The organism is Sulfuricella sp., from assembly GCA_041651995.1.
Lineage (GTDB): Bacteria > Pseudomonadota > Gammaproteobacteria > Burkholderiales > Sulfuricellaceae > Sulfurimicrobium.
The window spans coordinates 1-54,459 of sequence record JBAZID010000003.1 but is presented as its reverse complement, the minus strand read 5'-3'; the positions used below and the strand labels follow the sequence as shown (position 1 = coordinate 54,459).

66 protein-coding genes and 1 pseudogene (1 of these 67 only partly in view) are annotated in these 54,459 nt (G+C 57.7%); 53 read left to right on the top strand and 14 right to left on the bottom strand.

Annotated elements, in window-relative coordinates:
- The 3 genes in view from WC392_06655 to WC392_06645 are tightly spaced (at most 17 nt apart) and all read left to right on the top strand, a layout consistent with a single transcriptional unit that may run on beyond the window.
- Positions 1-41 carry the 3' portion of a PhoH family protein gene (locus WC392_06655; protein MFA5242046.1) on the top strand. The gene continues 916 nt to the left of window position 1, outside the view, so only the last 41 of its 957 coding nucleotides appear in the window; its start codon lies off the left edge, out of view; it ends in the stop codon at positions 39-41.
- The gene (gene ybeY, locus WC392_06650; GenBank protein ID MFA5242045.1) at positions 13-468 is read left to right on the top strand and encodes an rRNA maturation RNase YbeY; all 456 of its coding nucleotides are present in this window, start codon (positions 13-15) and stop codon (positions 466-468) included. The genes WC392_06655 and ybeY overlap by 29 nt, the downstream gene beginning before the upstream one ends.
- A gap of 17 nt (positions 469-485) precedes the next feature.
- Complete coding sequence (locus tag WC392_06645; protein ID MFA5242044.1) at positions 486-1,313, top strand: transporter associated domain-containing protein; 828 nt, start codon at positions 486-488, stop codon at positions 1,311-1,313.
- Here the strand turns inward: WC392_06645 and trmB are convergent, their stop codons facing one another.
- Genes trmB through thiS form a run of 3 tightly spaced genes read right to left on the bottom strand, consistent with a single transcriptional unit; the run spans position 1,314 to position 3,006 of the window.
- Positions 1,314-1,991, bottom strand: coding sequence for a tRNA (guanosine(46)-N7)-methyltransferase TrmB (gene trmB / locus WC392_06640; protein ID MFA5242043.1), 678 nt, complete (start codon positions 1,989-1,991; stop codon positions 1,314-1,316). It abuts the gene before it with no gap.
- 10 nt (positions 1,992-2,001) lie between these two features.
- On the bottom strand, positions 2,002-2,784 hold the full coding sequence (locus WC392_06635; GenBank protein ID MFA5242042.1) for a thiazole synthase: 783 nt from the start codon (positions 2,782-2,784) through the stop codon (positions 2,002-2,004).
- 18 nt (positions 2,785-2,802) lie between these two features.
- On the bottom strand, positions 2,803-3,006 hold the full coding sequence (thiS, locus tag WC392_06630) for a sulfur carrier protein ThiS (GenBank protein MFA5242041.1): 204 nt from the start codon (positions 3,004-3,006) through the stop codon (positions 2,803-2,805).
- Positions 3,007-3,276: 270 nt separating this feature from the next.
- On the opposite strand from thiS, the gene WC392_06625 reads away from it, so the two are divergent.
- The 33 genes and pseudogenes from WC392_06625 to tatC all read left to right on the top strand — a co-directional run bounded on the left by WC392_06625 (position 3,277) and on the right by tatC (position 26,027).
- Positions 3,277-4,089: an ABC transporter ATP-binding protein gene (locus tag WC392_06625; protein MFA5242040.1), complete on the top strand. Its 813-nt coding sequence runs from the start codon at positions 3,277-3,279 to the stop codon at positions 4,087-4,089.
- Positions 4,082-4,879 carry a lipid asymmetry maintenance ABC transporter permease subunit MlaE gene (gene mlaE, locus WC392_06620; GenBank protein MFA5242039.1) on the top strand — a complete coding sequence of 266 codons (798 nt, stop codon included), beginning with the start codon at positions 4,082-4,084 and terminating at the stop codon, positions 4,877-4,879. Before WC392_06625 ends, mlaE begins: the two co-directional genes overlap by 8 nt.
- Positions 4,879-5,349 (top strand): outer membrane lipid asymmetry maintenance protein MlaD, encoded by a 471-nt coding sequence (gene mlaD, locus WC392_06615; protein ID MFA5242038.1) that lies wholly within the window; start codon positions 4,879-4,881, stop codon positions 5,347-5,349. The genes mlaE and mlaD overlap by 1 nt, the downstream gene beginning before the upstream one ends.
- A complete protein-coding gene (locus WC392_06610; protein ID MFA5242037.1) occupies positions 5,346-6,704 on the top strand; it encodes a TolC family protein in 1,359 nt (452 codons plus the stop codon). Before mlaD ends, WC392_06610 begins: the two co-directional genes overlap by 4 nt.
- 23 nt (positions 6,705-6,727) lie before the next feature.
- Positions 6,728-7,345: an ABC transporter substrate-binding protein gene (locus tag WC392_06605; protein ID MFA5242036.1), complete on the top strand. Its 618-nt coding sequence runs from the start codon at positions 6,728-6,730 to the stop codon at positions 7,343-7,345.
- Positions 7,342-7,626 (top strand): STAS domain-containing protein, encoded by a 285-nt coding sequence (locus tag WC392_06600; protein ID MFA5242035.1) that lies wholly within the window; start codon positions 7,342-7,344, stop codon positions 7,624-7,626. The genes WC392_06605 and WC392_06600 overlap by 4 nt, the downstream gene beginning before the upstream one ends.
- 26 nt (positions 7,627-7,652) lie before the next feature.
- Positions 7,653-8,552: an ABC transporter ATP-binding protein gene (locus tag WC392_06595; GenBank protein ID MFA5242034.1), complete on the top strand. Its 900-nt coding sequence runs from the start codon at positions 7,653-7,655 to the stop codon at positions 8,550-8,552.
- On the top strand, positions 8,549-9,304 hold the full coding sequence (locus WC392_06590) for an ABC transporter permease (protein MFA5242033.1): 756 nt from the start codon (positions 8,549-8,551) through the stop codon (positions 9,302-9,304). The genes WC392_06595 and WC392_06590 overlap by 4 nt, the downstream gene beginning before the upstream one ends.
- Positions 9,305-9,550 (top strand): BolA/IbaG family iron-sulfur metabolism protein, encoded by a 246-nt coding sequence (locus tag WC392_06585; protein ID MFA5242032.1) that lies wholly within the window; start codon positions 9,305-9,307, stop codon positions 9,548-9,550. It begins immediately after the preceding gene.
- Between the two features lie 28 nt (positions 9,551-9,578).
- Positions 9,579-9,902: a Grx4 family monothiol glutaredoxin gene (grxD, locus tag WC392_06580; protein ID MFA5242031.1), complete on the top strand. Its 324-nt coding sequence runs from the start codon at positions 9,579-9,581 to the stop codon at positions 9,900-9,902.
- A 3-nt stretch (positions 9,903-9,905) separates the two neighbouring features.
- On the top strand, positions 9,906-11,159 hold the full coding sequence (gene murA / locus WC392_06575) for a UDP-N-acetylglucosamine 1-carboxyvinyltransferase (protein MFA5242030.1): 1,254 nt from the start codon (positions 9,906-9,908) through the stop codon (positions 11,157-11,159).
- Positions 11,156-11,800, top strand: coding sequence for an ATP phosphoribosyltransferase (hisG, locus tag WC392_06570; GenBank protein MFA5242029.1), 645 nt, complete (start codon positions 11,156-11,158; stop codon positions 11,798-11,800). Before murA ends, hisG begins: the two co-directional genes overlap by 4 nt.
- A 41-nt stretch (positions 11,801-11,841) precedes the next feature.
- Complete coding sequence (gene hisD, locus WC392_06565; protein ID MFA5242028.1) at positions 11,842-13,143, top strand: histidinol dehydrogenase; 1,302 nt, start codon at positions 11,842-11,844, stop codon at positions 13,141-13,143.
- A gap of 4 nt (positions 13,144-13,147) precedes the next feature.
- Positions 13,148-14,218, top strand: a complete 1,071-nt coding sequence (gene hisC, locus WC392_06560) for a histidinol-phosphate transaminase (protein MFA5242027.1) — start codon at positions 13,148-13,150, stop codon at positions 14,216-14,218.
- 66 nt (positions 14,219-14,284) lie between these two features.
- Positions 14,285-17,065, top strand: a complete 2,781-nt coding sequence (locus WC392_06555) for a Helicase associated domain protein (protein ID MFA5242026.1) — start codon at positions 14,285-14,287, stop codon at positions 17,063-17,065.
- Positions 17,066-17,072: 7 nt separating this feature from the next.
- The gene (locus WC392_06550; GenBank protein ID MFA5242025.1) at positions 17,073-17,876 is read left to right on the top strand and encodes a DUF2971 domain-containing protein; all 804 of its coding nucleotides are present in this window, start codon (positions 17,073-17,075) and stop codon (positions 17,874-17,876) included.
- A 51-nt stretch (positions 17,877-17,927) separates the two neighbouring features.
- Positions 17,928-18,239: a hypothetical protein gene (locus WC392_06545; protein ID MFA5242024.1), complete on the top strand. Its 312-nt coding sequence runs from the start codon at positions 17,928-17,930 to the stop codon at positions 18,237-18,239.
- A 142-nt stretch (positions 18,240-18,381) separates the two neighbouring features.
- On the top strand, positions 18,382-18,585 hold the full coding sequence (locus tag WC392_06540; protein ID MFA5242023.1) for a hypothetical protein: 204 nt from the start codon (positions 18,382-18,384) through the stop codon (positions 18,583-18,585).
- A gap of 98 nt (positions 18,586-18,683) precedes the next feature.
- Positions 18,684-19,358, top strand: coding sequence for a hypothetical protein (locus WC392_06535; GenBank protein ID MFA5242022.1), 675 nt, complete (start codon positions 18,684-18,686; stop codon positions 19,356-19,358).
- Positions 19,352-19,627 (top strand): BrnT family toxin, encoded by a 276-nt coding sequence (locus WC392_06530; GenBank protein ID MFA5242021.1) that lies wholly within the window; start codon positions 19,352-19,354, stop codon positions 19,625-19,627. The genes WC392_06535 and WC392_06530 overlap by 7 nt, the downstream gene beginning before the upstream one ends.
- Positions 19,578-19,868: a hypothetical protein gene (locus tag WC392_06525; GenBank protein MFA5242020.1), complete on the top strand. Its 291-nt coding sequence runs from the start codon at positions 19,578-19,580 to the stop codon at positions 19,866-19,868. Before WC392_06530 ends, WC392_06525 begins: the two co-directional genes overlap by 50 nt.
- A 12-nt stretch (positions 19,869-19,880) precedes the next feature.
- Positions 19,881-19,994, top strand: a pseudogene (locus tag WC392_06520) (DUF4160 domain-containing protein).
- Positions 19,949-20,269 carry a DUF2442 domain-containing protein gene (locus WC392_06515; protein MFA5242019.1) on the top strand — a complete coding sequence of 107 codons (321 nt, stop codon included), beginning with the start codon at positions 19,949-19,951 and terminating at the stop codon, positions 20,267-20,269. The pseudogene WC392_06520 and the gene WC392_06515 overlap by 46 nt, the downstream one beginning before the upstream one ends.
- A gap of 80 nt (positions 20,270-20,349) precedes the next feature.
- Complete coding sequence (gene hisB / locus WC392_06510) at positions 20,350-20,937, top strand: imidazoleglycerol-phosphate dehydratase HisB (GenBank protein MFA5242018.1); 588 nt, start codon at positions 20,350-20,352, stop codon at positions 20,935-20,937.
- A 2-nt stretch (positions 20,938-20,939) separates the two neighbouring features.
- The gene (gene hisH / locus WC392_06505) at positions 20,940-21,617 is read left to right on the top strand and encodes an imidazole glycerol phosphate synthase subunit HisH (protein MFA5242017.1); all 678 of its coding nucleotides are present in this window, start codon (positions 20,940-20,942) and stop codon (positions 21,615-21,617) included.
- A gap of 48 nt (positions 21,618-21,665) precedes the next feature.
- Complete coding sequence (hisA, locus tag WC392_06500) at positions 21,666-22,430, top strand: 1-(5-phosphoribosyl)-5-[(5-phosphoribosylamino)methylideneamino]imidazole-4-carboxamide isomerase (GenBank protein ID MFA5242016.1); 765 nt, start codon at positions 21,666-21,668, stop codon at positions 22,428-22,430.
- 44 nt (positions 22,431-22,474) lie between these two features.
- A complete protein-coding gene (hisF, locus tag WC392_06495) occupies positions 22,475-23,248 on the top strand; it encodes an imidazole glycerol phosphate synthase subunit HisF (protein ID MFA5242015.1) in 774 nt (257 codons plus the stop codon).
- A gap of 3 nt (positions 23,249-23,251) precedes the next feature.
- Positions 23,252-23,674, top strand: coding sequence for a phosphoribosyl-AMP cyclohydrolase (gene hisI / locus WC392_06490; GenBank protein ID MFA5242014.1), 423 nt, complete (start codon positions 23,252-23,254; stop codon positions 23,672-23,674).
- Complete coding sequence (locus WC392_06485; protein ID MFA5242013.1) at positions 23,671-23,994, top strand: phosphoribosyl-ATP diphosphatase; 324 nt, start codon at positions 23,671-23,673, stop codon at positions 23,992-23,994. Before hisI ends, WC392_06485 begins: the two co-directional genes overlap by 4 nt.
- An 85-nt stretch (positions 23,995-24,079) precedes the next feature.
- A complete protein-coding gene (locus WC392_06480) occupies positions 24,080-24,418 on the top strand; it encodes a histidine triad nucleotide-binding protein (GenBank protein MFA5242012.1) in 339 nt (112 codons plus the stop codon).
- Between the two features lie 19 nt (positions 24,419-24,437).
- Positions 24,438-24,659, top strand: coding sequence for a Sec-independent protein translocase subunit TatA (gene tatA, locus WC392_06475; GenBank protein MFA5242011.1), 222 nt, complete (start codon positions 24,438-24,440; stop codon positions 24,657-24,659).
- 66 nt (positions 24,660-24,725) lie between these two features.
- Positions 24,726-25,184, top strand: a complete 459-nt coding sequence (tatB, locus tag WC392_06470; protein MFA5242010.1) for a Sec-independent protein translocase protein TatB — start codon at positions 24,726-24,728, stop codon at positions 25,182-25,184.
- Between the two features lie 24 nt (positions 25,185-25,208).
- On the top strand, positions 25,209-26,027 hold the full coding sequence (tatC, locus tag WC392_06465; GenBank protein MFA5242009.1) for a twin-arginine translocase subunit TatC: 819 nt from the start codon (positions 25,209-25,211) through the stop codon (positions 26,025-26,027).
- 103 nt (positions 26,028-26,130) lie between these two features.
- Here tatC and WC392_06460 read toward each other — a convergent pair whose 3' ends face one another.
- On the bottom strand, positions 26,131-27,285 hold the full coding sequence (locus WC392_06460; protein ID MFA5242008.1) for a Do family serine endopeptidase: 1,155 nt from the start codon (positions 27,283-27,285) through the stop codon (positions 26,131-26,133).
- 21 nt (positions 27,286-27,306) lie between these two features.
- Between WC392_06460 and WC392_06455 the strand changes: the two genes are divergently transcribed.
- From WC392_06455 to WC392_06390, 14 genes are all read left to right on the top strand, one after another.
- Positions 27,307-28,056, top strand: coding sequence for a Nif3-like dinuclear metal center hexameric protein (locus WC392_06455; GenBank protein ID MFA5242007.1), 750 nt, complete (start codon positions 27,307-27,309; stop codon positions 28,054-28,056).
- 59 nt (positions 28,057-28,115) lie between these two features.
- Positions 28,116-29,546 (top strand): sigma-54 dependent transcriptional regulator, encoded by a 1,431-nt coding sequence (locus WC392_06450; GenBank protein MFA5242006.1) that lies wholly within the window; start codon positions 28,116-28,118, stop codon positions 29,544-29,546.
- Positions 29,547-30,896: an AAA family ATPase gene (locus WC392_06445; GenBank protein MFA5242005.1), complete on the top strand. Its 1,350-nt coding sequence runs from the start codon at positions 29,547-29,549 to the stop codon at positions 30,894-30,896.
- Positions 30,896-32,758 carry a Type II secretory pathway component PulD gene (locus WC392_06440; protein ID MFA5242004.1) on the top strand — a complete coding sequence of 621 codons (1,863 nt, stop codon included), beginning with the start codon at positions 30,896-30,898 and terminating at the stop codon, positions 32,756-32,758. The genes WC392_06445 and WC392_06440 overlap by 1 nt, the downstream gene beginning before the upstream one ends.
- A gap of 8 nt (positions 32,759-32,766) precedes the next feature.
- Entirely contained in the window at positions 32,767-33,918 is a 1,152-nt protein-coding gene (locus WC392_06435) for a tetratricopeptide repeat protein (GenBank protein ID MFA5242003.1), read from the top strand.
- Positions 33,919-35,622 (top strand): ATPase, T2SS/T4P/T4SS family, encoded by a 1,704-nt coding sequence (locus WC392_06430; protein ID MFA5242002.1) that lies wholly within the window; start codon positions 33,919-33,921, stop codon positions 35,620-35,622.
- Between the two features lie 101 nt (positions 35,623-35,723).
- The gene (locus WC392_06425) at positions 35,724-36,926 is read left to right on the top strand and encodes a type II secretion system F family protein (protein ID MFA5242001.1); all 1,203 of its coding nucleotides are present in this window, start codon (positions 35,724-35,726) and stop codon (positions 36,924-36,926) included.
- A 65-nt stretch (positions 36,927-36,991) separates the two neighbouring features.
- A complete protein-coding gene (locus WC392_06420) occupies positions 36,992-38,521 on the top strand; it encodes a hypothetical protein (protein MFA5242000.1) in 1,530 nt (509 codons plus the stop codon).
- Positions 38,518-39,138 (top strand): hypothetical protein, encoded by a 621-nt coding sequence (locus WC392_06415; GenBank protein MFA5241999.1) that lies wholly within the window; start codon positions 38,518-38,520, stop codon positions 39,136-39,138. Before WC392_06420 ends, WC392_06415 begins: the two co-directional genes overlap by 4 nt.
- Positions 39,135-39,662, top strand: coding sequence for a hypothetical protein (locus tag WC392_06410; GenBank protein MFA5241998.1), 528 nt, complete (start codon positions 39,135-39,137; stop codon positions 39,660-39,662). Before WC392_06415 ends, WC392_06410 begins: the two co-directional genes overlap by 4 nt.
- Before the next feature lie 9 nt (positions 39,663-39,671).
- Positions 39,672-40,997, top strand: coding sequence for a hypothetical protein (locus WC392_06405; protein ID MFA5241997.1), 1,326 nt, complete (start codon positions 39,672-39,674; stop codon positions 40,995-40,997).
- 227 nt (positions 40,998-41,224) lie between these two features.
- Positions 41,225-41,452 carry a type II toxin-antitoxin system prevent-host-death family antitoxin gene (locus WC392_06400; GenBank protein ID MFA5241996.1) on the top strand — a complete coding sequence of 76 codons (228 nt, stop codon included), beginning with the start codon at positions 41,225-41,227 and terminating at the stop codon, positions 41,450-41,452.
- The gene (locus WC392_06395) at positions 41,452-41,838 is read left to right on the top strand and encodes a type II toxin-antitoxin system VapC family toxin (protein ID MFA5241995.1); all 387 of its coding nucleotides are present in this window, start codon (positions 41,452-41,454) and stop codon (positions 41,836-41,838) included. Before WC392_06400 ends, WC392_06395 begins: the two co-directional genes overlap by 1 nt.
- A 6-nt stretch (positions 41,839-41,844) precedes the next feature.
- Positions 41,845-42,567 carry a prepilin-type N-terminal cleavage/methylation domain-containing protein gene (locus WC392_06390; GenBank protein MFA5241994.1) on the top strand — a complete coding sequence of 241 codons (723 nt, stop codon included), beginning with the start codon at positions 41,845-41,847 and terminating at the stop codon, positions 42,565-42,567.
- Between the two features lie 8 nt (positions 42,568-42,575).
- On the opposite strand, the gene pmbA is transcribed toward WC392_06390, so the two are convergent.
- Positions 42,576-43,916, bottom strand: a complete 1,341-nt coding sequence (gene pmbA / locus WC392_06385) for a metalloprotease PmbA (protein ID MFA5241993.1) — start codon at positions 43,914-43,916, stop codon at positions 42,576-42,578.
- Positions 43,917-44,099: 183 nt separating this feature from the next.
- Here pmbA and yjgA point away from each other — a divergent pair, with 183 nt between their 5' ends.
- A complete protein-coding gene (gene yjgA, locus WC392_06380) occupies positions 44,100-44,660 on the top strand; it encodes a ribosome biogenesis factor YjgA (GenBank protein MFA5241992.1) in 561 nt (186 codons plus the stop codon).
- Positions 44,661-44,662: 2 nt separating this feature from the next.
- Positions 44,663-45,892, top strand: coding sequence for a bifunctional glutamate N-acetyltransferase/amino-acid acetyltransferase ArgJ (argJ, locus tag WC392_06375; protein ID MFA5241991.1), 1,230 nt, complete (start codon positions 44,663-44,665; stop codon positions 45,890-45,892).
- A 72-nt stretch (positions 45,893-45,964) separates the two neighbouring features.
- Here the strand turns inward: argJ and WC392_06370 are convergent, their stop codons facing one another.
- The 7 genes from WC392_06370 to WC392_06340 form a co-directional block, all read right to left on the bottom strand.
- Entirely contained in the window at positions 45,965-46,414 is a 450-nt protein-coding gene (locus tag WC392_06370; GenBank protein ID MFA5241990.1) for a YaiI/YqxD family protein, read from the bottom strand.
- 30 nt (positions 46,415-46,444) lie between these two features.
- Positions 46,445-46,843, bottom strand: coding sequence for a VOC family protein (locus WC392_06365; protein MFA5241989.1), 399 nt, complete (start codon positions 46,841-46,843; stop codon positions 46,445-46,447).
- 43 nt (positions 46,844-46,886) lie between these two features.
- Positions 46,887-47,264: a hypothetical protein gene (locus WC392_06360; GenBank protein MFA5241988.1), complete on the bottom strand. Its 378-nt coding sequence runs from the start codon at positions 47,262-47,264 to the stop codon at positions 46,887-46,889.
- Positions 47,265-47,343: 79 nt separating this feature from the next.
- Positions 47,344-47,772: a pyrimidine dimer DNA glycosylase/endonuclease V gene (locus tag WC392_06355; protein MFA5241987.1), complete on the bottom strand. Its 429-nt coding sequence runs from the start codon at positions 47,770-47,772 to the stop codon at positions 47,344-47,346.
- Positions 47,773-47,797: 25 nt separating this feature from the next.
- Positions 47,798-48,118 carry a hypothetical protein gene (locus WC392_06350; GenBank protein MFA5241986.1) on the bottom strand — a complete coding sequence of 107 codons (321 nt, stop codon included), beginning with the start codon at positions 48,116-48,118 and terminating at the stop codon, positions 47,798-47,800.
- Positions 48,090-48,380, bottom strand: a complete 291-nt coding sequence (locus tag WC392_06345) for a BrnT family toxin (GenBank protein MFA5241985.1) — start codon at positions 48,378-48,380, stop codon at positions 48,090-48,092. The genes WC392_06350 and WC392_06345 overlap by 29 nt, the downstream gene beginning before the upstream one ends.
- Before the next feature lie 62 nt (positions 48,381-48,442).
- On the bottom strand, positions 48,443-48,775 hold the full coding sequence (locus tag WC392_06340; GenBank protein ID MFA5241984.1) for a hypothetical protein: 333 nt from the start codon (positions 48,773-48,775) through the stop codon (positions 48,443-48,445).
- 754 nt (positions 48,776-49,529) lie between these two features.
- Here WC392_06340 and WC392_06335 point away from each other — a divergent pair.
- The gene (locus WC392_06335) at positions 49,530-52,037 is read left to right on the top strand and encodes a DUF6600 domain-containing protein (GenBank protein ID MFA5241983.1); all 2,508 of its coding nucleotides are present in this window, start codon (positions 49,530-49,532) and stop codon (positions 52,035-52,037) included.
- A 254-nt stretch (positions 52,038-52,291) separates the two neighbouring features.
- On the opposite strand, the gene WC392_06330 is transcribed toward WC392_06335, so the two are convergent.
- The gene (locus WC392_06330; GenBank protein MFA5241982.1) at positions 52,292-53,323 is read right to left on the bottom strand and encodes an alpha/beta hydrolase; all 1,032 of its coding nucleotides are present in this window, start codon (positions 53,321-53,323) and stop codon (positions 52,292-52,294) included.
- Positions 53,324-53,350: 27 nt separating this feature from the next.
- Complete coding sequence (locus WC392_06325) at positions 53,351-54,121, bottom strand: arylamine N-acetyltransferase (protein ID MFA5241981.1); 771 nt, start codon at positions 54,119-54,121, stop codon at positions 53,351-53,353.
- Positions 54,122-54,459: the final 338 nt, after the last annotated feature.

The following is a 54,459-nucleotide window of genomic DNA, read 5'->3' as shown; positions in this document are numbered from 1 at the left end:
TCGTTAATGCCTATGCCCATTATGAGAAAAACAAAGCCTGAACTGAAATTGTCGGTGCAATATGCCGTCAAATCGGCTGATTCGCCTTCCCGTAGCCAGATTAGAGCTTGGAGTAGCGCCACGCTGGAAGGCGATACGTTGGTGACAATCCGGATTGTCGATGAGGACGAGGGGCGGCAGCTCAACCTCGATTATCGGGGCAAGGACTACGCGACTAACGTTCTAACTTTCGTCTACGATCACATCCCCTTATGCCACGGTGATCTTGTGTTGTGCGCGCCGGTGGTGAGCCGTGAAGCGACAGAGCAGGGGAAATTGGCCGAGGCGCACTATGCCCATCTGATTATTCACGGGATGCTGCATTTGCAGGGGTATGACCACGAGGAAGGCGCAGATGCAGAGGCGATGGAAGCAGTTGAAACGCACATCATGAGGCGCCTCGGCTATACTGATCCCTATGCCAATTGAAGAGGTAAAGCTAGACCATGGATGAATCTGCCAAACCGGGCTGGCTGGAACGCCTGGGAGCGTGGCTTTCGCCCGAACCTGATAACCGCGAGGAATTGGTGGAGATTCTGCACGCGGCTTATGAAAAGAATCTGATTGATGCCGATGCCCTGTCCATGATTGAAGGGGTGCTCCAGGTTTCAGAAATGCATGTGCGTGACATCATGATTCCGCGAGCACAGATGGATGTGATCGATATCGCGGATTCACCGGCAGCATTCATCCCTTTTGTCATTGAAGCCGCCCACTCAAGATTTCCCGTGATTGGCGAGAACAAGGACGATGTGATCGGCATTCTTCTGGCCAAGGATTTGCTGCGCTACTATGCGGGTGAGGCGTTTGATGTGCGTGACATGCTGCGCCCAGCTGTATTCATTCCTGAATCCAAGCGCCTGAATATCCTGCTCAAGGAATTCCGCATGAACCGCAACCACATCGCCATTGTGGTGGATGAGTATGGCGGTGTGTCCGGCCTGGTGACGATTGAGGATGTGCTTGAGCAGATCGTGGGCGAAATCGAAGATGAATTCGATTTTGACGAAACCGAGGACAATATCATCCAGGACCGCAGCGGCCGCTACCGGGTCAAGGCGGTAACAGAGATCAGTAACTTCAACGAAATTCTGGGCACACAGTTCAGCGACGAAGATTATGATACGGTGGGCGGGCTGGTTGTCAGCAAGTTTGGCCATCTGCCAAAACGCGGCGAGCACACCATTTTTGATGGCCTGAAGTTCCAGGTGTTACGCGCTGACAGCCGGCGGCTACATACGTTGCTGGTAGAGAAAATGCCCCAGGAAGCCTGATCAAGCTTTTCTGAAAACAATATCCCAGACGCCATGCCCAAGCCTTAGCCCGCGCTGCTCGAATTTTGTCAGCGGGCGGTATTCCGGGCGTGGAGCATAATCGCTTACGCTGTTTACCAGTCGAGACTCTCCCCGGAAAGTTTCGAGAATATGCGTGGCATATTCTTCCCAGTCCGTGGCGGCATGCAGGTACCCGCCGGGTTTTAAACGATCACAGATCAGCGCGGTAAAAACGGCCTGGATCAGGCGCCGCTTATGGTGGCGTTTTTTGTGCCACGGGTCGGGGAAGAAGATATGAACCCCATCCAGCGTTTCCGCAGCCAGCATGTGCTGCAACACCTCGACAGCGTCATGCTGGATGATGCGGATATTGGTGAGTCCCATTTCCTCGGTGTATTTCAGCAGGCTGCCTACCCCGGGAGTGTGAACTTCGATACACAGGTAATCGTTTTCCGGATGGTCCTGCGCGATTCTGGCAGTGCTGTCACCCATCCCAAAACCAATTTCCAGGATTTTTGGCGCCGCCCTGCCAAATAATTGCGTCAGATCCAGCTTTTTATCGCTGTAAGCAACGCCAAACCGCGGCATCAAGGTTTCATGGGCGCGGGTCTGTCCTTTGGACATGCGACCCTGACGCAGCACGAAGCTGCGTACCGGGCGATGCTGTGCTTCAGTCATTAACGAACCCTTATTTGCCGATCATTCCGGTGGTGGGGGAACTTGGACTGGCTGAGTAAAGTTTTTTTGCCATGCGTCCAGCCAGAAAGGCTTCGCGCCCAGCCTCAACGGCTTTTCTCATGGCGGATGCCATGAGGATTGGATCTTTCGCCCCCGCAATCGCCGTGTTCATCAGCACCCCATCACAGCCCAGCTCCATGGCGATGGCGGCATCCGATGCGGTGCCGACGCCAGCATCAACAATGACCGGCACTTTGGCATTTTCGATAATGATTTGCAGGTTCCACGGGTTGAGAATCCCCATGCCGGAGCCGATCAGCGAAGCCAGCGGCATGACCGCGACACAGCCGATTTCCTCCAGTTGTTTGGCTATGATGGGATCATCGGAGGTATAAACCATGACCTTGAACCCGTCCTTGACCAGGGTTTCTGCGGCTTTAAGCGTTTCCACCACGTTTGGGTACAGCGTTTGCGGATCACCCAGCACTTCAAGTTTTACCAGATCGTGGCCGTCGAGCAGCTCGCGCGCCAGGCGCAGGGTGCGGATGGCGTCGTCGGCGCTGTAGCAGCCGGCGGTGTTGGGAAGATAGGTGTAGCGGGAGGGCGGCACGGCGTCCAGCAGGCTTGGTTCGCCTGCATTCTGGCCAATATTGGTGCGACGAATGGCTACGGTGACAATTTCAGCACCGCTGGCCTCAATGGCGCGGCGGGTCTGGTCGAAGTCCTGATATTTCCCGGTGCCTACCAGCAGGCGGGAAGCGTAAGTTTTACCTGCAATTATCAAATTATCCATATATTCCATGTAGTTGGTTTATCCGCCACCGACGGCAACAACAATTTCCAGTTGATCGCCGTGATTCAGGGTGGTTTCGTTGAATTGGCCGCGCGGCACGATTTCACCATTGCACTCAATAGCGACACGCTTCCCCGCCAGCCCAAGCTGATCCGCCAATTGGGTGACGGTGAGCGGTGCGGAAAAACGTTGCGGCGTGCCGTTGATAACGAGTTCGATCACAGCTGTGCCCTGAATATGTAACAAACGTCGATTTTAACACTCTGCCGGAATGCGGGCATTATCCCGGTGGTGATATTGCACAAAGATTCCTGCCGTTCCGATGAAGCAGGGCAGCATGGCGGTTTCATGAAATAGTTCGAATCCCATGGGCGCACTGGTGCCAGTTCAGGTGTTCGTTGCCAATCCTGCTTGCAGGCGCACGATTGGGCGCTGGATTGGGTTTTGACTATAGTATAGAATTTCAGCCTTTGCTAATGTGCCCGGTCAATTATGCCCAGCGATAATCTGGTCGAATTTAACGATGTCAGTTTTGCCTATGGCAAGCGCCCGATTCTCAATGGGATCAGCATGAGCGTGCCGCGCGGCAAAGTGGTGGCCATCATGGGCGGCAGCGGTTGCGGCAAAACCACCCTGCTGCGCCTGATCGGCGGCCAGATCAGGCCTGCTCACGGGAAGGTGCTGGTTGACGGGCAGACGGTGCACGAACTCGATGCGGATGGCCTCTACCACATGCGCCGCCGTATGGGCATGCTGTTTCAGTTTGGTGCCCTGTTTACCGACATGTCTGTGTTCGACAATGTTGCATTCCAGATGCGCGAGCACACCGATTTGCCAGAAAGCGTGATCAGTGATCTGGTGCTGATGAAGCTACATGCCGTCGGCCTGCGTGGAGCAAGGGATCTTATGCCTTCCGAGCTTTCCGGCGGCATGGCGCGGCGAGTGGCGCTGGCGCGGGCGGTGGCGCTGGACCCGATGCTGATCATGTATGACGAGCCCTTTGCTGGCCTGGACCCGATTTCTCTCGGCGTGATCGGCAACCTGATTCGCCGCCTGAATGATGCCTTGGGCGCAACATCCATTGTGGTGACTCACGATGTCCATGAGTCTCTGGCTATTGTTGACTATGTCTATTTCGTGTCGGAAGGGGTGATCGTGGCCCATGGCACGCCGGAGGAAATGCGCGCCAGCAACAAGCCTTTCGTGCATCAGTTTGTGCATGGCGAGGAAGATGGCCCGGTTCCCTTCCATTACCCGGCAAGCCCCTATGGAACCGATTTGCGGTTGGGAGGGCAAAGTGCCTAGCCGCCTGGTGAAGGGTGTTCGGGGCATTGGTCACCGAGTGGTCAACAGTTTGTGGCGCCTGGGCGTGGCCAGCCGTTTTTTTGTGTTGATACTGCTGCATTCGGGTTCCAGTTTTCGCCGGTTTCATCTCGTCATCAAGGAGCTGTTTTCTACCGGGGTGCTGTCGCTCATTATTATCCTGGTTTCGGGCTTGTTCGTCGGTATGGTGCTGGGAATGCAGGGTTATGACACCCTGCAGCGATATGGCTCGGAAGAGGCGCTGGGCGTGATGGTGGCCTTGTCCCTGGTGCGTGAGTTGGGGCCGGTGGTGGCGGCGCTGCTGTTTGCCAGTCGTGCCGGGTCGGCGATTACCGCCGAGATCGGCCTGATGAAGGCAACCGAGCAGCTTTCAGCCATGGAGATGATGGCGGTCAATCCGATTGCCCGCGTCGTCGCACCGCGTTTCTGGGCTGGCGTGATTTCCATGCCGCTGCTGGCGGCAATGTTTTCTGCCATGGGTGTGTTTGGCGGCTATCTGGTCGGCGTGAAGCTGATCGGCGTGGACGAGGGCTCGTTCTGGTCGCAGATGCAGAATGCGGTGGATTTTCAGCAGGACATCGTCAATGGCATTTTCAAGAGTTTTGTATTCGGCGTGGCGGTGACAGCCATTGCCCTGTTTGAAGGCTATGATGCGCCGCCCACGGCGGAGGGCGTATCCGGTGCGACAACGCGCACCGTGGTGACATCATCGCTGGCCATTCTGGCGCTGGATTTCATGTTGACTGCATTTATGTTTCGGGGAGAAGGCTAATGGAGCGCACCACAATCGATTTGTGGGTTGGCTTGTTCGTGTTGCTGGGTCTGGGCGCTATTCTGGTTCTGGCGCTGAAGGTGGGAAACCTGGGCGGCGTAAACATGTCTGACAGCTATAGTGTGACGGCCAGTTTCAGTAATATTGGCGGGCTTAAGGCGCGGGCTCCGGTGAAGAGTGCGGGTGTAGTGGTCGGACGGGTCTCGGCAGTTCACTTTGATGGGGAGCGGCACGAAGCGGTGGCGACGTTCAAGCTGGATAAACAATACTCGTTTTCCAAGGACACCTCCGCCAGCATCATGACCTCCGGATTGCTGGGCGAGCAGTACATCGCGCTTGAAACCGGGGGCGATAGCGCTCAACTCAAGGATGGCGACAAGATCAAGATCACCCAGTCGGCCGTGGTGCTGGAAAGCCTGATTGGGCAATTTCTCTATAACAAGGCGGCTGATGGCGGAGAAGTCAAATGAACAAGCGATGGCTGGCAGTGGCGCTGGGTGCCTGGACATTCATTTCTGCAGGGGCTGGGCAGGCTCAGGTAGTGAATCTGCAACAGGCTATCGATATGAGCCTGAATGCCGATCCACGTATCCAGGAACGTGAACAGCTGGTAGAACATGCACGCGCCTTGCTGGAAGAGGCGCAAGGAAATAACGGTTTGCGCCTGGATGCCAATCTTTTCGTTGGCCTGGCACCCAAGGTCGAGGGTGGGTTTTACCAGGGCGGGGCAACTTCCGGCACCACGCCGCGCAATGATGCCTATGACTGGAAAGGTCTTTCAGACTGGACATCGCTGCAGTTTTCCATCGTAAAGCCGCTTTATACGTTTGGAAAGATCGAGCGTTATACCGACGCGGCCAAGGGCAACATTGACGTGAAGCGCCAGGATGTCCGCCTGCAGCGTGGCGATACCGTGCTGGACGTGAGCCGGGCTTATTACGGCTACCTGACTGCGCGTGACACGCGGCGCATGCTGGAGGATGTACGCGCCAAGGTCGATAACGCGGTGGCGCAGGTCGAGAAATCGCTCAAGGAAGATAATGGGCAGGCAACTCAGTCCGATCTGTATGAGATGCATGCCAAGCGCGCCTTGCTGAACAAGTATCTTTCCCAGGCTCAAGCGGTGGAAACCATCAGCCTGAATGGCCTGAAAACCCTGACGGGGGTTGGTCTGGACGGCAATCTTGAGGTCGCGGACGAGGGGCTGAAGCCGGTTGCCCTGCCTGCTACGTCGCTGGCGGATTTTCAGGGCAAGGCCATCACTGGCCGCCCTGAAATGGCTCAGCTGGAAGCTGGCCTGAACGCCCGCCGCGCGCTGGTGGATGCGAAAAAAGCCGAAATGTACCCCAATATTTACGCCGGTGTGGTGGGTAGTTTCTCTTATGCCTCGCGACGTGACAAACTGGAAAATCCATACATTTACGATGCCTTTAACCATGCCGGGGTGACGCCGGTGGTGGGCGTGAAATGGGATATGGCATTTGACGTGGTGCCCGCGCGCGTGGCACAGGCGCAGGCTGAGCTGGATGCCCTGCTGGCGAAGAATCGTTTTGCCTTGGCCGGGATTCCTTTTGAAGTGGCGGAAGCCTATACCCAGATGCAGGCATACCACGTTGCCCAGCGGGAGCTGGCTACGGGCGCGGCAGCAGCACGGCGCTGGATGGTGGCCTCCTACGCCGATTTCAATGCGGGTCTGGAGAAACCGGGTCGCGTCAGTGAGGCGTTAAAGGCCTATGCCACGACACAGGTCGAGTATCTGCTTGCGGTCAATGAATACAACATGCATGTGGCCCGCTTGGCCAAGGTAACGGGAGATTACAAATGATACGCAGGATACGTACTCTATTGATGGCATGTGCACTGATGGCGGGTTCCATTGCCGGCGCAGCGGAGATGGCGCCGGATGCTCTGGTGAAAAATACCGCCCAGGAAGTGCTGACCATCATCAAGCAGGACAAGGATATTCAGTCTGGAAATTCACAAAAAGTCCTGGAACTGGTGCAAGCCAAGGTGTTGCCCCATTTCGCTTTTGCGCGCATGGCACAGCTTGCGGTCGGCCGTCACTGGCCCAAGGCTTCACCCGCGCAGAAGCAAGCCCTGATACAGGAGTTCCGTACCCTGCTGGTTCGCACTTATTCAGGTTCCCTGACTTCCTATAAGGACCAGACGATTGATTACCGGCCGGCAAAACTGGCTCCCGGCGATACCGACGTTACGGTAAAAACCATTGTGAATCAGCCAGGCGGGCTGCCTATTCCAATCGATTACAGCCTGGAAAAAGGCGCTGATGGCTGGAAGGTGTACGACGTGTCAGTTGATGGCGTAAGTCTGGTGACCAATTATCGTTCTTCTTTCAGTGCCGAGATTCAGAGCCGGGGGATTGATGGTTTGATCAAGGTACTGGCGGACAAGAACCGCAGGGAAGCCAAAAGCAGCGGCACGGCTGTGACGACCGGAAAAAAATGATAGTACGCAATGGCAACCGTTTCGACTTCAGTGGCCCGCTGACCATTGCCACTGTCAGTGCATGGTTGCGCGAGAGCAAGGCGCTGTTTGCCGAAGACGGCATCTGGGAATTGAATCTCGCCGGGGTGGAGGACGTGGATTCGGCTGCGGTCAGCCTGTTGCTGGAATGGGCGCGCCAGGCTGCGCAACGCGGCCGTCAGCTGCAGTTGCATAATCTTTCGGAAAATCTGCAATCCTTGTTGAAAGTGTATGACGTCAAGGAATTGCTGCCCGCCGCTTGACTGGCGCAGCTTCCGCCCCGAATCTCGTGACTCCCCCCGCAATTGAAATCCAGCAGGTTCACAAGCGCTTCGGTAACGTGCAGGCATTGTGCGGGATCGACCTGACCGTTCAGCAGGGCGAGTTTTTTGCCCTGCTCGGCCCCAATGGCGCGGGCAAATCCACCCTGATCAATATCCTCGCCGGTTTGGCCCTGGCCGATAGCGGCAGGCTGGCCGTGCTGGGCCATGATGTGAGGGCCGACTATCGCCAGGCGCGGCGTTCCATTGGTGTCGTGCCGCAGGAGCTGGTGTACGACGCATTTTTCACCGTGCGTGAAATGCTACGCTTCCAGTCTGGTTATTTCGGTATTCGCAACAATAATGCCTGGATTGATGAATTGCTGGAGCGCCTGGCGCTGACCGAGAAGGCGGATGCCTATGTGCGCCACCTTTCCGGCGGCATGAAGCGACGCGTACTGGTGGCGCAGGCGCTGGTGCACAAGCCGCCGGTCATCGTGCTCGACGAGCCGACCGCAGGGGTGGATGTGGAATTGCGCCAGAGCCTGTGGGCATTCATCCAGCGTTTGAACCAGCAGGGTCATACCATTGTTCTCACCACGCATTATCTCGAAGAAGCAGAGGTTTTGTGCAATCGCGTGGCCATGCTGAAGCAGGGGCAGGTCGTGGCGCTGGATACCACCGTCAATCTGCTGAGCCGTCACAAAGCTATTCAGTTGCGTCTCAAGCTCGCGCCCGCATGCTTGCCAGATTCATTGCAGGCGCTGTCGTGCGGGCGGGATGGGGAAATATTCAAGCTCTCCCTGCGGCGTCATGCCGAACTGGAGGGCGTGCTGGCGGCCTTGCGCGAGTCGGGCGTTGCGCTGGAAGATCTCGAAGTGGTCAAGCCGGACCTGGAAGATGTCTTCCTCGAAATGGTGAAATCATGACGGGATTGTGGACCCTGTTTTACAAGGAATTGCTGCGTTTCTGGAAAGTCAGCCTGCAGACCATCCTTTCCCCCGTGGTGACGACCCTGCTTTATCTGCTGATTTTTTCCCATGTGCTGGAGGCGCATGTCCAGGTTTATCCGGAAGTCAACTACACTGCGTTTCTCATTCCCGGTCTGGTGATGATGGCGATGCTGCAAAATGCTTTTTCCAACAGCTCGTCCAGCCTGATCCAGTCCAAGATGACCGGCAATATTGTATTCATGCTGCTGCCGCCGCTGGCCTACTGGGAGTTTTTTACAGCTTACGTGGCGGCCTCTGTGGCACGCGGAGCGGTGGTGGGTCTGGGAGTGGGCCTGGCCGGCTGGTGGTTTGTGCCGCTGTCGCTGGCGCATCCGCTGTGGGTGCTGGTCTTTGCCATACTGGGCTGCGCCACGCTGGGGGCGGCGGGTATCATTTCTTCCCTGTGGGCGGAAAACTACGACCAGATGGCGGCGGTGCAGAATTTCATCATTGTCCCCCTGACTTTTCTATCCGGGGTGTTCTACTCGATTCATTCGCTGCCACCCTTCTGGCAGGCTGTTTCCCACGCCAATCCGTTCTTTTACCTGATTGACGGTTTCCGTTACGGATTTTTTGGCGTGTCGGATGTTTCGCCGCTGTTGGCGCTTGCGATTGTCGCCGCCTGCTTTTTGGCATTATCATTAGCGACTTTGCTCTTGCTCAAGAGCGGTTACAAATTGAGAAAATAAATGGTTACAGCAGATCAGATCAAACAATATATCCAGAACGATTTGCCGTGCGAGTACGTCAGGGTGGATGGAGACGACGGTCAGCATTTCGAGGCCGTGATCGTCAGCGCCGAGTTCAACGGCAAGCGCACCGTGCAACAGCACCAGCTTGTTTACAAGGCGCTGGGAGAGCGCATGGGCGGAGAAATCCATGCCCTGGCAATGAAAACTTTTACCCCCGAGGAATGGCGCAAGCAAGCGGGTTAACATCAATCTAATTTCAGGAATAAATATCATGAACAAAGCAGCTTTGGAAAGAATTGGCCAGATCGTCAACGGGCACCCGGTGGTGCTGTTCATGAAAGGCACCCCGCAGTTCCCGCAATGCGGTTTTTCCAACCTTGCAGCCCAGGTGCTGAAGGCGTGCGGCACAGAGTTTTTTTCCGTCAATGTGCTGGCGGATGCGGAGGTTTATGAAAACCTCAAGGATTACGCCAACTGGCCGACCTTCCCGCAGCTTTACATCAATGGTGAATTGATCGGCGGCTCGGATATCGCCAAGGAAATGTACGAAAAAGGCGAGCTGCAGCCGCTGCTGGCAAACGCCAAGCAAGCCTGATCAATGGATAAACTCGTTATTCAGGGCGGCGTCCCTCTGAACGGAGAAGTCCGTGTTTCCGGAGCCAAGAATGCCGCCCTGCCGATTCTGTGCGCCGGTCTTCTGGCCGAGGGAACGCTACAGGTTTCAAATGTCCCCCATCTGCACGATGTGACCACCATGATTGGCCTGCTGGGCCAGATGGGCATGGGCATTTCGGTGGACGAGAAGCTGGGCGTCGCGCTGGATGCGCGCAGCATTACCAATCCGGAAGCGCCCTATGAGCTGGTCAAGACCATGCGCGCCTCGATTCTGGTGCTGGGGCCGCTGCTGGCTCGCTTCGGCCGGGCGCGCGTGTCGCTCCCCGGCGGCTGTGCCATTGGTTCGCGGCCTGTGGATCTGCACATCAAGGGACTGGAAGCGATGGGGGCGAGTATCTCCATCGAACATGGTTACATCAACGCGAGCGCAGGGCGGCTCAAGGGTGCGCGCATTTTCATGGATCTGGTGACCGTCACCGGCACCGAGAACCTGATGATGGCGGCAACGCTGGCGGAGGGTGTTACGGTGCTGGAAAATGCCGCACGCGAACCGGAGGTCGTGGACCTGGCCGAATGTCTCAAGGCCATGGGTGCAAACATCGAGGGCGCGGGCACGGACATTATCACCATCCGCGGTGTTGAGCGTCTGCATGGCGCCAGTTATAGCGTCATGCCTGACCGTATCGAAGCGGGAACCTTCCTGGTCGCTGCCGCGGCAACCAGGGGCAAGGTTAAACTGCGTAATATGCGGCCTGAAATTTTTGATGCCCTGCTGGATAAACTGCACGAAGCTGGTGCCGTAATCGAATCCGGCGCGGACTGGGTGAGCCTGGAAATGTCCGGGCCGATCAAGGCGGTGAATATTCGTACCGCGCCTTACCCGGCATTCCCGACCGACATGCAGGCCCAGTTCATGACCCTGAATACGGTGGCCCAGGGGGCGGCAACCATGACCGAAACCATTTTCGAGAACCGCTTCATGCACGTGCAGGAATTGCGCCGTCTGGGCGCGGATATCGAAGTGGAAGGCAATACGGCCGTGGTGCGCGGCATACCGGAGCTGAGCGGTGCAACGGTGATGGCCACCGATCTGCGCGCTTCCGCTTCCCTGGTGATCGCCGGCCTGGTGGCGCAGGGAGAAACCACGGTGGAGCGCATTTACCACCTTGATCGCGGTTACGAATGTATCGAAGAGAAGCTGTCCCAGCTGGGGGCGCGAATAAAGCGAGTGCATTGATCATGATTACCATCGCCCTCTCCAAGGGCCGCATTTTTGAAGAAACCACGCCCCTCCTGGCGGCCGCGGGCATTGTCCCGCAGGAAGATCCCGAGTCCTCGCGCAAGCTGATTCTGGGCACCAACCGCGACGATGTGCGGCTCATCATCGTGCGCGCTTCGGACGTGCCGACCTACGTGCAATACGGTGCAGCCGATCTCGGCATCGCGGGCAAGGATGTGCTGCACGAACATGGCGGCGCCGGCATGTATCAGCCGCTGGATCTGCAGATCGCCAAATGCCGCATGATGGTCGCCGTGCCAGAGGGCTTCGACTACGAAGGTGCAGTCCGGCAAGGCGCGCGCCTGCGCGTGGCGACCAAATACCTGCAAACGGCGCGCGAACACTTCGCCAAAAAGGGCGTGCACGTCGATCTCATCAAGCTTTATGGCTCGATGGAACTGGCTCCCCTGGTGGGTCTGGCCGATGCCATCGTCGACCTGGTGAGCAGCGGCGGCACGCTCAAGGCCAACAAGCTGGTGGCGGTGGAGGAAATCATGCAGATCAGTTCGCGCCTGGTCATCAACCAGGCCGCGCTCAAACTCAAGCATGCCCAGATTCAGCCGCTGCTGGATACCTTTGCCGCTTGCCTCAAGGCCTGATTTATAATCCCAATCTTTATCCATTGACGTATCCCATCATGTTGAATATCAAACGCTTCAGCAGTGCCCAGCCTGATTTTCAGGCGCGGCTGCACGAATTGCTTGCCTTCGAGGGAGCCCAGGATGAATCCGTTGACCAGGTGGTGGCGGGGATTCTGCACGACGTAAAAGCTCGCGGTGACGCCGCGGTGCTCGAATATACCCAGCGCTTCGACAAGCTGGAAGCGGCTTCCATGGCCGAGCTGGAAATGTCTGCAAGCCGTCTGAAGCAGGCGTTCGATGATCTGCCGCCGCAACAGCGCGAAGCCCTGCAGCAGGCGGCGGAGCGGGTGCGTGTGTACCACGAGAAGCAGCTGATGCATTCGTGGAACTACACCGAGCCGGACGGCACCATGCTGGGCCAGCAGGTCACGGCGCTGGACCGCGTCGGCCTGTACGTGCCCGGCGGCAAGGCAGCCTATCCCTCCTCGGTGCTGATGAACGCCATCCCCGCCAAGGTGGCCGGGGTCAGGGAACTGATCATGGTGGTGCCGACGCCGGGCGGCGTGGTCAACGAGCTGGTGCTGGCCGCGGCGCATGTTTGCGGCGTGGACCGCGTGTTCACCATCGGCGGGGCGCAGGCGGTGGGCGCGCTGGCCTATGGTACCCAGACCGTGCCGCAGGTCGACAAGATTGTCGGCCCCGGCAACGCCTATGTGGCGGCGGCCAAGCGCCGGGTATTCGGCGTGGTGGGCATCGACATGGTGGCCGGGCCTTCCGAGATTCTCATCATCTGCGACGGCCAGACCAACCCCGACTGGATCGCCATGGACCTTTTTTCCCAGGCCGAGCACGACGAACTGGCGCAATCCATCCTGCTGGCGCCGGATGCGGCCTTTGTTGATGCTGTTGCCGCCAGCATCAACAAGCTCCTGCCCGAAATGCCGCGCCAGGAAATCATCCGCACCGCGCTGGAAAATCGCGGCGCGCTGATCGCGGTCAGGGATCTGGACGAAGCCGCGGAAATCGCCAACTACATTTCTCCCGAGCACCTCGAATTGTCGGTGGAAGACCCGGTCGCGCTCACCGCCAAAATCCGCCACGCCGGCGCGATTTTCATGGGCCGCCAGACCTGCGAGTCGCTGGGCGATTACTGCGCCGGGCCCAACCACGTGCTGCCGACCTCGCGCACCGCGCGTTTTTCCTCGCCGCTGGGTGTGTACGATTTCCAGAAACGCTCCAGCCTGATCATGGTATCCCCGGCCGGGGCGAAGACCATGGGCAAGATTGCCTCCGAGCTGGCCTATGGCGAGGGCCTGCAGGCCCATGCTCGCTCCGCCGAATACCGCATGGGAAGCAAATAGGCTCATGAGCCGCTTCTGGAGCGCCGTCGTTCACGGCCTGACCCCCTACGTGCCGGGCGAGCAGCCCAAGCTGGCGAACCTGGTCAAGCTCAACACCAACGAAAATCCTTACGGCCCCAGCCCCAAGGCGCTGGAGGCGATGCGTGCGGAAGTGGGCAACAGCCTGCGGCTCTATCCCGACCCCAATGCCGACCGGCTCAAGGAAGCCATTGCGGCCTGTCATGGCGTGCAGCCAGCGCAGGTGTTCGTCGGCAACGGCTCGGACGAAGTGCTGGCGCACACTTTCCAGGCCCTGCTCCAGCACGATGCGCCGCTGCTGTTCCCCGACATTACCTACAGCTTCTATCCGGTGTATTGCGGCCTCTATGGCGTGGATTACCGGACCGTGCCGCTGACGGAAAGCTTCGGGATTCGCGTCGACGACTACATGCAGCCCAACGGCGGCATCATTTTTCCCAACCCGAATGCGCCCACGGGATGCCCGTTGCCGCTGGCGGAAATCGAACGCCTGCTGGAAGCGAATGCTGACTCGGTGGTGGTGGTCGACGAGGCCTATATCGATTTCGGCGGCGAATCGGCGGTTGCCCTGGTGGACCGTTTCCCCCAGCTGCTGGTGGTCCACACCCTGTCCAAATCCCGCTCACTGGCCGGACTGCGCGTGGGCTACGCCATCGGCCATGCCGGCCTGATCGATGCGCTCAACCGGGTGAAGGACAGCTTCAATTCCTATCCGCTGGACCGCTTCGCCATCGCCGGTGCCGCCGCCGCGATGGAGGACCGTGCCTATTTCGACGAGACCCGCCGCAAGGTGATGGCCTCGCGCAGCCGCCTGGTGGGCGAGCTCGAGGCCCTGGGCTTCGAGGTGCTGCCTTCGGCGGCCAATTTCATTTTCGCGCGCCATCCTGCGCATGGCGGCGCAGAACTCACGGCCAGCTTGCGCGAGCGCAGCATCATCGTGCGGCACTTCAAGAATCCAGCACGCATCGCGCCATTCATGCGCATCACGGTCGGAACAGACGAGCAATGCGACGCGCTGATTTCCGCACTCAAGGAAATTCTGGCCGCGCCTGTTTGAGGCTCACGTAGCGAGCTATCGGGGCGCGATAATGAATGCGTCTTTTACGGAATACTTGAGTATGAAATGACCGGCCAATTTTCCGATTTTTACCACAGCCTCGATGCCGACCCCGCCAAGCGGGGCAAGCAGTTCGAGCACTTCGTCAAATGGTTCCTCAAGGCCGATCCTGAATGGGCCACCCAGGTTGACCAAATATGGCTGTGGGAAGAATGGCCGGGACGCTGGGGTGCGGATTGCGGCATTGACCTCGTGTTCCAGCACAGGAACGGCGAGCACTGGGCGGTGCAAGCCAAGTGCTACTCGCCCGACTACGACATCACCAAACACGATGTCGATAAATTCCTCAGCGAATCCAACCGGCCAGGCATCAAACACCGCCTGCTGATTGCCACCACCGACCGCATCGGCGGCAACGCCAGGCAGGTCTGCGAAGCGCAGGAAAAACCCGTTGTTCGTTTCCTGCTGTCCGATTTCGAGCGCTCGGTGCTGGACTATCCCGCCAATCTCGCCGCACTCTCGCAAGGCAAGCGCAAACCCCGGCCCACGCCGAACGACGGCCAGCACGACCATCAGCTCGAAGCCATCGCCGCCGTAACCCAAGGGCTGCAAACCGCCGACCGTGGCCAGCTCATCATGGCCTGCGGCACGGGCAAGACTTACGTCACGCTATGGATCAAGGAGCGGCTTGCCGCACAGCGCACCCTGGTACTGGTTCCCTCATTGGGCCTGCTCTCCCAACTGCTGCGCGAATGGACATTCGCCGCCGCCACCCCGTTTGAAGTGCTGTGCGTCTGCTCGGATCAAACCGTCGGCAGCAAGGGCAACGACGAAGCCATCCACAGCGTGGCCGACCTCGCCTTCCCCGTCACCTCGGATGCCGATGAAGTCAGGATTTTTCTCGCTGGCGCAGGCAATCGCGTGGTTTTCTCCACCTACCAATCCTCCTCCGTCATCGCCGCCGCCCAGTCCGACCCAGCCATCCCCGCCTTTGACTTGACCGTGGCCGACGAAGCCCACCGTTGCGCGGGCAAGGTCGGCAGCGATTTCACCGCCGCCCTCGACAACGCACAGATACGCAGTGCCAAAAGGTTATTTGCCACAGCCACCCCGCGCACCTATTCCAGCAACGTCAAAAAAGCCGCCGAAGATCGCGGTGTCGAAGTGGTCGGCATGGACAACGCCGCCCTGTTTGGCGAAGTGCTGTACGCCCTGCCATTCGGCAAAGCCATCGAACGCAAACTGCTCACCGATTACCGCGTCGTCATCATCGGCGTGGATGACCCCACCATCGCGCAGTGGATCGCCAACCGCGAACTGGTCACCACCGGCACGGGCATGGAAACCGACACCGAATCGCTCGCCGCCCAGATCGGCCTGCTCAAGGCCATCAAGGACTACGACCTCAAGCGCATCATCAGCTTCCACAGTCGCGTCAAACGTGCCGAGCGCTTCACCACCGACATGCAAAACGTCATGACCTGGATCAGCGACGAACACCGCCCCAGCGGAACCCTGCGCACCGACTTCGTCTCCGGCGACATGCCCGCCAACAAGCGCAAGGTGAAGCTCGACCAGCTCAAGGCGCTGAGCGCAGACGAGCGCGGGGTGCTGAGCAACGCGCGCTGTTTGTCCGAAGGCGTGGACGTGCCCTCCCTCGATGGCGTGGCGTTTATCGATCCGCGCAGCAGCCAGGTGGACATCATCCAGGCGGTGGGGCGCGCCATTCGCCTGAGCCCGGACAAGAAGGCTGGCACCATCGTCCTGCCGGTGTTTATTGCAGCGGGGGGAAATGCCGAAGACACGATAGAAGCCAGCCACTTCAAACCTATCTGGGATGTGCTGAATGCGCTAAAAGCGCACGACGATGTGCTGGCTTGCGAACTGGATCAGATCAGAACTGAGCTTGGGCGGCAGGCAGGGAAAAGCGTCAGCGCCGAGAGCATGCACAAAATTTTTATTGTCCTGCCTGCGACGGTAGATGCGAATTTTGGCAGCGCACTGCGCACCTATTTGGTTGAGCGGGTCACTGAATCCTGGAATTACTGGTTTGGGTTGTTGGAGGCGTTCGTGGAACGTGAAGGGCATGCAAAGGCTCCTGCCGCTTACAAAACATCAGATGGGTATCAGGTCGGTAGTTGGGTAAATGCTCAACGGGCAACAAAAAGCAGCCTGTCTCTGGAGCGCAAAGCCCGGCTGGAAACGTTACCTGGATGGAGTTGGGATCTTTTCTCGGATAGGTGGGAAGAAGGATTTCGATATCTCAAGGAGTTCATGGAACGTGATGGCCATGCCAAAATTCCCCTAAATTACATATCAGAAGATGGATATCGAGTTGGTGCTTGGGTAAATACTCAACGAACAACAAAAGACATCATGTCGCCTGAGCGAAAAGCAAGGCTGGAAGCGGTGTCCGGTTGGAGTTGGGATCGTTTCTCAGAAAAATGGGAAGAAGGATTTCGCCATCTGAAGGAATTCGCAGATCGAGAGGGGCGTGCCAAGGTTCCTATCATTTACAAAACGGCAGATGGATATCGACTCGGTAGCTGGGTAAGTAACCAACGAACAGCAAAAGACAGCATGTCACCGGAGCGAAAAGCACGGCTGGAAGCATTGCCCGGTTGGGGTTGGGATCCTTTTTTTGATAAGTGGGAAGAAGGGTTCCGTTATCTTAAGGATTTCGCAGACCGAGAGGGGCATTGTTTGCCTCCTGCACTATACAAAACGGCAGATGGCTATCGAGTTGGTAGCTGGGTAAGCATCCAACGAAAAACAAAAGACAGCTTGTCACCGGAGCGAAAAGCACGTCTGGATGCATTGCCCGGTTGGGTTTGGCGAGTTAAATGAGGCAATTATGAATAACGTAGCTTACGAAAGTTTTATAGGGGCTGGTGAAACAGAGCCGGACAGAGACGCCAAACTCTATCGCTATCTATCGACAGATGCCTTTCTTTCGTTGCTTGGCTTGAAAAAAATCTGGCTTAGACAGGTAACAAAATGGGACGATGCTCGCGAAGGAATGCGCCAAGAATTTAAAAAGGTTCAGTATCCAGATCATGAATTCTCCGACAAATCACTGGATGAATATTTTGGGAGTTGCTGGTCATTGCAGGACGATGACCCTCGCCTATATAGCACTGACGAAGAGCGAATCATTGCCAATAAGGAAATTGCCGAATTTGGTTCAGACGCGATGTGGCGGGCTTATTGCCCATCGGGCGGTGTCAGGATAAGAACAACGCAGGATAAATTGAAGGCGCTGTTTTTAGGCGGTTTGCCGAATGGGAAATTATTTGGCGGAAGAGTTCATTACGATGCGTTCGGTAGCGACTGGGGGAAAACATTCAGGTCACCATATCTTGCGGGGTTATTTCATAAGCATATTCCGTTTAGAACGGAATCTGAATACCGCTTTATTTTTACGCCGGATGAAAAAATAATTGATGCACATGTTGGAGCCATGATCGAAGATAAGTTCGATTTCATTGATGAGGTACTTGTTTCTCCTGCCACCAAGGATTTGAAATATCGCTCCCATGCTTTAGTGAGACTGGCATTGGGCAGCATTAAGATGGAAAGAGGGAAAATCAACTGGAAGGATGGACAGCAATTTTGCCGGATTTCTCAGTTGTATGATCCGATTGGATTTTCAATTTAAGTTTTTCCCGCAATACGTTCCACACCGAAACGGTAACCAACCGAGGATAAAATGATGAATGTACGTACACTCGAAAATTTAGTTGAACGGAACGCTGGTGTTGATATATCCCCCACTCAATTTGCTGGACAAGATGCACGACTCGACAAGAAACCAACTCGGATCGGAGATAGAATCGATTTAGAAACCAAAGAGAACGTAACAATTCGGGTGGTAGTTGAATCAATTGACGCAGGGAAGATTGTTGGCAGAATTTCTTCTTTTTGTGGGGTCGCGGATGATGGTGACGAATACATGGGTGCGAAAGAAAATGACCTTTTGGCTTTTGAAGAGAAGCATATTTTGGAATCCACCCGCATATAGATTAAACCTGGAATCAAAACCGAAGGGGCCAGGGTCGAGCCTACTTTGCATTCTTTCGAGACGCGCCAAAAGTAGTGCGGCCTTCAGTTTTAACGATAGCGGTACATAAAGTTGTTGCCGACGAACTGGCTTAGAAGTACAGGTGCATATTGAAGTACAAGTTGCAATCTCGTTTGGGTTGGCAATTTCCATCTCCGTTGTTGGTGCAGCATTAACCGTTATGGGGGTAGCCATGAAAAACTTAAACGCCTTTATTTTTAGTTTTGTGGCATGTCTTTGGTGCGGAATAGCGTTCCTGCGGAGCCTGGTGGAAATTCCAACCCAAATGAGAGAAAAACTTGTATAGACCGTGTTGCCTGCTAAGAGTGAACGCGGAAGGTTCGATTCCTTCCCTCCGCACCAATTTTATTGTGTTGGCTAGCTTTGCGTTAGCCTTGAAAGAACATGCGTACTATTAAGCTAAAGACAACATCAGAAGACGGCACCAGTAGCGAGGAATTGGCGTTGCAGTTTGACGACGAAGATCTTCAACTTCTTGAGCACTACCTTGCGAACTGTGATCGTTTGAAAGAGGCGCGAATTTTCACAGGGGAATTCCCTCGGGTCAAAAACATCAACTGCTCCGCTGAGACGGGCATTACGTTTGAGGTGTCTTCCTTTTCCTATGGCGATGTCTGTGAACTTCTTCATTTGGCGCGCCCGGTATTTTTATCAAGAGAACCTGCGTCATTTGAACTTACCGCAGCAATATTTGGAAAAAAAGCAAAAGGTACTGCTCTAGCTCAACATCTCAAGCACATCCGATCAACGTATGAGCACGGAGACTATCAACCGTATTTTCAGGTATCAGTGAATGGCGTTCCTCTATTTCACGACAAGACACTGAGGGACTGGTTAAATGGTGTTGAGTACCATCAGGAAGTAGATAAAGCCCAGAAAATCAAAGACCTTGAATCAGCTCTCTCAACGCAAATTGCGCGCGGCATCTTCGTCTCTCAATTATCCGGTCGTGTCAGGGCCGCCTTCATGCTTGCACATCTGGCTACACTTGTGGCTCGCCCTGATACTGCCGAGAAGTCTATTGAAGTGCGTAATAACGCCAGGGATTTGCAATGCTGAAATTCGAGTGGGACGCCGCAAAATCGGAATCAAACAAGTTGAAACACGGCGTGTCTTTCGAAGAGGCAGCCACGGTTTTTGGCGATCCGCTGGCCTACACATTCGAAGACCCTGACCATTCCGCTGCGGAAGAACGCATGCTGACTTTCGGAGTCTCACACAAAGGGCAGCTTCTGGTGGTGGTTCATACAAAACGCAAGCGTGCCGTCAGGATTATCAGTGCCCGAAAAGCAACAAAACATGAGCGAGGAATTTATGAACACGGATAGCAAGGACGAAATGCGCGCCGAATATCGGCGCGAGGATTTGGGCAAAGGCGTCCGCGGCAAGTACTTGAAACAGTATGCCAAGGGCACCAACCTCGTATTGCTCGATGACAAGGTTGCCAAGGCGTTTCCGACAGCCGAGGCTGTCAATGAGGCGCTGTTGGGTCTGCTTGTGCTCACTGAGCAGACTGCCCGCTTAACCGGCCGTTCAGTCGGGCGTGGGGCAAAGCGGCGCACCGCATAGAAACTTCCGCGCCGGGCGCTGGTCATGGTGCTGGAGTGGGCCAACGAGCATAGAGCCGAATTGATGGAGGACTGGCACTTATGTCGAGCGAAACAATTACCGAAACCTATCAAGCCGCAGGAGTAATTCCCGCCGCGCCATGGCGGCTGCGAGCGCTTGGCGTGCTTCCTGAGTGGCAACTGGCGGTCACGTTCAACGACGGATTGACCGGTATCGATGATGTTTCCGCGCTGGTCAATGGGCCGGATGCGGGTGTATTCGAGGAACTGCGCGCGCCCGCATTCTTTGGCAAAGCCTACCTTGATTGCGGGGCGATCACGTGGCCCAATGGGGCTGACCTGGCGTCTGATGAGATGTACAAGGAAATTCGTCGTAAAGGAATTTACCGTATTCCGGATTGATGAGGCAGCATTGAAAGCCAAACGCTTTGCCCGTTAGATGTGCTGGGTTAGAATGAACACCCTTTAAGTGATTTGCTTTTATGCGCACAGCCCAAATTACCCGCAATACCCTGGAAACCCAGGTCAGCGTCACCCTCAATCTGGATGGCAGCGGTCAGGCTCGTCTTGCCAGCGGCGTGCCGTTTCTCGACCACATGCTGGACCAGATCGCCCGCCACGGGCTGATGGATCTGGATGTGTCGGCCAAGGGCGACCTGCATATTGACGCGCACCACACCGTGGAAGATATCGGCATCACCTTCGGCCAGGCTTTTGCCCAGGCAATTGGCGACAAGAAGGGCGTGCGCCGCTACGGACAGGCCTATGTGCCGCTGGACGAGGCGCTGTCGCGCGTGGTGCTGGATCTTTCCGGCCGGCCTGGACTGGTGTTCGAAGTGGAGTTTACCCGCGCCCGCATCGGCGAATTTGATGCCGACCTGGTGCGCGAGTTCTTCCAGGGCTTCGTCAACCATGCCGGCGTAACGCTGCACGTGGATTGCCTGCGCGGTGTCAACGCGCATCACCAGGCGGAAACGGTATTCAAGGCCTTTGGCCGTGCCTTGCGCATGGCGGTCGAGGCGGATGAACGCATGGCGGGCGTGATGCCTTCCACCAAGGGAAGCCTGTAAGCATGGCTGATATCGCAGTCATTGATTACGGCATGGGCAATCTGCGCTCGGTGGCGAAAGCGCTGGAGCATGTTGCGCCGCAACTGGATATTGTCGTGAGCAGTGATCCGGACGTAATCGCCAAGGCTGGCCGAGTCGTGTTTCCCGGTGTCGGGGCGATGCCGGATTGCATGCATGAACTGGAAAGTCGCGGCCTGCGCCAGGCAGTTGTGGAAGCCGCACAGAGCAAGCCTTTCCTGGGAATCTGCTTGGGCATGCAGGCCCTGTTCGAATCCTCCGAAGAAGGCAATTCGGCCGGGCTGGCTATTCTTCCTGGTCGCGTGCTGCGCTTCCCCGCCGAAGCCATGGTGGATGACAAGGGCCAGAAGCTCAAGGTGCCGCACATCGGCTGGAACGAGGTGCACCAGTCAGCAGGGCATCCGATGTGGTCGGGAATCCCCGATGCGGCGCGTTTCTATTTCGTGCACAGTTATTATGTCGAGGTCGGCGACCCGGATCTGGTGGCTGGATTCACGCTGTATCCATTTGCATTTACCGCGGCGGTGGCGCGGGATAATATTTTTGCCGTGCAATTCCACCCTGAAAAGAGCCAGGCGACAGGCTTGACCCTGCTGGCCAATTTTGTGATGTGGGACGGGCGGGTGCAAGTTGGCGCCTGTGGCGCTGACGCCTGCCTGTAAATTATTTCCGCCCGATTTTTTTAACCCTTCTGTTACAGTGCCTAGACCATGTTAGTGATTCCAGCGATTGATTTGAAAGATGGCCATTGCGTCCGCCTCAAACAGGGCGAGATGGATTCAGCCACGATTTTCTCCGAGAATCCCGCCCAAATGGCGCGGCATTGGGTCGAACAGGGGGGCCGCCGCCTGCACCTGGTGGATCTGAATGGCGCCTTTGCCGGCAAGCCGGTGAACGGCGAAGCCATTCGTGCCATTGTCAAGGAAGTGGGGACGGAAATCCCGGTGCAACTGGGTGGCGGGATTCGCGATCTGCCGACGATCGAGCGCTATCTCGACAACGGCATCAGCTACGTCATCATCGGTACCGCGGCAGTGAAAAACCCCGGTTTCCTGCATGAAGCCTGCGATGCTTTTCCAGGCCAGATCATCGTCGGCCTCGATGCCAGGGATGGCAAGGTGGCAGTGGATGGATGGTCAAAACTCACCGGTCATGACGTGGTCGACTTGGCCCGGAAATTTGAGGGGTATGGCGTGGAGGCCATTGTCTATACCGACATCGGTCGCGATGGCATGCTCTCCGGCGTGAATATCGAGGCGACCGTGAACCTGGCGCGCGCCCTGACCATCCCGGTGATCGCCAGTGGCGGCCTGACGGATATTGAAGACGTGAAACGGCTGTGTGCCGTGGAGAGCGAAGGCATCATGGGTGCCATTACCGGGCGTGCCATCTACGAGGGCACGCTGGACTTTGCCGCCGCTCAGAAGTTGGCGGATGAACTGAGTGAGGAGACAGGAGTGAGGGGTGAGGAGTAAGCGGGATTTCCCTCGCTCCTCACCCCTCACTCCTCACTAAAAAAATGGGATTAGCCAAACGCATCATTCCCTGCCTGGATGTTACCGCCGGTCGTGTGGTGAAGGGAGTGAATTTCGTCGGCCTGCGCGATGCCGGCGACCCGATCGAGATCGCCCGGCGTTATGACGAGCAGGGCGCGGACGAATTGACCTTTCTCGACATCACCGCCAGCTCCGACGAGCGCGACATCATTCTGCATATCATCGAGGAAGTGGCTAACCAGGTATTTATCCCCCTGACCGTGGGCGGTGGCGTGCGCAGCGTGGACGATGTGCGGCGCCTGCTCAATGCCGGGGCGGACAAGGTTGGCATCAATACCGCTGCGGTGACCAATCCGCAACTGGTGGCGGATGCTTCGTCACGCTTTGGCTCGCAGTGCATCGTGGTGGCGATCGATGCCAAACAGGTGTCGGCGGAAGGCGAGCCTTTGCTCTGGCATGTATTCACCCATGGCGGACGCAAGGATACCGGCCTGGATGCCGTGGCGTGGGCAAAGAACATGGAGTCGCTGGGCGCGGGCGAAATCCTGTTGACCAGCATGGACCGGGATGGCACCAAGATCGGCTTCAACCTTGATCTGACGCGCGCTGTTTCCGATGCCGTGAGCGTTCCGGTGATCGCCAGCGGCGGTGTGGGCAACCTCGATCATCTGGTGGATGGCGTAAAAAAAGGCCATGCGGATGCGGTGCTGGCGGCAAGTATTTTTCATTACGGTGAATTTACGGTACGCCAGGCCAAGGAATATATGGCAAAAAACCAGATTGAAGTGAGGCTGTAGAACATGTCGGATGCCTGGCTCAATAAAGTCAACTGGACCCACGATGGTCTGGTGCCGGCCATCGCGCAGGACAAGGACAGCGGTGCGGTGCTGATGGTGGCATGGATGAATCGCGATGCCCTGAAGCGCACGGTGGAAAGCGGCGAGGCAGTGTACTGGTCGCGCTCGCGCAAGAAGCTGTGGCACAAGGGAGAAGAGTCCGGCCATGTGCAGAAAGTGCATGAGATTCGCCTCGACTGTGACGAAGATGTGATCCTGCTCAAAATTGAACAGGTCGGCGGCATCGCCTGCCACACCGGGCGCCATAACTGCTTTTTCCAGAAACTGGAAGGGCGGGAGTGGATATCTGTGGAGCCGGTGCTGAAAGACCCGGCTGAAATTTACCGGGCGGCCCAGGCTGTTGTTCAGGATGGGGGAGAGAAATGAGCGAGATTCTGAGCCGCCTTGCGGAAACGCTGGAAAGCCGCAAACTTGCCGACCCGGATAGCTCCTATGTGGCGAAGCTTTACGCCAAGGGGCTGGATGCCATACTGAAGAAAATCGGCGAGGAAGCAACGGAAACCGTGATTGCGGCCAAGGGTGGCGACAAGTCTCAAGTGGTGTATGAAATGGCTGACCTGTGGTTTCATAGCATGGTTCTGCTTGCGCAGCAGGGCCTGCATCCTGATGACGTACTGGCCGAACTGGCCCGGCGCGAAGGCTTGTCGGGTCTGGTGGAAAAAGCTGGGCGACAGGATGGCGCCTAGATTTTCAGCGTAGGCTAACCTTCAGGTTATGCCGGAACTAAAAAGCTGGCCGACAGCAGAAGTAAGCGTGCTTCAAGGAGAAAATATGCTGGATTGCATCTTTTGTAAAATCGTCAGGAATCAGATTCCAGGCAAAAAAATTTACGAAGACGATGAACTGCTGGCCTTTCATGATATCCACCCTATTGCCCCGGTGCATTTCATGATTATTCCCAAGGTCCATGTGGATTCGCTCGATCATTGCACGGCCGTGCATCAGGCATTGCTGGGAAAGATGTTGCTGCTGGCGCCAAAACTGGCAAAGGAACAGGGTCTGGAAAATGGCTTTCGCACCATGATCAACACCGGACATGGTGGAGGGCAGGAAGTGTTTCACCTGCATGTTCATGTGTTTGGCGGTGATGCGCGATTGCCGCGCACCTAAATAATTGGAGATTTAAGAAATGGGTTCATTCAGTATCTGGCACTGGTTGGTCGTTCTGGTCATCGTGTTGCTGATCTTCGGCACCAAGAAGCTGCGCAATATGGGTGGAGATCTGGGCGGGGCGGTGAAAAATTTCAAGGAAGCCGTGAAGGAAGAAGAGAAAGCGCCTGCCAAGGTTGAGGGAGGGGTTTCCGGGCAGACCATCGAAGGCGAAATCAAGGAAAAGTCGAAGGCATCGTGAGGGGTGAGGGGTGAGGGGTGAGGGGAAACTTCACGTCTCACGCTTCACGTTTCACACCTCACCTCTATGTTCGATATCGGCTTCTCCGAACTGCTCCTGGTCGGCATTGTCGCGCTGGTCGTCATCGGCCCCGAGCGCCTGCCGAAAGTGGCGCGTACTGCCGGGCACCTGTTTGGCCGCATGCAGCGCTACGTTTCCGACGTCAAGGCCGATATCAATCGCGAAATACAGCTTGATGAGCTGAAAAAGATGCAGGAAGAAATGCATGCTTCGGTAAACTCCATCGAGAATGCCGTGAAGCGGGACATGCAGGCAGGTGGTGAGGCGCTGCAGACGGCGGAACAGCAAATTCACGAAATCATCGAAATCCCCCAGGCACCATCAGCAATAGAGACCTCATCTGCATTGCCAGAGGCTCCGGCCGTAGTGGCGGAAGCACCGCTGCCGCAACTGGAACTGGATTTGGGGCCGCCGGATCAGGCAGGCCATGAACAAGCACCTATCAAAGACAACAAGAATGCCTGACCCTCTGCACATTCGGGAATGGCAATGAGCACCCCCGAACCCGGCGAAACTTTTATTTCCCACCTGATCGAACTGCGCACCCGGCTGGTGCGCTCGATTATCGCGGTGCTGATCGTGTTCGTGTGTCTCTTCCCTTTTGCCAAGGAGCTTTATGCCCTGTTGGCCAGCCCCCTGCTGGCAAGTCTTCCGCAGGGTGGACAGATGATCGCAACCGATGTGACCACGCCCTTTTTCGTGCCCATGAAAGTGGCCATGATGACGGCTTTCCTGGTGGCTTTGCCCTATGTTCTGTATCAGATCTGGGCGTTTGTCGCCCCCGGTTTGTACAGCCATGAAAAGAAGCTGGGCGCGCCGCTGGTCGCCGCCAGCACGCTGCTGTTCCTGTGCGGCATGGCATTCGCCTATTTCCTGGTATTCCCGGTGGTGTTCGGCTTCGTGACTTCGGTGGCGCCGGAAGGCGTGGCGGTCATGACTGATATCAACAAGTATCTGGATTTTGTCCTTACCTTGTTCCTGGCTTTTGGTTTCACTTTTGAAGTGCCGGTGGCGGTCATCCTGCTGGTCAAGATGGGCGTAGTGAGCGTGGAGAAACTCAGGGAAATCCGCTCTTACGTGATTGTCGGCGCCTTCGTGCTGGGTGCAATTTTCACCCCGCCCGATGTCATTTCGCAAATCATGCTGGCCGTGCCGCTTTGGCTGCTCTATGAAGCAGGGATTCTGGTGGCCTCGATGATGTCGAAGCCCGTGGCGGCAGAAGAAGCCGAACCCTACCGGCCGATGAACGATGACGAGATGGAGCGCGAACTGGATGCCATCGAGTCCAAACAGGACAAGCACGAGTAGCGGTCAAAACGTAATTAACCGCAAAGATCGCAAGGTTCTTCCCCGGGGATGCAGGAGGCCCGCCCCCGGGCCGATTCAGGTGCTTTCCGGCCCCCGGCTTTTCTTATTCCACGGCTTGACGCTGTTCCATCTTGGGGCGTTTTCCCACGCTCACCTGAAGAGTGATTTCGGTTTTGCTGCGCATCAGTTTAAGCGCTGCGGGTTTCCCGGGCGGAAGAGCGGAAATCTGGTTGAGCATGGTCGAGGAATCGGTGATCGGCTTGCCGTTGACCTCCAGCAGAATATCTCCCGGCTTGATGCCTGCCTTGTCCGCCGGCCCGCCGCGCAGAATGCCTGCGATCAGCGCGCCATTGGGCGCTGGCAGCTTGAAGGATTCGGCCAGCTCCGGCGTGATGTCCTGAACTTCCACTCCGATCCAGCCGCGCGTGACCGCTCCATGCTGAATGATCTGTTCCATGACCTGCCTCGCCAGGCTGGCGGGAATGGCAAAACCGATGCCGAGTGAACCGCCGGATTTGGAAAAAATCGCACTGTTGATGCCGATCAGGTTGCCGTTGCCATCCACCAGCGCCCCCCCGGAATTGCCGGGGTTGATCGCCGCATCGGTCTGGATGAAGTTTTCATAGGTGTTGATGCCAAGATGGCTGCGCCCCAGGGCGCTGATAATGCCCATGGTCACGGTTTGGCCAACACCGAAAGGGTTGCCGATGGCGAGCACGACGTCGCCGACCTGCGCTTCTTCCACCCGGCCGAAGGTGACGGCAGAGAGATTGGGGAGATTGATTTTTACGACGGCCAGATCCGTTTCGGGGTCGGTACCGATCACGCTTGCCGTACTGGTGCGGCCGTCGGCGAGGGCTACCTCGATCTCGTCCGCTGCTTCCACGACGTGATGGTTGGTCAGGATGTAGCCTTCCGTGCTGACAATAACCCCTGAGCCAAGGCTGGACTGCTGTTGCGGTTCGGCGTCCGGGCGGTCGCCAAAGAAATGCCGGAAAACCGGGTCGTCCATCAGGGGATGGCGCGGGGCGGGCGTTTCCTTGCTGGTGAAAATATTGACTACCGACGGCATGGCTTTCTTCGCCGCCTGATTGAGTGGCGTCAGCTTCTGCGGGCCGTTCTGGGGAGCAATTTCCTGCACCAGGATATTGCCGCCGCCGCGCCAGGGTAAAAGTTCCGGGCGGAACAGGGAGATTGCGAGCAGTATGCCAAGCGCGATGGTTGCGCTTTGCGCGAAGATGAGCCAAAGTCTGCGCATGGTGTCAGGGAGAACGCTTTAATGTTGTTATTAAAAGGATTGGAAAAATATATTGGGCAGTTGCTGGAAATTTCAAACTACCGCGATTATTGCCCAAATGGTGTGCAAGTGGAAGGACGGCCTGAAATCAGGACCATCGTGAGCGGCGTCAGCGCCAGCCTGGATGTATTGCAAGCCGCAAGTGCCGCGGGCGCGGATGCGGTGCTGGTGCATCATGGTTATTTCTGGAAAAACGAGGAGCCCCGGATCACAGGCGTCAAGCGTGCCCGCATTGCTCATCTGATGGAACATGGCATGAGCCTGCTGGCCTATCATTTGCCGCTGGATGCGCATCCAGCGTTGGGCAATAACGCGCAACTGGCCCAATTGCTGGGTTTCCAGGCCGAGGGATATTTTGGCGAGCAGAATATTGCTGCTGTGGGCCGTCTGCTGCAACCCATGTCCTTGCAGCGGCTGGGGGGCGTGGTGGGGGAGAAGTTGCGGCGCCAGCCCTTGGTCGTGGGTGAGGAGGGTGCCATTATCCGCCGCATCGCCTGGTGCAGCGGGGCGGCACAGGATTATCTGGCTGCTGCCATTGAGCTGGGCGTGGATGCTTTTCTCACCGGCGAAGTGTCGGAGCAGACGGTGCATCTGGCACGCGAATCCGGCGTGGCGTTTATTTCCGCGGGCCATCATGCGACGGAACGTTATGGCGTGCAGGCTCTTGGCGCACATCTGGCGCAGCAGTTCGGCATCAAACATCAGTTCATTGAGGTTGAGAATCCTGTCTGATCCTGTATTTTTCTGTATTTGGATGTAAAATCAGAACAATAACAGAGGTTCTTAAAGCCATGTCGCAGAAAAAGCCAAGCTTGTTGATCGTTGATGATGATGCGCTGATTACCGATACCCTGCATTTTGTGCTGAGCAAGGATTTCGAGGTTTACGTCGCGGATTCCCGTACCCAGGCGGCCAGCCTGTTGCGCCAGATGGATCAGCCGCCGCAGCTGGCTCTGGTGGACTTGGGCCTGCCCCCCCTGCCGCATCGCCCGGATGAAGGTTTCAGGCTGATCGGGGATTTGCTGGCGCGTGTGCCGGAAATCAAGATTGTCGTGCTCTCGGGGCAGAATGACGACGCCAACGCACGTCACGCTCGTGCGCTGGGTGCGGTGGAATTTATTCCAAAACCGTGCGAGCCGGAGCGGATCAAGTCGCTGCTGTTCGATGCGCTGCGAATTCATGAGGTGGAGCAGTCAAAGGAGATCGAACCCGGGCGTGGCTGCGATATCCTCGGCGCCAGCCTGAATGCCGAGAAATTGCGCCAGCAGATCAGGCAGTTTGCTGACGCCCCTTTCCCTGTGCTGATCGAGGGGGAGTCCGGTAGCGGCAAGGAGCTGGTGGCAGGATGCCTGCACCGCCTCAGCGTGCGCGCAAAAAAACCTTACCTGGCGCTCAATTGTGCCGCAATCTCCCCTTCCCTGGTTGAACCGACGCTGTTTGGTTACAGCAAAGGGGCTTTCACCGGCGCGACGGCTTCCCGTGCCGGCTATTTCGAGGATGCCAGCGATGGCACCCTGTTTCTCGATGAAATCGGGGAGCTTCCGGTCGAACTACAGGCCAAGCTGTTGCGCGTGCTGGAAAACGGCGAATATCAGCGTGTCGGGGAAACCCAGCCACGGCACAGCAATGCCCGCATCGTTGCCGCGACGAATCGTGATTTGCGCCAGGAAATCAAGGCTGGACGTTTTCGTGCCGATCTCTACCATCGACTCAGCGTGTTTACCGTGAGCGTGCCGCCATTGCGCGAGCTGGGCGGAGATAAAACATTGTTGCTGGAACATTTCCGCAATTTCTATGTGCGCCAGGGGGGAGGGGTGCCGTTTCAGCTCGACCCCGCGGCGCAGCGGGTATGGGATGCCTACCCTTTTCCCGGCAATGTGCGCGAATTGCGCAATATCGTGATCCGGCTGGTCACCAAGCATGCCGGCCAGAATGTGTCGCGCGAAGATTTGCAGGCGGAGCTGGACACCGAGGCGGATACCCTGCCCGAGATGTTGCCCAGTGATCCCGGCGCGATGCAGGAGCTGGCAAGGAAGCATTTGCAGCTGCATGCCAATTTCAACCTCGATCAGACGCTCAAGCAGTGGGAACAGGCCTATGTGGAAGCGGCGCTCAAGCTGACGCATGGCAACCTCAGCCAGGCGGCCAGGCTATTGGGCGTGAACCGCACCACGCTGTATAGCCGGATGCAGACCTACCCTGATCTGGAGCAGTATCAGTAAATGTATCTCTCCCATTTCGGCCTCTCCCAGCCCCCCTTCCGGATTACCGCCCACACCGAATTTTTCTACGGCGGCGGCAACCGCGGCGCCATTCTTGATGCCCTGATCTACGCCATTCGCCAGGGTGAGGGGATAGTCAAGGTCAGTGGCGAAGTGGGAAGCGGCAAGACCATGTTGTGCCGCATGCTGCAGGAGCGCCTGCCGGCGGAAGTGGAGACGGTTTATCTCGCCAACCCCAGCGTTTCCCCGGATGAAATCCTGCATGCCATCGCTTTCGAGATGCAGCTTTCGCTGCCGCGCGACTCGGCGCGCCTGGAAGTCATGCAGGCATTGCAGGAATACCTGGTGGAGCGCCACGCCCAGGGCAGGCAGGTGGTGGTGTTCGTGGAGGAGGCGCAAGGCATGCCGCTGGAGACGCTGGAGGAAATACGCCTGCTCTCCAACCTCGAAACGCAGCATTACAAGCTGTTGCAGATCGTGCTGTTTGGCCAGCCCGAGCTGGACAAAAATCTGGCCCGGACGGAGATTCGCCAGCTCAAGGAGCGCATTACCCACAGCTTTACCCTCAAGCCGCTGACCGCTGCTGAAATCAGGGATTACCTGATGTTTCGTTTGCGCGCAGCCAATTACCATGGACCCGACCTGTTCGGCCCCGCTGTCGTCAAGCTGATCGCGCGGGCATCCAGAGGCCTGACGCGGCGCGTGAATATTATTGCGGATAAAACCCTGCTGGCGGCGTTTGCGGATAACACGCATACCATCAGTCTGAAACACGTGCGGGCCGCGATAGAAGACAGCGAATTCGATTTGTCAGAAAAATCCGTGCCGTGGCCGAAATTTGCCGCCGCATTGGCCTTGCTGCTGGTTGGGGTGGGGCTGGGGGTGGTGTTGCATGGTTTTTTGCAGCCGCAGCCAGGCGGGCAGAATGAACCTGCTGTGGTTTCGGCGCCGCCTGCACCGGCACCCGTTGCTGAAACCGTGCGTACCAACCCTCAGCGGGAAGGGTCCATGGATGCTGCCGATATCGTCACGCAGCGTCTGGCTGCAACTCAAGGCTGGTTGTCCAGGCAGGGGAGCGCAACCAGCAGCATCCAGCTGATGGGCTCCAACGATCTGCGGCAGTTGCGCTGGCAGCTGGCACAAATGGGGCACAACATTGAAATGGATCAGGTTTTTGTGTACCGTACCAAGATAAACGGGCAACCCGCATGGACAGTGCTTTACGGGAGTTTTTCCAGTCGCGCGGAGGCTGCTGCGGCCCTTGCGCATCTGCCTGAGCCGCTCAAGGCAAATCGCCCGATACTGCGCACTCTGCAGGGCGTACGGTCCGAGATTGCGGAGCATCAGTAATGCAGAAAGACAACAACGATAAAGGTTGTGCCGTGGGATATATGACGAACCAGTATGGGTTGCCGCAAATGAAGTGCTGGCAAGGTTTTGGGGCCGTGCTGGGCGTGGCGGTATTGACTGTGGGCTGTGCTTCCAACCAGCCTCCGATCCCGATTTCCCGGAATCATATCCAGGCCGAGCCACAGACCAGGGCGAGCGGCATCCCCGAGCCCGTCAAGGCCGGCGCGTTCGTGCCGCCACCCAGGCCTTCCGCCAAGCCGCAGACCTATAGCGTGGTGGTGAACGAAGTGCCGGTGAAGGAATTGCTCTTTGCCCTGGCGCGCGATTCAAAACTCAATGTGGACATCCATCCGGCGATTCAGGGGCTGGTCACCATGAATGCCGTGAACGAGCCGCTCGATGCCATTCTGGAGCGCCTCTCAAATCAGGTCAGCCTGCGCTACAAGGTTGATGGGAACACCCTTGCCATCACACCGGATACCCCCTACCTGAAAACCTATCGGGTGGATTACGTTAATTTGTCGCGCAACACCACCTCGAATATCGGCGTGTCATCGCAGATCGCCGGCGTGGGGACATCGGCTGCGGGCGGAGCCACGACAGGAGCGACCGGCGCCGGGGTGGGCGGAAACAATTCGGCCACTGCGGTCAAGAGCGATTCCAACAATAATTTCTGGGAGATCATGGGGGATAATCTCCGTCATATTCTCAGTGCTACCCGCTCGGTTGCCAGCACGGCCGAGGAAAAGGCCGCCAGGGCTGAAATCGTGCGTACCGATCGCGAAGATCGCCTGCGTCAGGCGGAGGCCGTGGCACGGGCCGGTTCTGGCGCGCCAGCCCTGTTCTCCAATGTGTTCGGCAATGAAAAAGCATTATCGGTCCTGGGCGATATCAAGGAGCAGGTCATTGTGAATCCGGTTGCGGGTTCGGTTTCGGTGCTGGGAACGGAGCGGCAGCACAAGCTGGTCAAGGAATACCTGGCCAGTGTCGCCAGTTCGTCGCAACGGCAAGTGTTGATTGAAACAACGATTGTCGAAGTGAGCCTGAAAGACCAGTTTCATGCCGGGGTGGATTGGACGAGTGTTGGCCGGGCAACAGGCTTCAACATCAAGTCTGTGCCCAATGCCGCAAACAATCTGGCCGGCAATCTCGCTTCCTTTTTTACCATTGGCTACAGCAGTGCCGGCAACAATCTGACCGCCACGCTCAACCTGCTTGAGTCCTTCGGCAATACGCGCATTCTGTCGAGCCCGAAAATCATGGCTATCAACAATCAGACGGCCCTGCTCAAGGTGGTCAACAACGAGGTGTATTTCTCCATCGAAGTGCAGCAGGGTACCTCTACAACCACGGGCATCATTACCCAGCCCGTCTACACCACCACCCCACATACCGTGCCGGTTGGCGTGGTGATGAGCGTGACGCCGCAGATCAGTGAAAGTGGCGTGGTTTCAATGACAGTGAGGCCCACGATTTCACGGGTTACCGGCTACAAGAACGACCCCAATCCTGCGCTTGCCGTGATAAACAAGGATTTGTCGGAGCTGAACAGAATTCAGAATAAAGTGCCGGAAATTCAGGTGCGCGAGATGGAGTCCGTGCTTCAGGTGAACAGCGGGCAGACAATTATCATGGGCGGTTTGATGCAGGACGATGCCACGCGAAGCAGGGATGGCCTGCCCATCCTGTCTCGACCGGATGGCTGGGGCGCCATTTTTGGCCAGCAGGAACGCAAGATCACGCAGACCGAGCTGGTGATTTTCCTGCGCCCCACCGTTATCACCAATCCCTCTCTCGATAGCGACGAATTGAGCGCTTTCCGCCGTTTCCTGCCGGATCCAAAAGCAGCCGCCCAGCCATGAGCTTGTTGATGAAAGCCTTGAAGAAGGCAGAAGAAAGCCAGCAAGGTGTGCTTGGCGGGCGCGAGCCAACGCTGCAGGAGCTGGCGGCGGAGTTGTCCCTTGAACCCCATGAGCCAGAGACTGCGCCAGGGGTTTCGCCTTCAAGGAAGGCAGCATCCGAACCTCTGCCCGCAGCGTCTTCCCAGGGCGCCGCCAACCTGTTTTCCGCCAAAGAGCCGCGGGATAATAACGGCAAGCGGTTTATTCTGGCCATGTCCGCTGCTGCGCTGCTGTTGCTGGCGGGCGGAGGGGCTTATGTCTATATGGCGATCAACAAGCCCGGCTTGCTGGTTTCCGCCCCGCCGGCCAGTTCACCTTCTTCCGCTCCGGTTGCAGTGAATGCGCCCTTGCTTGCGCTGGAAAATCAAATGCCGCCGCCGGGCGTTGAAGTCTCTCCGGCCGCAATAACGGATGAGGAGCCCAGGCCGCCGCGTTCCGCCGTGGAGTCCGCTCCCAATGCGGCGGCTGTTGCGAAAAACAGGGAAATGCGCGCCGTGGAGGCGGCACCTGAAAGCAAGGTCAAGGTGTCGCACGGCGCCCAGACTGAAATCAACCCTGATCTGGCGCAAGGTTACCAGGCTTTGCAGGAAGGGCGGCTGGAAGCGGCGCAGTCAGCATATCAGCGGCTATTGCAGCAAGAGCCGCGCAACATGGATGGCTTGCTCGGCATGGCCGCCGTGGCGGTGCGCTCGAACAATCCGGGTGAGGCTGGCAGGCTTTATCTGCGCGCCATTGATGTGGAACCGAAAAATTCCTTTGCCCAGGCCGGTCTCTTGAACTTGCTTGGCAGTGCCGACCCCGCTGGCAGCGAGGCCAAACTGAAGCGCCTGCTGGCGGACCAGCCAAGCGCTTTTCTGTACTTTGCCCTGGGCAATCTGTATGCCGCCGGAGAGCGCTGGCCCGATGCGCAGCAGGCCTATTTCCAGGCCCACCACCTGGCGTCCGCCAACCCGGATTATGCCTTCAACCTGGCGGTCAGCCTGGAGCATATCAACCAGCCCAAACCGGCCCTCACCTATTACCAGCGTGCCCTGCAATTGCTGGGTCGTGATGGCACGGCTGTTTTCGAGCGTGCCGCTGTCGAGGCGCGCATTGTCCAATTGAAGCGGATGGCGGAATAAATGACGGAGCAGCGCAAGAAGCTTCGCCTCGGCGAGCTGCTGGTTCAGCAGGGCTTGATCAGCCAGGACCAGTTGCGCATCGCCTTGATGGAGCAGAGCGAGCACGATATGCCGCTGGGCCGGCAACTGGTGCGCCTGGGCTTTGTCACCGAAGCCATGATCCGCGATATTCTGGCGCATACCATCGGTCAGGAGGGGGTTGACCTTTCCAATGTAGTGGCCGACGCAGAGGCGCTGGGCATGGTGGAGGAGGAATTCGCGCGCCGCTATCGTCTGCTGCCTATCGCTTTCAACCCGGAGCGCAACGAGTTGCTGGTGGCAATGAGCGACGTGTTCAACGTCGTGGCGCTGGACCTGTTGCGCGCCCATCTTGGCGGGCAGATCGAGATCCGCACCATGCTTGCGGGCGAGGCGCAACTGGAAGAGTGCATCGACCAGTTCTACGGCTTCGAACTCTCGGTGGATGGCATTCTGCGCGAGATCGAAACCGGCGAGATCGACTACCAGAGCCTGCAGGCGGGCAACGAGGAATACACCCAGCCGATGGTGCGGCTGGTCGGCGCGCTGCTGGTGGACGCGGTCAAGCGCGGTGCCTCGGATATCCACTTCGAGCCGGAATATGCCTTCCTGCGCATCCGCTACCGCATCGATGGGGTGCTGGAGCAGATTCGCAGCCTGCACAAGACCTATTGGCCGGGCATTGCCGTGCGCCTCAAGGTGATCAGCGGCATGAACATCGCCGAAACCCGGGCACCGCAGGATGGCCGTCTGTCGCTGAACCTGAATGGGCGCCCGATTGATTTCCGGGTGGCGGCACAGCCTACCATCTACGGCGAGAATATCGTGCTGCGCGTGCTGGACCGGGAAAAGTCGATCATCTCCATGGACCGCATGGGTTTGAGCGCGGATACTCAGGTCAAGCTGAAACTGATGATGGCGCGCCCGGAGGGCATCCTGATCGTGACCGGCCCGACCGGCAGCGGTAAAACCACGACCCTGTATTCGATGCTGAGCCACCGCAACGACGAAACGGTGAATATCATGACCCTGGAAGATCCGGTGGAGTACCCGGTCACGATGATGCGCCAGACTTCGGTGAACGAAATGGTGAAAATGGACTTTGCCAACGGCATTCGCTCCATGATGCGGCAGGATCCCGACATCATTCTGGTAGGCGAAGTGCGTGACCGCGAAACGGCGGACATGGCCTTCCGCGCCGCGATGACCGGCCATCAGGTGTTCACCACCCTGCACACCAACTCGGCGCTGGGTGCCTTTCCGCGCTTGCTGGATATCGGTATTTTGCCTGACATCATGGCGGGCAATATCATTGGGGTGATTGCGCAGCGCCTGGTGCGATTGCTCTGCCCTCACTGCAAACAGGCTTATGCGCCGGGTCCGGAAGAGAAACAATTGCTCGGCCTTGCTCCCGAAGCCCAGATGCAGGTCTACGCAGCGAAAGGTTGTAGCCAGTGCAATCATCGTGGCTACAAGGGGCGGATGGCGCTGATCGAATTGCTGCATATGGATGCCGATCTGGACGAGTTGATCGCACGCCGCGCCACGGCACGGGAATTGAGCAGGGCGGCGCTGGAGAAGGGCTTCCGCACGCTGGCGGATGACGGCATCCGGCGCATTCTTGAAGGCGTGACCAGCCTGGCGGAAGTTTCTCGCGTGGTGGACCTGACGGGGCGGCTGCATTGATTTTTGTAGGATGGGTTGAGCGCAGCGATACCCATCGATCATCACGGCAAAATGATGGGTATCGCTGCGCTCAACCCATCCTACGAGCTGAAAGCTCATAAATGCTGACTTTCCAATACAGCGCGGTTGACAAGAGCGGCTCCCCTGCCAGGGGCAAGCTTGCCGCGGTGAACGAGGTGGACCTGGAGCTGCGTTTGCAGCGCATGGGTCTGGATCTTATCACCGCGCGCAAGGTGAATCAGCCGCTGCATGTCGGCAATGGCAATATCACGCGCCAGGATCTTATTACCTTTTGCTTTCACATGGAGCAGCTTTCCCGTGCCGGCATCCCGATTCTCGAGGGCCTGGCCGATCTGCGCGACGGTATTGAGCAGCCGCGCTTCCGCGAGATTCTGTCGGGAATTCTGGAAGACATGGAAGGGGGTAAAACCCTGGCGCAAGCCATGGCTGGCTATCCCATGGCATTCGATAATCTGTTCGTCAGCCTGATCAAGGCCGGCGAGCAAAGCGGAACCATGACGGAAGTGTTTGAAAACCTCGCCACCACCCTGAAGTGGCAGGATGAGCTGGTGGCCCAGACCAAGCGGCTGCTGATGTACCCGGCGCTGGTGTTCGTGGTGGTGGGCGGAGTGATCGTGTTCCTGATGATGTACCTGGTGCCGCAACTGGTCTCTTTTCTCAAGAACATGGGGCAGGAATTGCCGTTCCAGACCCGGGCGCTGATTTTTCTGTCCGATGTATTCGTCAACTACTGGTATCTGGTGTTCGGTTTGCCCATGGTCGCGCTGGCAGTGGCCACGGTGATGGTCAAGAAGAATCCGCGCGCGCGTTACTGGTGGGATTATGCCAAGCTGCGCACGCCGTTTATCGGGCCAATCTTGCAGAAAATCATTCTTGCCCGCTTCGCCAACTTTTTTGCCCTGATGTACCGGTCAGGCATTTCAATTCTGGACGCAATGAAAACCAGCGAGGGAATTGTGGATAACCGCGTTATCGCCGACGGACTGGCGCGCGCCGGGCAGCAGATCAGTTCTGGCGACAGCGTGGCGAACAGCTTCGAAAATCTGGGCATGTTCCCGCCCCTGGTGGTGCGCATGCTGCGTGTGGGCGAGACAACCGGGGCGCTGGATACGGCATTGCTCAACGTGACTTATTTTTACAATCGCGAAGTCAAGGAGTCGGTCGAGAAGCTGCTCAAGATGCTTGAGCCCGCCTTGACAGTGATTATGGGACTGGTGCTGGCGGTGATCATGTTCTCGGTGCTGACGCCGATTTACGATATATTGGGCAAGATGAAGTTTTAGGGAGGGATAAGGCGTGAGGGGTGAGGGGTGAGGCGTAAAGTCAGAGTCAGCACGGGTTCGGTGAGATGAGCGCAAAAATCATTGTCTGCGTGACCTCTCAAGGTGCCATCGGCGCTCTGTTCGAGCATGGCAAGCTGGGCCCGTGCCGGAAATTCGCTGCCACTGAAGCGGGTCAGCGGGAGTTCGGTGATCTGCTGCACTCGTATCCGGCTGCCCCGGTCTATCTGATGGTCGACTCGGTTGAGGAAGATTATCACGTTGAAGTGCTTCCTCACGTCTCCGGCTCTGCCCGCAATGAGTTGCTCCAGCGCAAGCTGAAACAGCTTTATCGCAATACGCCTTATTACACGGCCTGGATACAGGGGCGTGATTCGGGCAAGCGGCGTGACGACCGCTATCTGTTTGCGGCGCTGACCAATAGCGACATGCTGCGTCCCTGGCTGGATGTGCTGCAACTGCACCAGGCGCCGCTGGCGGGTATTTTCCTGCTGCCCATGGTGAGCCAGGAATTGCTTGCCCTGCTCAAGCTGTCGCAGCCGGATGTCCTGCTGGTGAGCCGGCACCACGAAGGTTTGCGCCAGAGCTACTTTCAGGGCGGGCAATTGAAGGCCAGCCGTCTTGCCGTGGTGGGTACGGAAAATGCCGCCGCCTCCCTGGTAGCGGAAATAGGTAAAACCCGGCTCTATCTCAACAGCCTGCGTCTGGCTGCGCGGGAATCGCGGCTGGCCGTGTTGCTGCTGGATTCCGATGATTCCATGGAAGAAGTTCAGCAGCGCCTGCAGGCTGATCCATCATTTGCTTGCCAGCGTTTGACGCGGCAAGATTTGCATTCCCGCCTCAAAAGCATCCCGTCGGGGAGCTGCCCTTACACCACGCATATGACCGTGCTTGGCCTGCGCCAACCGGCCTGCAACCTGGCGCCGGCCAGTTCGACGCGCAGCCATTGGCTCCACCAGCAACGGCGCGCGCTGTATGGGGCGAGCGCCGTGGCGGCGGCAGTGTCCTTGATGTGGGCCGGCGCGAACCTCTTCCAGCAGTATCAACTCGATGGCGAGGCACGCCAGCTTGCAGGCCAGACACAAGACCAGCTGGCGCGTTATGTCGAAGTGACCAAAACCTTTCCCCTGTCTCCGGCATCGGCGGACAATCTCGAGAAAGCGGTGCAGCTGGCTGATCATCTGAAACAGGATAACCGCACGCCGGAACGCATGATGCGGGTGGTAAGCCGGGCGCTGGAAACCAGCCCGGAGATCGTATTGACGCGTTTGAACTGGAAATACGGCGTACCCGGAGAGAGCGCAGACAAGGCGCAATCTGTGGCGCCAGCGGCGGCGGGTGGCAGCTGGCAGGAGTGGGGGATGGTTGAGGCGGAAGTCCGGCCGTTTCATGGCGATTACCGCGCCGCGATGGCCGGTATCAACCGTTTTGCAGACAAGCTGATGCAGGATCCCGACCTCGCCAGCGCCAGCGTGATCCAGATGCCGCTCAACGTGCATTCAGCCTCGGCACTGAGCGGCAATACCCTGGACACGGCCAGCACGGATAGCGTGCGCGCCGAATTCAAGCTGAAACTGGTGTTAAAGGCGCGACCATGAAACTGACCGTTGCCGACTGGCATTTTCTGCGCGCCCCCTTGCTGGCCTTGCTGGCAACCCTGCTGCTGGGCGCAGCGCTGGTGTTTTTTACTTACCAGCAGTTCAAACAATCCACGGTTGCATTGAAACAGCAGCAGGGCGCCCTGCAAGAGGCACGCAACCGCCTGCACAAATCGGGTGATGAAAAAGACCGGATCCTGCGCTACCGTGCTGCCTTTCTCTCCTTGCAACAGCATGGCTTGATCGGTGAAGAGCAGCGCATCAACTGGGTGGATGCCCTGCGCGCCGCGAGCCTGCAACTGAAAATGTTCGGCGTGAACTACCAGATCGAGGCGCAGCAGGCCTACCAGTCCCCAGCCGTCACGGATGCCGGGCCATACCGTCTGCGCCAGTCGGTGATGAAAATCAATATGGGCCTGCTGCATGAAGAAGATCTGCCGCGCTTCATGACGGCTCTGGCAGACTTGCAGGCGGGCTTCTTCATCATCAGGGAATGCGATATGCAGCGCCAGGGTTCGGCAAGGAACGAGGCTACCGGAGTGCAGCCGCACCTCAACGCCGACTGCAGCCTCGCCTGGCTGAGCATGAGCGAAGGCAAGGGGGAGGAGCGGCCATGAAGCGCCTTTCTGCCTTGCTGGCTTTGGGAATATGGGCGCTGGCTCCCGCTCCTGGATATGCGGACGAAGCCCTGGGGCGGCTCTTCTACACGCCAGAACAGCGCGCCCGGATGGATGTGGCGCGCCAGCATGAGCGCAGCGTCAGGATCGATGAAGAGGAAAGCACGCCCCAGTCCGCCAATATCCTGCTCAACGGGGTCATCACCCGCAGCGATGGCAAATCCACGCTATGGATCAATAACCGCCTCCAGAACGAGGCCTCCCCGCCCGCCGTCGTGGGCAAGGGGGGAGAGGTCAGGGTTGTCACGCCAGGCGCAAAACAGTCCGTCCCGCTCAAGGTCGGGCAAAGCATCGACATGAACAGCGGACAGGTGGAGGAAGTCTACCGTCGACCACCACTTGCTCCCGCAAAAGAAATTCCGCCTTCCGCAACCCCTCCCGGCGCTGCAAAGCCACCCGTTTCCCCCGGCCGCCAGGATGACCTGCCCGCCGATGCTCCGGGCGAGTCCCCCCCGCTGCGCTAGGACAGGATCATGCCTGTCCGCCAGAAATACCGTTTTTCGTCATCCCGCCGCCAGCACGGCGCGGTGTTGATGCTGCTCTTGCTGCTGGTCAGCGTGGGGGCGCTGGCGGTGTTTGTGAGCAGGCTGAATAGTGCGGCCCAGCAGCAGGAACAGGACCGGGTTACCAGTGAGGCGCTGGCGAAAGCAAAAGAGGCGCTGATTGGCTTTGCTGCTGGCATGGATATAAGCACCACCGGACGGCCAGGCGATCTTCCCTGCCCAGACATCAACAACGACGGCATTGCAGAAACAGGTTGCGGCAACGCATCCGGCAGTACCGGACAAAGCCTGCGACTGGGACGTCTGCCCTGGAAAAGCCTGGGCCTGCCCGACCTGCGGGACGGTTATGGCGAAAGATTATGGTATGCGGTTTCCAATAACTTCAAGAAAAATATACGCACCGCCACTCTCAACAGCGACACGCCTGGCACAATCACCGTCCGCGATTCCACGGGTACTGTCGTCAATGATGGGGGCAATTTTACCGCCGCCATTGCGCTAATCATCTCCCCAGGCCGCGTACTCACCCGTCAGGATGGTGTAAGCCAGATCCGCGATGCAGCCAGTGCCAACAACCCCGTTAATTACTTGGACATCGGCAATGGCGAGGATAACGCCGTGTTTGTGGATGGCGGTACTGATGGATTTATCAGCGGGGACGTGCGTGATGCCAATAACCTGATCGTGAATGACCGGGTTCTGGCTGTTACCTACGACAAGCTGATGCCTATACTGGAGCAGCGCGTAGCGCGCGAGGCGTTCAATTGTCTCAAGGATTACGCTTCAGACCCACTCAACCTGGGGCGCCTTCCCTGGGCAGCAGATATGCTGGCTTCAGCGGGTGGTAACTATTCCGATATGACGAATACTCGCTTCGGTCGCTTGCCCGACACTTTCGTCAACACCGTTGCAGATAGTAGTGGAAGTAATCCGATGAAGAATGGTTGGACAGCCTCGTGCAATCTCAATTTGGGGTCGTGGTGGAACAACTGGCGCGAAATGGTTTTCTATGCTGTCGCCGACGCATATAAACCCAGCCCCTTGCCACCCCTTCCTTCCTGTGGCACTTGTTTGACCGTCAACCCGCCCTCTGCCGCAGCCGACAAGCAGTTCGCGGTGTTTATGGCGAGAAAGCGGCTTCCCGCTATCCCAGGGGGACAGCCGCGCACTTCCAGCGCCGAAAAGGGCTCTATCGCCAACTACCTGGAAGGTCAGAACTCCACAACGCTTGACGATGTATTTGAACGAAACTCGATAACCTCATCATTCAACGATGCCACCCTATTCGCGCCATAATTTCTGCATTATGGGAAGAAACTTTATGAATAAGCAGAAGTAGGGTGGAAACGCTGCGCTTTTTCCACCCTACATGAATTTTTTGTTCTGTATGCAACTCCTGTGGCTACCGCTTCAAAAAGAGACCGGCTGTTTTTCATGAAGTGAAGCAAAGAGCATGGAGATTTGTCATGCAACTTGCCGTGCATAGTATGGTCAGATAAGATGGTCACTTCTAGGGGGTCAACATGAGCCAATTCAATATCGCGGAAGCAAAATCCCATTTCTCAGAACTGGTGAAAAAAGCCTTGCTTGGCGAGGAGGTGGTGATCGCCAAGGATAACAAGCCGATTCTGAAACTGGTTCCGGTAAAAGCGGCAGGCAAGGATCGGATGCCAGGGACAGCGCTAGGCAAGATTGTGCATATTGCCCCTGATTTTGACCAGACACCGGAAGACTTTCAGGGATATGTTTAATGCGCCTGTTGCTTGATACCCACGTTTTTCTGTGGTGGATCAACAACGCGCCGGAGTTGTCGGCCAAGTCTCGGTCCGTGATTGGCAAGGGGCAGAACGAGTGTTTCCTGAGCGTTGCAAGTTGCTGGGAAATGGCAATCAAGTCGAGCACGGGCAAGCTGGGATTGTCGCAACCTCTGGAACGCTTCATCCCGGAGCAGCTTGCCGCCAATGGTTTCCGCCTGCTTGAAATTGATTTTCGCCATGTGGCGAAGGTCGAGACCCTGCCTTTTCATCATCGTGACCCTTTTGACCGGCTGATCGTGGCGCAGGCAATGAGCGAGAAGATGCCCATCGTTTCAGCCGATGCGGCTTTGTCCGAATATGGCATCAAGCGAATCTGGTGAATTCTGGTGAATCAATACATTGACCGTGAGACTGGCTTCTCCCTGATCGAACTGGCGATCGTGCTGGTTGTGGTGGCCTTGCTCCTGGGCGGTTTGCTGGTGCCGCTGACCATGCAAATCGAACAGCAGAAAATCAGGGAAACACAGAAGGCTCTGGAAGAAGCCAAGGAGGCGCTGATCGGTTATGCCGCCAGCCAGAATCCACCGCACCTTCCCTGTCCGGACAAGACTGGCGGCAGCGGCGCAGGAATTGCCAACGATGGCCTGGAAGATTTTGATGCTGCCACAGGCTCATGCTCATGGCCTGAAGGCAATATCCCCTGGGCCACGCTCGGGGTGGCGGAAGTGGATGGGTGGGGTAACCGGATTCACTACAGAGTTGAGGCCGCTTTCTCCAACCGTTCGCCATTGGTAACCTTCTCGCTGGCCTTGACCGGTAACTTGCGCGTCTGCCAAACAGCCGCCTGCACGACGATTGTTGCCAACACTTTGCCTGCGGTTGTCCTTTCCTATGGGAAAAATGGCTTCGGCGCCATCAACACTGCCGGCAACGTCAACCTTGCTCCCACGAGTGTCGACGAGCTTGCGAACACAGATTTAACCGCGGATTTTGTCAGCCGCACCCAATCCCCACAAGGAAGCCTCGCTGGAGAATTCGACGACATCGTGACCTGGCTTTCCCCTAATATCCTGTTCAACCGCATGGTGGCGGCAGGAAAATTGCCTTAAGGGGCTTATTACTCCCCCGCCACCGTCATCTGCCCCACCAGTATCGAGCCGCACTGTCTTGCGCCGCGCACCAGCACGTCGTTGCCCACGGCCACGATGTTGCGGAACATGTCCTTGAGGTTGCCGGCGATGGTAATTTCTTCCACCGGGTACTGGATTTTTCCGCCTTCCACCCAGAAACCCGCCGCGCCGCGCGAATAGTCGCCGGTGACGGGGTTCACGCCCTGCCCGAGCAGTTCGGTGACCAGCAGCCCGCGATCCATGGTTTTCAGCAGGGCGGCGAAGTCCTGGCCGGTGTCCGCCAGGATCAGGTTGTGGCTGCCGCCGGCGTTGCCGGTGCTGGTCATGCCCAGCTTGCGCGCCGAGTAGCTGGAGAGGAAATAGCCCTGCACCACGCCGTCCCTGACCACGTCGCGGCTTCTGGTGGCGACGCCTTCATTGTCGAAGGGGCTGCTGGCGAGCCCTTTTTTCAGGTGGGGCAGTTCCTGCAACTGGATGATGGGGGTGAAGATTTCCTTGCCCAGGCTGTCGAGCAGGAATGAGGATTTGCGGTACAGGCTGCCGCCGCTGACCGCGCCGACAAAGCTGCCGAGCAGGCTGGAGGCCAGAGAGGCCTCGAACAGCACCGGCACCTGCATGGTCTTGAGCTTGCGCGCGTCGAGGCGGCGCACGGTGCGCTCGCCCGCCATGCGTCCCACGGCGGCGGTATTGTCGAGATCAGCGGCGGCGCGCGCGGTGGTGTACCAGTAGTCGCGCTGCATGCCGTGATCCGATTCCGCCACCACTGCACAGCTGATGCCCTGGCGCGTGGTGGGGTAGCCGCCGATGAAGCCGAGGCTGTTGGCGTACACGAACAGGGATTCGTGGGTGGAAACCGAGGCGCCTTCCGAATTGTTGATGCGCGGGTCCACGCCCAATGCTGCCGCTTCGCACTCCTGCGCCAGCAAAATGGCCTGTTCCACCGGCAATGCCCAGGGGTGGTAAAGGTCAAGTTCGGGGATTTCCTTTGCCAGCAGGGCTTCGTCGGCCAGCCCGGCAAAGTCATCGCTGGCGGTGTGCCTGGCAATGCTGCAGGCTGCCTTGACGGTGTCGCGGATGGCGTCCGGCGACAGGTCTGAGGTGCTGGCATGTCCGCGCCTCTGGCCGAAGTAAACGCTCACGCCGAGGCCCTTGTCGCGGTTGTATTCGATGGTCTCCACTTCGTTGTGGCGCACCGTGACGTTCTGGCCGAAACTCTGCGAGACTTCCGCTTCGCAGGCGCTGGCGCCAGCTTTTTTGGCCTGATTCAGGATGTCCTGGGAAATTTGCTGGAGGGTGTCGAACGAATGGCTAAAGCGGGAATCCTGCACGGTGACCTCGGGGATATGGTTTGCGACGGCGGTACTCTTCAACTCCTAACCCCCCTCGATCCCCTCTTGTCAGGGGGGAGGGCTGCGTGATCCTCCCCTGACAAGGGGAGGATGGGAGGGGTTGAAGGGGTTAAAAGGCTGAAATGCGGTTATGATAACAACTTTAATCAGCGAAGCGAAACCATGCAGGACAGCGATCAGCCGGAACAGGAAGAAATCAGCAGGTCCCAGCGCAAGCGCGATGTGGAAGCCCTGCAGGAGATCGGCGAAAGACTGGTGACGCTGAACGCTTCCCAGCTCGGCCAGCTCGGTCTCCCCGACAACCTGCGCGAGGCGGTGAAGGAGGCCAAGCGCCTGACCGCCAACGGCGCGATCCGCCGCCAGAAGCAATACATCGGCAAGCTCATGCGTAACGTCGATCCTGAGCAGATTCAGGCAAAATTTGCGGAATGGGACGGCAAAAGCCGCGAACAGGCCGCCAAGTTTCATCAGCTGGAGCGCTGGCGCGACCGGCTGCTGGCTGACGACAAGGTCATCAGCGAGTTGGTGCTGGCCCATCCCCGCGCCGACGTGCAGCGCCTGCGCACCCTGATCCGCAATGCGCACAAGGAAGAGGCTGCCGCCAGGCCGCCCAAGAGCAGTCGTGAGCTGTTCAAGGAACTGCGCCTGCTGATGCTTGCGGAAGCCGCGCCGGTTCAGGACGCAGACAGCGAAGACCAAGACTATTCTCATCAGGAAGATTGACCATGCCCGTGAATCTAGCGCCGCTTCAGGCGGACCAACTGTTGCCCGTGCAGGGCGTTTCCCTCGGCATCGCCGAAGCCGGCATCAAGAAAGCCAATCGCCGGGATCTTCTGGTCATGCGACTGGGAGACAAGGCCCGCGTGGCCGGGGTGTTCACCCTGAACCGCTTCTGCGCCGCGCCGGTGACGCTGTGCCGGCAGCATTTGAGTGGCGGCAAGGCCATCCGCGCGCTGGTGGTGAATACCGGCAACGCCAACGCCGGCACCGGCGATGAAGGCATGCAGCGCGCCCGCCAGACCTGCGCTGAAGTGGCGCGCCTGCTGGCTTGCGGAGAAGATCAGGTGCTGCCCTTTTCCACCGGCGTGATCCTGGAACCGCTGCCGGTGGACAAGATCATCGCCGGGCTGCCCGCCGCCGTGGCGAACCTGAAGGAGGCCAACTGGTTCGACGCCGCCCACGCCATCATGACCACCGACATCCAGCCCAAGGCCCTGTCGAGGCAGATCGTCCTGGGCGGCAAGACGGTGACCATCACCGGCATCGCCAAGGGCTCCGGCATGATTCACCCCAACATGGCCACCATGCTGGGCTACGTCGCCACCGACGCGTCCGTCAGCCAGACGCTGCTGGAAGGGCTGGTGAAACATGCCGCCGACCAGTCATTCAACTGCATCACGGTGGACGGCGACACCTCCACCAACGACTCCTTTATCCTCATCGCCAGCGGCGAGGCAGGCACGCCGGAAATCACTGACGCCGCGAGCGCCGAATACGCCGCCCTGCGCGATGCCGTCGCCGAAGTGTCGCAGGTGCTGGCCCAGGCCATCGTGCGGGACGGCGAGGGCGCGACCAAGTTCATGACCATTGCCGTGGAAGGCGGCGCCAGCGCAGCCGAATGCCGCCAGGTGGCTTACGCCATCGCCCATTCGCCGCTGGTGAAAACTGCCTTCTTCGCTTCAGACCCGAACCTGGGGCGGATTCTTGCCGCGATTGGTTACGCGGGCATTGCTGATCTGGACGTGGATAAAATCAGGCTCTACCTGGGCGACGTGCTGGTGGCGGAGAACGGCGGACGCGCATCAAGCTACCAGGAACAGGACGGCCAGCGCATCATGAAGGCGCCGGAGATCACCGTGCGCGTCCAGCTCGGGCGCGGTGCCGCCGCCGCCACGGTATGGACCTGCGATTTTTCCTACGACTACGTGAAGATCAACGCCGAATACCGCAGCTGATGTCATTGCGAGCGCAGCGAAGCAATCTGGATTTAAAGCGGGATTGCTTCGCTGTGCTCGCAATGACCGGGCTTAGGTGGCGTGCTTCGCCAGGAATTTGTCCAGCTGGCTGGCAAATGCCATCCGGTCGCTCTGGCTGAAGCTGGCCGGGCCGCCGGTTTCCACCCCGCTGTTTCGCAACTGTTCCATGAAATTGCGCATGCTCAGATGCTCGCGGATATTGTCCGGGGTATAGAACTCGCCCCGCGGATTCAGCGCGTGCCCTCCGCGCGCAATCACTCCCGCTACGAGCGGGATGTCCGCAGTGATGACCAGATCCCCCGCCTCGATTTGCTGGACGATCTGATCATCGGCCACGTCGAAACCGGCCGGCACCTGGATTGCCCGGATATGGCGTGAAGGCGGCGTGCGGATCAGCTGGTTGGCAACCAGCGTGAGCGAAACCTGCGCCCGTTCCGCGGCGCGGAACAGGATTTCCTTGATAACGTTGGGGCAGGCGTCGGCATCGACCCAGATCTGCATGGAATGGGTCCGGCTTAGGGATTTTGGGTGCTATACATGGGGGAAATCCGGGTTGTGGGCTACTTCCCAGAGAAACCCGTCGAGGTCGGTGAAATAGCCCGAGTAGCCGCCCCAGCCGGTAGGCTGCCCGGGTTTGACCACTTTTGCGCCATGGTTGGCGACATGCGCAAGCAGGGCGTCAACTTCCGCCGGGGAGCGTACGTTGTGCGCCAGGGAAAAGCCCCGGAACCCCGACCCTTCCGGCGAGAGCCCCGCATCAGCCGCCAGATTCTCGCGCGGCCACAGCGCCAGCCAGGTTTGCCCAAGCTCGAAGAAAGTGATGGATGGGGGTGTCTTGAGCCGTGGCAGGCCCAGGCACTCCTGGTAGAACCGGGTGGCGCTCTCAAGGTCGGCTACGCCAAGCGTAATCAGGCTGATTCTGGGTTCCATTGCTTTCTCCGGAGACTGCTCAGTGGGAATGGCTGTTACACCATCATTCGTCGCGCCATTTTCGATAAACGGACGGGCCAAATATGATCAATAGCGCAACCGTGCCAGCTATGTAAAAAATCAATTTCTCGTCCGGGATGCCAAATAGGTTGATTGGCAAACCAAGCAGGCAGCCAAGTGGATATAGCGCCAAGGCAACGGCCAGCCCGGCAATAATAGCGGCAGACCCTTTCATCTCCCGGATTGTCCTTCTTCGAAGCATGTCAAAGGGCAGGCTTCTGATTTCATCTTTAGAAAGATTTTTATTGTCGTACAGACGGTGCCCGCCATTCTGCCCAAGGGTGAAATGGACAATGATGGCGGGCACGAAAATGGCCACCGCCAGCCAAAACAGAAATGATTCAAGTGTCCAGTCATTCATGAACGTACACCTCGCCTGGTGGCTGCCCAATGGGGGAGATAAGCGGCCGCCTGAGCCCGAAGGGCGGGCGCTTGCTTGCTTATTGACGCTCCCATGACTCTACCTGGCCTGCACGCACCTCAAACATGGGGTGTGGCTCTGGCGTTATCGTTTCATGCCATTTCTGATAGAGCACGGAGTTGCGTGCTTTCAATTTGTTCATCAGGTGGGCCCACTCGTAGTCCAATTGTCCGGACGTAACCACCAGCGTTGCCGGCTCCGCTGCAAGCTGAATCTTGCTCTTGTCAAAAGCATACCCACGCGCCACCGCCTCCGCATAAATGGCTTGTAGATACAGAGACATGGCAGCGAGTGGCGTTGCGTGGTTCTTGAAACGTTCGAGCTGCGGATGGCTGCGGTAGCCGCGCGTTTCTCCACGCAGCACAGCTTTCGCCAGGAGCGCTTCCCGCCAAAGCGCTACAAGACCTTGCGGATCAAGGTATTTCGGATGAAGAGACCAGAGTCGCATGTTCTTAAGGCACCAAACGTAGAAGTCACCGGCGCTGCGCGGTTTTCTCGCGCTGCCGGGTTGGGGTTTGGCCATCAACATAAGCGTCGAGAAGCCGCCGAATCATGCGTTGGTACTGAGTGTGATGCTTTGTAGCCTCCGATTTGAAGAACTCGATACTCTTCTTGCTCAGAGCCAGAGTTACTTTCACGCCTTCTTCGCGAAATGCCAATTCGGCTGGCGAAGGGAGAAAGTCGGGAACCACCTGAACCTTGCCAAGAGGTTCATCGGTGTATTTGATTTTATTTCCGGCTAACGCCTGCTTTGCAGGTATTTCCCTACTCTGAGACTTTTTTTTCGCGCTCATAGATCGCCTTTCCTTTGCGCCAATAACCGGCGCCGATGATTCGAATAACCGAAGCGCGGTAAGTGAACCGCACCGTGAGCACACCGCCATCAACTTCGCCAAAGCAATAGAACCGCTCCTCGGTCTGGCTGTGAGTCTCGTCCTTGGCAATCACGCGCTGCGGGTCCGCAAAGGCGTATTGGGCGCGGGAGAAAGAGACTCCGTGTTTTCCCTGATTCTCGGCGCCCTTATCGGGATCCCAATCAAAGCAAGTTTTTGCCATGGGCGCAGAGTAGCACTAGCCCATACAAAAAGCCATACGGAGATATGGATGCCACAAGCGTGCTAGCTCAGGGACGCGCCGCTTTCGGCGCGTCCCTTGGCGCGGGATGTTAGGCGCTTTATAAGCCAGTAGAGCGATACCAATACAGGTAGCCATAGCAGCAATACGAAGACAAAACCAATTGGAGATGAAAAGAAAATGGCGGAAAGCTGAACAATGAGTAACGGTAAACCTCCGGACAGGGCTTCATCGTGAAAACCCTTTATGGCTCGCAAACCAGGTGGCCACGAGACTCTGGCGATGTCTTTCCATTTCTCGTAACGTTTTAGAACCTCAATAGGGACAGCGCCAGAAAGCTGTTTGTCAGCGCGACGGTGTTCTTCGATTTCCCACATGCCGCATTACCAACATACCATTTATGGCATGTCAAGTGCACCCTGACCCCGTGGGTGTGGGTGTGCGGAATCGAATATTGCGCTATGTGCGATGGCGAACGGAACGAGCCTGTTATTCGGCGTATTTTTATGATATTGCCTGCAATTCCCGCAGCCGCAATACCGGCACGCCTCGAAGGGGACGGTGAATATTCCGGCCATCCACTTGGTGTAGCTTTGCAACCAGCGTTTTCGATGTTCGTTCTCTGGCAGGGGGGCGATCAAACCATCAGCAAGAGCGGGGATGAGCATCGTATTCAGGGCGCTTAACCAGGAGAATAAAATGTATAGAATGTTAATTCTCGCGCCACTTATGGCGCTTCTGCTCACCGCGTGCGTAGTGGTACCCGATCGCCACGGCCCTGGATTGGTTGTGGCACCAGCACTGCCGCTGATTGTGGAATTAGGCGTAGAGCCGTATTACTATCATGGCGGTTATCACTATTACTACAACAATGACAGCTGGAGCTACTCAAATTCGAGATCTGGTCCCTGGATGGATCTCCCTAGGAGTCACTACCCTAGAGAGATCAGGCGAAGAGGCGGTGCTGATGACAGGGGCAGAGGCCAAGGTCGTGACCGCCGTGAGCGGGATTAACCTAAGGATGTGCTGATTAACCCCCTCTCGCCAGCCCTCCCCCATCAAGGGAGAGGGGCGTTGGACTTGTTCAGCGCTTCCCTAAAACTTACCCTTCCGGTCTAAAAGGAACACACCATGTTGAATCCATTGCGCTTTCTTGCCCTTACGGGCGTGCTGCTGTTCTCGCTGTTTACAGCCTCGGCCGCAAGCGCAGCCTATGCTGATCCACCAGGTCGTGTGGCCCATCTGAGCCATGCCCAGGGTGAGGTGAGCTATTCGCCGGCGGGCGAGGACGAGTGGCTTGACGTGGTGCGCAATCGTCCACTGATCCGTGGCGATCGGCTCTGGACCGATCGCGATGCCCGTGCGGAGTTTCAAGTGGGCAGCGCAGCCATCCGGCTCGACTCGAATACCAGCGTTGAGATCCTTAACCTGAGCGATCGTATCGCGCAGCTTCAATTGACGGAGGGCACGCTTAACCTGCGCGTGCGGCGCATGTATCCCGGGCAGATATTTGAGGTGGCTACGCCTACGCTGGCGTTCACCATCAACCGTGCTGGACGCTATCGCATCGACGTCAACCCGCGCAACGCTGTAACCACCATCGTCGTGTGGGAAGGTGCCGGCGAGGCCTACGGCGAAAACTCCAGCTTCCCGCTACGAGCAGGCGATACGGTGCGTTTCTACGACTCTGATTTACGCGATTACGAGATGTACGGTCTGCCGCGTGAGGACGCTTTCGATCGCTACAGTCGTGAACGCGACCAGCGTCTGGACCGCTCTGCATCTCTGCGCTACCTCGACGACGACGTGGTGGGCTACGCCGAACTGGATGAGTATGGTAGCTGGCGCCCGGTGCGCAACTACGGCACCGTGTGGTTCCCCAGCCGGGTCAACGCTGATTGGGCGCCCTACCGGGACGGTCATTGGGTTTGGCAGGAACCGTGGGGCTGGACCTGGGTGGACGACGCGCCCTGGGGCTTCGCACCCTCGCACTACGGTCGTTGGGTGAACATATCCAATCGCTGGGGCTGGGTTCCAGGGCCGCGCAATGTTCGCCCCGTCTACGCACCCGCGTTGGTCGCCTTCGTCGGTGGCAGCGGCTGGAGCGTGTCGATCTCGCTCGGAGGGGGTTCGCCGATCGGCTGGTTTCCGCTTGGACCGCGCGAAGTCTACGTGCCGTCTTATCAGGCCAGCCGCGACTATTTCAAACGGGTCAATGTGACCAATACGGTGATCAACAACACGACCATCACCAACGTCTATAAAAACTACTCCAGTGGCACGATCAATGTCGAGCATACGCGCTATGCCAATCGTACGGTTGCAAGCGCCGTCACGGCGGTCCCCAGCAGCGTGTTCGTGAATGCGCAGCCGGTGCGGCCGGCGGCGATCCGCCTCGACCGCAAAGCGTTCACGACCGGCGAGATCACGCGTGTCGCTCCGATTGCACCGAGCGTGCGCAGCGTGATCGGCACGGGCAAGGACGCCGGAGCGCGCCCAGAGCGTGAAGCGTTCAAGCGCCAGGTTTTCGTACGCAATGCGCCACCGCCCGGCGAGCGTCCGTTTGCCGCGCGTGAACAGCAGTTGCAGAAAAATCCCGGACGGGCACCGGAGCCCAGCGCCGTCAAACCCTTACCGGGTCGCGCCGACGACACCGCACAGAAGGTACGCGTGACCGGTGAACAGCGCGGCGCAGTAGATGCTCGGGCAGCAGGATCCCGCCGCGATGGCGACAAGCCCGGCACACCCGCTAAGCTGCAACCGCTGGATCGCTCAGTCGAACCCGCGAAGGAATTTGGTCCTGGTCCGGGCGACCGCGGTCGGGACAAAGAGCCAAAAGGTCAGGGCGATGCGCAACAGCAGGAGCAGAAAGCCGCCGAGCAACAGAAGGTTGAGCGTCAACGCCAGGTCGAGACGCAGCAGCAGGAACAACGTCAGCGCAAGGCCGACAGCGAGCAGAAAGCCGCCGAGCAGCAACAACAGGCCGAGCGTCAACGCCAGGTCGAGACTCAGCAGCAGGAACAACGTCAGCGCAAGGCCGACAGCGAGCAGAAAGCCGCCGAGCAGCAACAACAGGCCGAGCGTCAACGCCAGGTCGAGACGCAGCAGCAGGAACAACGTCAGCGCAAGGCAGACAGCGAGCAGAAAGCCGCCGAGCAACAGAAGGTTGAACGTCAACGCCAGGTCGAGACGCAGCAGCAGGAACAACGTCAGCGCAAGGCCGACAGCGAGCAGAAGGCCGCGGAGCAACAGAAGGTTGAGCGTCAACGCCAGGTCGAGACGCAGCAGCAGGAACAACGTCAGCGCAAGGCCGACAGCGAGCAGAAAGCCGCCGAGCAACAGAAGGTTGAACGTCAACGCCAGGTCGAGACCCAGCAGCAAGAACAGCGTCAGCGCAAGGCCGACACCGAGCAGAAGGCTGCGGAGCAACAGAAGGTTGAGCGTCAACGCCAGGTCGAGACGCAGCAGCAGGAACAACGTCAGCGCAAGGCCGACAGCGAGCAGCAGTCCGCCAAGCAAAAACAGGCCGAGTGTGAGCGCCAGGCAATACAGCAACATCAGGACGTGAGTCAGTGCCGGAGCGAGGCTCAGCCGCAGGAAAACACCAATAGTCCGAACAGGGGCAAGAGCCGCAAATGAACGACGTCCTGGCGTCGGAAATCGAGCGCATGCCGTGCTGAGAGCTCGCGTAGGATGGGTGGAGCACGGCGAAATCCATCATCACGTTTCCCCATGGATCCAGCGCCGAGTCCGCCATGGTGTTGCTGCCTGGTACCGGTTCCAGTTTCCGGTTTGTCATTGGTTGATGGGTTTCGCTATGCCCCACCCATCCTACGCGGGCTTGTCCGGCAACCGGTTCGGATCGAGGCTCGCTTCGCGATCACGACCCAACCTTAATCGTTATGCGTCGGTTGTAGCAGACGGCTCAACGCTGCAAAAAACTCACTGCGATGAGAAATGCCATTGCCGTACAAGCGGTGATCCGCACCCGGATAGACGTGGATAGTGAGGTTGCTCTTACCGGCATTTTTGAATTGCGATGCCAGAAAACGCGCAGACTCAACGGGCACACTTTCGTCTTGCTCGCCAATGCCGACAACGACGGGAATATTCAACTTGAGAAAGTCAGGGAGGGGTTCAATGTCCATGACATCTGACCACCAGCGATAGGGGTTGCCATACCAATCCTTTTCGATGCTGCGAGGATCAGCGGCGATCTTCTCCCAGCCAGAGCCGACATCGAACCAAACGGCACCCCTCTGCTTGAGTGTGGCGAGCGATTTGCGCATTGGGTAACCGCCGCTGCCGATGATTGCAAGGTGGGTAACTGCGGGGAGTAGCCCGGCGATTTTGGCTGCGGGCAATGCCCCTTCCGAGACGCCAACCAAGACGACATTTCTGGGCTTGGGCGTAATGGAGCTTATTTGCGCGGCGATGAATTCCGAATAGTCGGCTACCCACCGATCAGGATTGTTTGCGAGATGGAATTCTTGGCCGCAGTCAAATAGGCCGGTGGAACGGTCAGGCACAAATCGTTTGTTGAGAACGAAAACACGGGCGGCGACCGTAAAGCCGCTAACGTAACCAGGCATGACGGATTTCCAGCTGGGGCAGCCTGTTCCGCCGTAGAAAAAGACTGCGGTATCCGGCTGTGGCGCATCTCCGACGGAGAATGCGTAATAGACGCTGGAGCCCCCGTTCTTGTATTGGAACGTCAGCGGCGGAGGCGCTTCGCTGCTGTACATGTGCGCCGTGCGCTCAAGCGTGGTGCAACCTGGCATGGCAAAAGCAAGCGACAAAATAAGGAGGAAGAGGCGCATAGGTTCAGTGATTGTGAGACGCATAACGTCTGAGTTCAGGGGGGGGCACTGCGCGGCTTTATCGCGCAGCGTCCAGCGACCAAAGGGAGCGAGGTTGAGCGCCATGTTGAACTTATGGTGCGTTGCGTAACTTCAGACATTTAGCATAAGCCCGAACTTGTTGGACAAGATGGACGCGCGATCTTCTGGGGCGATGGTTTGATTTTCCACTCTCCCATTTGCTACAGTTTTTAGCATATCGCCGAAGAGAATTTTTCTTCCAGTCCGGTCGTGCAAGACAATTAGTAGCTTTTGCACAAAAACCGCATCCGGGTGCGTTGAATTGAGGTAATTGGCTGGCACAAAATCAATCCAATCTTGTGGAGATAGATCGAACGCATACTGATTTGCCCATTCGCCGTCAACAAGCGCTTTCAACAAATACTCGCGGTCATTTGCCTTGCTCAGCAAGAATGTATCAAAATCTTGTTTTACTTCAACATCAATCAAATTCAGCCGCATGGGTGCTCTGATGCCATAACTGCCAAAGCCCAAATCACACAACCATTCCTCGCCATTCACTCTCAGCACAATTGCCATATGCGTTTTCGGTCTTTTGACCGGATAGAACATAGGCCGAGCTGCCACGAACTGGTAAGGGATGCCAAGCGCCTGAAGTGCCATGGCAAAGAGACCGTTGACCTCGTAACAGTACCCGCCACGATTGCGGTAGAGGATTTTTTCAACGATTTCCTCTGGAACCAATGAAACGACTTTGCCTGCCTGAACATCAAGATTCTCGAATGGCACCGTGAACAACTGGCATCTCATCATTTCAGTTACGGTGGCAATATCCGCCTTTGCCTCGTAGCGAAAGCCAATTCTGTTGAGATAGCTTTGAAGTGCGAAATTATCAGCGTTCATATGAGGAAGCCTTGATGTAATCAGTTATTGTCGAAAAATTCTAACATTAAGTAGCCACCCAAAAAGATGCTTTACAAAGCGTCAAACCAGGCGATATGGCCCGCCCACGACGAATAAAATCATTTAAAATCATTCTGTTCAGGTTTTTTAGGACCGCCTAAAACGTCCGATGCTACCGTCTTGTCGGCTTCCCCGCGCTTGTTGGATCAGGCGCAAAGGCGTATTGGGCGCGGGAGAAAGAGACTCCGTGTTTTCCCTGATTCTCGGCGCCCTTATCGGGATCCCAATCAAAGCAAGTTTTTGCCATGGGCGCAGAGTAGCACTAGCCCATACAAAAA

What these genes read in the sequence shown, in the direction of transcription:
- ybeY (MFA5242045.1), top strand. Translation starts at nt 13, where the DNA reads ATGCCCATTATGAGAAAAACAAAGCCTGAACTGAAATTGTCGGTGCAA.
- WC392_06645 (MFA5242044.1), top strand. Translation starts at nt 486, where the DNA reads ATGGATGAATCTGCCAAACCGGGCTGGCTGGAACGCCTGGGAGCGTGG.
- trmB (MFA5242043.1), bottom strand. Translation starts at nt 1,991, where the DNA reads ATGACTGAAGCACAGCATCGCCCGGTACGCAGCTTCGTGCTGCGTCAG.
- WC392_06635 (MFA5242042.1), bottom strand. Translation starts at nt 2,784, where the DNA reads ATGGATAATTTGATAATTGCAGGTAAAACTTACGCTTCCCGCCTGCTG.
- WC392_06625 (MFA5242040.1), top strand. Translation starts at nt 3,277, where the DNA reads ATGCCCAGCGATAATCTGGTCGAATTTAACGATGTCAGTTTTGCCTAT.
- mlaD (MFA5242038.1), top strand. Translation starts at nt 4,879, where the DNA reads ATGGAGCGCACCACAATCGATTTGTGGGTTGGCTTGTTCGTGTTGCTG.
- WC392_06610 (MFA5242037.1), top strand. Translation starts at nt 5,346, where the DNA reads ATGAACAAGCGATGGCTGGCAGTGGCGCTGGGTGCCTGGACATTCATT.
- WC392_06605 (MFA5242036.1), top strand. Translation starts at nt 6,728, where the DNA reads ATGGCATGTGCACTGATGGCGGGTTCCATTGCCGGCGCAGCGGAGATG.
- WC392_06600 (MFA5242035.1), top strand. Translation starts at nt 7,342, where the DNA reads ATGATAGTACGCAATGGCAACCGTTTCGACTTCAGTGGCCCGCTGACC.
- WC392_06590 (MFA5242033.1), top strand. Translation starts at nt 8,549, where the DNA reads ATGACGGGATTGTGGACCCTGTTTTACAAGGAATTGCTGCGTTTCTGG.
- WC392_06585 (MFA5242032.1), top strand. Translation starts at nt 9,305, where the DNA reads ATGGTTACAGCAGATCAGATCAAACAATATATCCAGAACGATTTGCCG.
- grxD (MFA5242031.1), top strand. Translation starts at nt 9,579, where the DNA reads ATGAACAAAGCAGCTTTGGAAAGAATTGGCCAGATCGTCAACGGGCAC.
- murA (MFA5242030.1), top strand. Translation starts at nt 9,906, where the DNA reads ATGGATAAACTCGTTATTCAGGGCGGCGTCCCTCTGAACGGAGAAGTC.
- hisC (MFA5242027.1), top strand. Translation starts at nt 13,148, where the DNA reads ATGAGCCGCTTCTGGAGCGCCGTCGTTCACGGCCTGACCCCCTACGTG.
- WC392_06555 (MFA5242026.1), top strand. Translation starts at nt 14,285, where the DNA reads ATGACCGGCCAATTTTCCGATTTTTACCACAGCCTCGATGCCGACCCC.
- WC392_06550 (MFA5242025.1), top strand. Translation starts at nt 17,073, where the DNA reads ATGAATAACGTAGCTTACGAAAGTTTTATAGGGGCTGGTGAAACAGAG.
- WC392_06545 (MFA5242024.1), top strand. Translation starts at nt 17,928, where the DNA reads ATGATGAATGTACGTACACTCGAAAATTTAGTTGAACGGAACGCTGGT.
- WC392_06535 (MFA5242022.1), top strand. Translation starts at nt 18,684, where the DNA reads ATGCGTACTATTAAGCTAAAGACAACATCAGAAGACGGCACCAGTAGC.
- WC392_06530 (MFA5242021.1), top strand. Translation starts at nt 19,352, where the DNA reads ATGCTGAAATTCGAGTGGGACGCCGCAAAATCGGAATCAAACAAGTTG.
- WC392_06515 (MFA5242019.1), top strand. Translation starts at nt 19,949, where the DNA reads ATGTCGAGCGAAACAATTACCGAAACCTATCAAGCCGCAGGAGTAATT.
- hisB (MFA5242018.1), top strand. Translation starts at nt 20,350, where the DNA reads ATGCGCACAGCCCAAATTACCCGCAATACCCTGGAAACCCAGGTCAGC.
- hisH (MFA5242017.1), top strand. Translation starts at nt 20,940, where the DNA reads ATGGCTGATATCGCAGTCATTGATTACGGCATGGGCAATCTGCGCTCG.
- hisA (MFA5242016.1), top strand. Translation starts at nt 21,666, where the DNA reads ATGTTAGTGATTCCAGCGATTGATTTGAAAGATGGCCATTGCGTCCGC.
- hisF (MFA5242015.1), top strand. Translation starts at nt 22,475, where the DNA reads ATGGGATTAGCCAAACGCATCATTCCCTGCCTGGATGTTACCGCCGGT.
- hisI (MFA5242014.1), top strand. Translation starts at nt 23,252, where the DNA reads ATGTCGGATGCCTGGCTCAATAAAGTCAACTGGACCCACGATGGTCTG.
- WC392_06485 (MFA5242013.1), top strand. Translation starts at nt 23,671, where the DNA reads ATGAGCGAGATTCTGAGCCGCCTTGCGGAAACGCTGGAAAGCCGCAAA.
- WC392_06480 (MFA5242012.1), top strand. Translation starts at nt 24,080, where the DNA reads ATGCTGGATTGCATCTTTTGTAAAATCGTCAGGAATCAGATTCCAGGC.
- tatA (MFA5242011.1), top strand. Translation starts at nt 24,438, where the DNA reads ATGGGTTCATTCAGTATCTGGCACTGGTTGGTCGTTCTGGTCATCGTG.
- tatB (MFA5242010.1), top strand. Translation starts at nt 24,726, where the DNA reads ATGTTCGATATCGGCTTCTCCGAACTGCTCCTGGTCGGCATTGTCGCG.
- tatC (MFA5242009.1), top strand. Translation starts at nt 25,209, where the DNA reads ATGAGCACCCCCGAACCCGGCGAAACTTTTATTTCCCACCTGATCGAA.
- WC392_06460 (MFA5242008.1), bottom strand. Translation starts at nt 27,285, where the DNA reads ATGCGCAGACTTTGGCTCATCTTCGCGCAAAGCGCAACCATCGCGCTT.
- WC392_06455 (MFA5242007.1), top strand. Translation starts at nt 27,307, where the DNA reads ATGTTGTTATTAAAAGGATTGGAAAAATATATTGGGCAGTTGCTGGAA.
- WC392_06450 (MFA5242006.1), top strand. Translation starts at nt 28,116, where the DNA reads ATGTCGCAGAAAAAGCCAAGCTTGTTGATCGTTGATGATGATGCGCTG.
- WC392_06445 (MFA5242005.1), top strand. Translation starts at nt 29,547, where the DNA reads ATGTATCTCTCCCATTTCGGCCTCTCCCAGCCCCCCTTCCGGATTACC.
- WC392_06440 (MFA5242004.1), top strand. Translation starts at nt 30,896, where the DNA reads ATGCAGAAAGACAACAACGATAAAGGTTGTGCCGTGGGATATATGACG.
- WC392_06435 (MFA5242003.1), top strand. Translation starts at nt 32,767, where the DNA reads ATGAAAGCCTTGAAGAAGGCAGAAGAAAGCCAGCAAGGTGTGCTTGGC.
- WC392_06430 (MFA5242002.1), top strand. Translation starts at nt 33,919, where the DNA reads ATGACGGAGCAGCGCAAGAAGCTTCGCCTCGGCGAGCTGCTGGTTCAG.
- WC392_06425 (MFA5242001.1), top strand. Translation starts at nt 35,724, where the DNA reads ATGCTGACTTTCCAATACAGCGCGGTTGACAAGAGCGGCTCCCCTGCC.
- WC392_06420 (MFA5242000.1), top strand. Translation starts at nt 36,992, where the DNA reads ATGAGCGCAAAAATCATTGTCTGCGTGACCTCTCAAGGTGCCATCGGC.
- WC392_06415 (MFA5241999.1), top strand. Translation starts at nt 38,518, where the DNA reads ATGAAACTGACCGTTGCCGACTGGCATTTTCTGCGCGCCCCCTTGCTG.
- WC392_06410 (MFA5241998.1), top strand. Translation starts at nt 39,135, where the DNA reads ATGAAGCGCCTTTCTGCCTTGCTGGCTTTGGGAATATGGGCGCTGGCT.
- WC392_06405 (MFA5241997.1), top strand. Translation starts at nt 39,672, where the DNA reads ATGCCTGTCCGCCAGAAATACCGTTTTTCGTCATCCCGCCGCCAGCAC.
- WC392_06400 (MFA5241996.1), top strand. Translation starts at nt 41,225, where the DNA reads ATGAGCCAATTCAATATCGCGGAAGCAAAATCCCATTTCTCAGAACTG.
- WC392_06395 (MFA5241995.1), top strand. Translation starts at nt 41,452, where the DNA reads ATGCGCCTGTTGCTTGATACCCACGTTTTTCTGTGGTGGATCAACAAC.
- yjgA (MFA5241992.1), top strand. Translation starts at nt 44,100, where the DNA reads ATGCAGGACAGCGATCAGCCGGAACAGGAAGAAATCAGCAGGTCCCAG.
- argJ (MFA5241991.1), top strand. Translation starts at nt 44,663, where the DNA reads ATGCCCGTGAATCTAGCGCCGCTTCAGGCGGACCAACTGTTGCCCGTG.
- WC392_06370 (MFA5241990.1), bottom strand. Translation starts at nt 46,414, where the DNA reads ATGCAGATCTGGGTCGATGCCGACGCCTGCCCCAACGTTATCAAGGAA.
- WC392_06365 (MFA5241989.1), bottom strand. Translation starts at nt 46,843, where the DNA reads ATGGAACCCAGAATCAGCCTGATTACGCTTGGCGTAGCCGACCTTGAG.
- WC392_06360 (MFA5241988.1), bottom strand. Translation starts at nt 47,264, where the DNA reads ATGAATGACTGGACACTTGAATCATTTCTGTTTTGGCTGGCGGTGGCC.
- WC392_06355 (MFA5241987.1), bottom strand. Translation starts at nt 47,772, where the DNA reads ATGCGACTCTGGTCTCTTCATCCGAAATACCTTGATCCGCAAGGTCTT.
- WC392_06350 (MFA5241986.1), bottom strand. Translation starts at nt 48,118, where the DNA reads ATGAGCGCGAAAAAAAAGTCTCAGAGTAGGGAAATACCTGCAAAGCAG.
- WC392_06345 (MFA5241985.1), bottom strand. Translation starts at nt 48,380, where the DNA reads ATGGCAAAAACTTGCTTTGATTGGGATCCCGATAAGGGCGCCGAGAAT.
- WC392_06340 (MFA5241984.1), bottom strand. Translation starts at nt 48,775, where the DNA reads ATGTGGGAAATCGAAGAACACCGTCGCGCTGACAAACAGCTTTCTGGC.
- WC392_06335 (MFA5241983.1), top strand. Translation starts at nt 49,530, where the DNA reads ATGTTGAATCCATTGCGCTTTCTTGCCCTTACGGGCGTGCTGCTGTTC.
- WC392_06330 (MFA5241982.1), bottom strand. Translation starts at nt 53,323, where the DNA reads ATGGCGCTCAACCTCGCTCCCTTTGGTCGCTGGACGCTGCGCGATAAA.
- WC392_06325 (MFA5241981.1), bottom strand. Translation starts at nt 54,121, where the DNA reads ATGAACGCTGATAATTTCGCACTTCAAAGCTATCTCAACAGAATTGGC.